The 54,535-nt window shown below is 72.6% G+C and carries 58 protein-coding genes (2 of these 58 only partly in view); 24 read left to right on the top strand and 34 right to left on the bottom strand.

Going from position 1 to position 54,535, the window contains the following annotated elements:
* Together rph and ABT084_RS00795 are read left to right on the top strand one after the other, a co-directional pair.
* On the top strand, positions 1 to 1,318 hold the 3' portion of the coding sequence (gene rph / locus ABT084_RS00800; protein WP_351037399.1) for a rifamycin-inactivating phosphotransferase. The gene continues 1,337 nt to the left of window position 1, outside the view; the window shows 1,318 of its 2,655 coding nt (coding positions 1,338-2,655); its start codon lies off the left edge, out of view; its stop codon occupies positions 1,316 to 1,318.
* A gap of 145 nt (positions 1,319 to 1,463) precedes the next feature.
* On the top strand, positions 1,464 to 2,225 hold the full coding sequence (locus ABT084_RS00795; protein ID WP_351037397.1) for a phytanoyl-CoA dioxygenase family protein: 762 nt from the start codon (positions 1,464 to 1,466) through the stop codon (positions 2,223 to 2,225).
* A gap of 39 nt (positions 2,226 to 2,264) precedes the next feature.
* Here ABT084_RS00795 and ABT084_RS00790 read toward each other — a convergent pair whose 3' ends face one another.
* From ABT084_RS00790 to ABT084_RS00780, 3 genes are all read right to left on the bottom strand, one after another.
* Entirely contained in the window at positions 2,265 to 2,954 is a 690-nt protein-coding gene (locus ABT084_RS00790; protein WP_351037396.1) for an HAD family hydrolase, read from the bottom strand.
* Between the two features lie 9 nt (positions 2,955 to 2,963).
* A complete protein-coding gene (locus ABT084_RS00785) occupies positions 2,964 to 3,704 on the bottom strand; it encodes a class I SAM-dependent methyltransferase (protein WP_351037395.1) in 741 nt (246 codons plus the stop codon).
* A 201-nt stretch (positions 3,705 to 3,905) separates the two neighbouring features.
* Positions 3,906 to 4,223, bottom strand: a complete 318-nt coding sequence (locus tag ABT084_RS00780) for a hypothetical protein (protein ID WP_351037393.1) — start codon at positions 4,221 to 4,223, stop codon at positions 3,906 to 3,908.
* Between the two features lie 101 nt (positions 4,224 to 4,324).
* On the opposite strand from ABT084_RS00780, the gene ABT084_RS00775 reads away from it, so the two are divergent.
* The gene (locus ABT084_RS00775) at positions 4,325 to 4,693 is read left to right on the top strand and encodes a YkvA family protein (protein ID WP_351037391.1); all 369 of its coding nucleotides are present in this window, start codon (positions 4,325 to 4,327) and stop codon (positions 4,691 to 4,693) included.
* A 74-nt stretch (positions 4,694 to 4,767) separates the two neighbouring features.
* On the opposite strand, the gene ABT084_RS00770 is transcribed toward ABT084_RS00775, so the two are convergent.
* The 7 genes from ABT084_RS00770 to ABT084_RS00740 form a co-directional block, all read right to left on the bottom strand.
* Positions 4,768 to 5,115 (bottom strand): nuclear transport factor 2 family protein, encoded by a 348-nt coding sequence (locus ABT084_RS00770; RefSeq protein WP_351037389.1) that lies wholly within the window; start codon positions 5,113 to 5,115, stop codon positions 4,768 to 4,770.
* Positions 5,112 to 5,714, bottom strand: a complete 603-nt coding sequence (locus tag ABT084_RS00765; protein ID WP_351037387.1) for a TetR/AcrR family transcriptional regulator — start codon at positions 5,712 to 5,714, stop codon at positions 5,112 to 5,114. Before ABT084_RS00765 ends, ABT084_RS00770 begins: the two co-directional genes overlap by 4 nt.
* Positions 5,715 to 5,840: 126 nt before the next feature.
* Positions 5,841 to 6,821 carry a zinc-binding dehydrogenase gene (locus ABT084_RS00760; RefSeq protein ID WP_351037386.1) on the bottom strand — a complete coding sequence of 327 codons (981 nt, stop codon included), beginning with the start codon at positions 6,819 to 6,821 and terminating at the stop codon, positions 5,841 to 5,843.
* A gap of 133 nt (positions 6,822 to 6,954) precedes the next feature.
* Entirely contained in the window at positions 6,955 to 7,545 is a 591-nt protein-coding gene (locus tag ABT084_RS00755) for a TetR/AcrR family transcriptional regulator (RefSeq protein ID WP_351037384.1), read from the bottom strand.
* A 25-nt stretch (positions 7,546 to 7,570) separates the two neighbouring features.
* Complete coding sequence (locus tag ABT084_RS00750) at positions 7,571 to 8,488, bottom strand: hypothetical protein (protein ID WP_351037382.1); 918 nt, start codon at positions 8,486 to 8,488, stop codon at positions 7,571 to 7,573.
* A 63-nt stretch (positions 8,489 to 8,551) separates the two neighbouring features.
* Positions 8,552 to 9,127: a hypothetical protein gene (locus tag ABT084_RS00745; protein WP_351037381.1), complete on the bottom strand. Its 576-nt coding sequence runs from the start codon at positions 9,125 to 9,127 to the stop codon at positions 8,552 to 8,554.
* A gap of 104 nt (positions 9,128 to 9,231) precedes the next feature.
* Positions 9,232 to 9,753, bottom strand: coding sequence for a GNAT family N-acetyltransferase (locus ABT084_RS00740; RefSeq protein ID WP_351037379.1), 522 nt, complete (start codon positions 9,751 to 9,753; stop codon positions 9,232 to 9,234).
* A gap of 329 nt (positions 9,754 to 10,082) precedes the next feature.
* On the opposite strand from ABT084_RS00740, the gene ABT084_RS00735 reads away from it, so the two are divergent.
* Together ABT084_RS00735 and ABT084_RS00730 are read left to right on the top strand one after the other, a co-directional pair.
* Positions 10,083 to 11,630: a lipase family protein gene (locus ABT084_RS00735; RefSeq protein ID WP_351037377.1), complete on the top strand. Its 1,548-nt coding sequence runs from the start codon at positions 10,083 to 10,085 to the stop codon at positions 11,628 to 11,630.
* A 19-nt stretch (positions 11,631 to 11,649) separates the two neighbouring features.
* Positions 11,650 to 13,179, top strand: a complete 1,530-nt coding sequence (locus tag ABT084_RS00730) for a cytochrome P450 family protein (RefSeq protein WP_351037375.1) — start codon at positions 11,650 to 11,652, stop codon at positions 13,177 to 13,179.
* A 38-nt stretch (positions 13,180 to 13,217) separates the two neighbouring features.
* On the opposite strand, the gene ABT084_RS00725 is transcribed toward ABT084_RS00730, so the two are convergent.
* From ABT084_RS00725 to ABT084_RS00690, 8 genes are all read right to left on the bottom strand, one after another.
* Entirely contained in the window at positions 13,218 to 13,850 is a 633-nt protein-coding gene (locus ABT084_RS00725; protein WP_351037373.1) for a hypothetical protein, read from the bottom strand.
* A gap of 143 nt (positions 13,851 to 13,993) precedes the next feature.
* Positions 13,994 to 14,788 carry a lysophospholipid acyltransferase family protein gene (locus ABT084_RS00720; protein WP_351037371.1) on the bottom strand — a complete coding sequence of 265 codons (795 nt, stop codon included), beginning with the start codon at positions 14,786 to 14,788 and terminating at the stop codon, positions 13,994 to 13,996.
* A gap of 163 nt (positions 14,789 to 14,951) precedes the next feature.
* Positions 14,952 to 15,371 carry a response regulator gene (locus tag ABT084_RS00715; protein WP_351037369.1) on the bottom strand — a complete coding sequence of 140 codons (420 nt, stop codon included), beginning with the start codon at positions 15,369 to 15,371 and terminating at the stop codon, positions 14,952 to 14,954.
* Complete coding sequence (locus ABT084_RS00710) at positions 15,368 to 16,513, bottom strand: PAS domain-containing sensor histidine kinase (RefSeq protein ID WP_351037367.1); 1,146 nt, start codon at positions 16,511 to 16,513, stop codon at positions 15,368 to 15,370. The genes ABT084_RS00715 and ABT084_RS00710 overlap by 4 nt, the downstream gene beginning before the upstream one ends.
* The gene (locus ABT084_RS00705; protein WP_351037366.1) at positions 16,510 to 17,193 is read right to left on the bottom strand and encodes a response regulator transcription factor; all 684 of its coding nucleotides are present in this window, start codon (positions 17,191 to 17,193) and stop codon (positions 16,510 to 16,512) included. Before ABT084_RS00705 ends, ABT084_RS00710 begins: the two co-directional genes overlap by 4 nt.
* The gene (locus tag ABT084_RS00700; RefSeq protein ID WP_351037364.1) at positions 17,193 to 17,537 is read right to left on the bottom strand and encodes an STAS domain-containing protein; all 345 of its coding nucleotides are present in this window, start codon (positions 17,535 to 17,537) and stop codon (positions 17,193 to 17,195) included. Before ABT084_RS00700 ends, ABT084_RS00705 begins: the two co-directional genes overlap by 1 nt.
* A gap of 278 nt (positions 17,538 to 17,815) precedes the next feature.
* Positions 17,816 to 18,481, bottom strand: a complete 666-nt coding sequence (locus tag ABT084_RS00695) for an NADPH-dependent F420 reductase (protein ID WP_351037362.1) — start codon at positions 18,479 to 18,481, stop codon at positions 17,816 to 17,818.
* A gap of 54 nt (positions 18,482 to 18,535) precedes the next feature.
* A complete protein-coding gene (locus ABT084_RS00690) occupies positions 18,536 to 19,366 on the bottom strand; it encodes an inositol monophosphatase family protein (protein WP_351037360.1) in 831 nt (276 codons plus the stop codon).
* Between the two features lie 114 nt (positions 19,367 to 19,480).
* Here ABT084_RS00690 and ABT084_RS00685 point away from each other — a divergent pair, with 114 nt between their 5' ends.
* Entirely contained in the window at positions 19,481 to 20,392 is a 912-nt protein-coding gene (locus ABT084_RS00685) for a LysR family transcriptional regulator (RefSeq protein ID WP_351037358.1), read from the top strand.
* A 104-nt stretch (positions 20,393 to 20,496) separates the two neighbouring features.
* On the opposite strand, the gene ABT084_RS00680 is transcribed toward ABT084_RS00685, so the two are convergent.
* Entirely contained in the window at positions 20,497 to 21,249 is a 753-nt protein-coding gene (locus ABT084_RS00680; RefSeq protein ID WP_351037356.1) for an alpha/beta fold hydrolase, read from the bottom strand.
* Positions 21,246 to 21,869, bottom strand: a complete 624-nt coding sequence (locus tag ABT084_RS00675; RefSeq protein WP_351037354.1) for a TetR/AcrR family transcriptional regulator — start codon at positions 21,867 to 21,869, stop codon at positions 21,246 to 21,248. Before ABT084_RS00675 ends, ABT084_RS00680 begins: the two co-directional genes overlap by 4 nt.
* 215 nt (positions 21,870 to 22,084) lie before the next feature.
* Between ABT084_RS00675 and ABT084_RS00670 the strand changes: the two genes are divergently transcribed.
* The 3 genes from ABT084_RS00670 to ABT084_RS00660 are packed head-to-tail and all read left to right on the top strand — an operon-like array spanning position 22,085 to position 25,595.
* Complete coding sequence (locus ABT084_RS00670) at positions 22,085 to 23,761, top strand: NAD(P)/FAD-dependent oxidoreductase (protein ID WP_351037352.1); 1,677 nt, start codon at positions 22,085 to 22,087, stop codon at positions 23,759 to 23,761.
* A complete protein-coding gene (locus tag ABT084_RS00665) occupies positions 23,758 to 25,227 on the top strand; it encodes an ATP-binding protein (protein ID WP_351037350.1) in 1,470 nt (489 codons plus the stop codon). Before ABT084_RS00670 ends, ABT084_RS00665 begins: the two co-directional genes overlap by 4 nt.
* Positions 25,224 to 25,595: a UBP-type zinc finger domain-containing protein gene (locus ABT084_RS00660; protein WP_351037348.1), complete on the top strand. Its 372-nt coding sequence runs from the start codon at positions 25,224 to 25,226 to the stop codon at positions 25,593 to 25,595. The genes ABT084_RS00665 and ABT084_RS00660 overlap by 4 nt, the downstream gene beginning before the upstream one ends.
* Positions 25,596 to 25,606: 11 nt before the next feature.
* Here ABT084_RS00660 and ABT084_RS00655 read toward each other — a convergent pair whose 3' ends face one another.
* The 5 genes from ABT084_RS00655 to ABT084_RS00635 form a co-directional block, all read right to left on the bottom strand.
* The gene (locus ABT084_RS00655) at positions 25,607 to 26,758 is read right to left on the bottom strand and encodes an ARPP-2 domain-containing protein (protein ID WP_351037347.1); all 1,152 of its coding nucleotides are present in this window, start codon (positions 26,756 to 26,758) and stop codon (positions 25,607 to 25,609) included.
* Positions 26,755 to 28,194, bottom strand: a complete 1,440-nt coding sequence (locus ABT084_RS00650) for a hypothetical protein (RefSeq protein ID WP_351037345.1) — start codon at positions 28,192 to 28,194, stop codon at positions 26,755 to 26,757. The genes ABT084_RS00655 and ABT084_RS00650 overlap by 4 nt, the downstream gene beginning before the upstream one ends.
* Before the next feature lie 221 nt (positions 28,195 to 28,415).
* Positions 28,416 to 30,275: a CocE/NonD family hydrolase C-terminal non-catalytic domain-containing protein gene (locus tag ABT084_RS00645; protein WP_351037343.1), complete on the bottom strand. Its 1,860-nt coding sequence runs from the start codon at positions 30,273 to 30,275 to the stop codon at positions 28,416 to 28,418.
* 164 nt (positions 30,276 to 30,439) lie between these two features.
* Positions 30,440 to 31,051, bottom strand: coding sequence for a TetR/AcrR family transcriptional regulator (locus ABT084_RS00640; protein WP_351037341.1), 612 nt, complete (start codon positions 31,049 to 31,051; stop codon positions 30,440 to 30,442).
* Between the two features lie 120 nt (positions 31,052 to 31,171).
* Positions 31,172 to 32,047 (bottom strand): 3-hydroxybutyryl-CoA dehydrogenase, encoded by an 876-nt coding sequence (locus ABT084_RS00635; protein WP_351037339.1) that lies wholly within the window; start codon positions 32,045 to 32,047, stop codon positions 31,172 to 31,174.
* On the opposite strand from ABT084_RS00635, the gene ABT084_RS00630 reads away from it, so the two are divergent.
* On the top strand, positions 32,015 to 32,362 hold the full coding sequence (locus ABT084_RS00630) for an aldehyde dehydrogenase family protein (protein WP_502968802.1): 348 nt from the start codon (positions 32,015 to 32,017) through the stop codon (positions 32,360 to 32,362). The two genes, ABT084_RS00635 and ABT084_RS00630, sit on opposite strands and share 33 nt — an antisense overlap.
* 61 nt (positions 32,363 to 32,423) lie before the next feature.
* On the opposite strand, the gene ABT084_RS00625 is transcribed toward ABT084_RS00630, so the two are convergent.
* Positions 32,424 to 33,455: a zinc-dependent alcohol dehydrogenase family protein gene (locus ABT084_RS00625; RefSeq protein WP_351037337.1), complete on the bottom strand. Its 1,032-nt coding sequence runs from the start codon at positions 33,453 to 33,455 to the stop codon at positions 32,424 to 32,426.
* Between the two features lie 161 nt (positions 33,456 to 33,616).
* On the opposite strand from ABT084_RS00625, the gene ABT084_RS00620 reads away from it, so the two are divergent.
* The 4 genes from ABT084_RS00620 to ABT084_RS00605 all read left to right on the top strand — a co-directional run bounded on the left by ABT084_RS00620 (position 33,617) and on the right by ABT084_RS00605 (position 38,220).
* The gene (locus ABT084_RS00620) at positions 33,617 to 34,483 is read left to right on the top strand and encodes a helix-turn-helix domain-containing protein (protein WP_351037335.1); all 867 of its coding nucleotides are present in this window, start codon (positions 33,617 to 33,619) and stop codon (positions 34,481 to 34,483) included.
* A gap of 93 nt (positions 34,484 to 34,576) precedes the next feature.
* Positions 34,577 to 36,148, top strand: a complete 1,572-nt coding sequence (locus ABT084_RS00615; protein WP_351037333.1) for a S8 family peptidase — start codon at positions 34,577 to 34,579, stop codon at positions 36,146 to 36,148.
* Positions 36,149 to 36,304: 156 nt separating this feature from the next.
* On the top strand, positions 36,305 to 36,877 hold the full coding sequence (locus ABT084_RS00610) for a potassium channel family protein (protein ID WP_351037332.1): 573 nt from the start codon (positions 36,305 to 36,307) through the stop codon (positions 36,875 to 36,877).
* Between the two features lie 38 nt (positions 36,878 to 36,915).
* Positions 36,916 to 38,220: a chloride channel protein gene (locus tag ABT084_RS00605; protein WP_502968801.1), complete on the top strand. Its 1,305-nt coding sequence runs from the start codon at positions 36,916 to 36,918 to the stop codon at positions 38,218 to 38,220.
* A 93-nt stretch (positions 38,221 to 38,313) separates the two neighbouring features.
* Here the strand turns inward: ABT084_RS00605 and ABT084_RS00600 are convergent, their stop codons facing one another.
* On the bottom strand, positions 38,314 to 38,916 hold the full coding sequence (locus ABT084_RS00600) for a TIGR03086 family metal-binding protein (RefSeq protein ID WP_351037328.1): 603 nt from the start codon (positions 38,914 to 38,916) through the stop codon (positions 38,314 to 38,316).
* A 347-nt stretch (positions 38,917 to 39,263) separates the two neighbouring features.
* On the opposite strand from ABT084_RS00600, the gene ABT084_RS00595 reads away from it, so the two are divergent.
* The 7 genes from ABT084_RS00595 (at position 39,264) to ABT084_RS00565 (ending at position 45,795) form a co-directional block, all read left to right on the top strand.
* The gene (locus tag ABT084_RS00595; RefSeq protein WP_351037326.1) at positions 39,264 to 39,845 is read left to right on the top strand and encodes a hypothetical protein; all 582 of its coding nucleotides are present in this window, start codon (positions 39,264 to 39,266) and stop codon (positions 39,843 to 39,845) included.
* 97 nt (positions 39,846 to 39,942) lie between these two features.
* Positions 39,943 to 40,449: a hypothetical protein gene (locus tag ABT084_RS00590; protein WP_351037325.1), complete on the top strand. Its 507-nt coding sequence runs from the start codon at positions 39,943 to 39,945 to the stop codon at positions 40,447 to 40,449.
* Positions 40,450 to 40,560: 111 nt separating this feature from the next.
* On the top strand, positions 40,561 to 41,526 hold the full coding sequence (locus ABT084_RS00585) for a helix-turn-helix transcriptional regulator (RefSeq protein WP_351037323.1): 966 nt from the start codon (positions 40,561 to 40,563) through the stop codon (positions 41,524 to 41,526).
* A 185-nt stretch (positions 41,527 to 41,711) separates the two neighbouring features.
* The gene (locus tag ABT084_RS00580) at positions 41,712 to 42,566 is read left to right on the top strand and encodes a hypothetical protein (RefSeq protein ID WP_351037322.1); all 855 of its coding nucleotides are present in this window, start codon (positions 41,712 to 41,714) and stop codon (positions 42,564 to 42,566) included.
* 203 nt (positions 42,567 to 42,769) lie between these two features.
* Complete coding sequence (locus ABT084_RS00575; RefSeq protein ID WP_351037320.1) at positions 42,770 to 43,312, top strand: GNAT family N-acetyltransferase; 543 nt, start codon at positions 42,770 to 42,772, stop codon at positions 43,310 to 43,312.
* A 423-nt stretch (positions 43,313 to 43,735) separates the two neighbouring features.
* Complete coding sequence (locus tag ABT084_RS00570) at positions 43,736 to 44,656, top strand: SAM-dependent methyltransferase (RefSeq protein ID WP_351037318.1); 921 nt, start codon at positions 43,736 to 43,738, stop codon at positions 44,654 to 44,656.
* A complete protein-coding gene (locus ABT084_RS00565; protein WP_351037316.1) occupies positions 44,653 to 45,795 on the top strand; it encodes a terpene synthase family protein in 1,143 nt (380 codons plus the stop codon). The genes ABT084_RS00570 and ABT084_RS00565 overlap by 4 nt, the downstream gene beginning before the upstream one ends.
* 60 nt (positions 45,796 to 45,855) lie before the next feature.
* Here ABT084_RS00565 and ABT084_RS00560 read toward each other — a convergent pair whose 3' ends face one another.
* The 5 genes from ABT084_RS00560 to ABT084_RS00540 are packed head-to-tail and all read right to left on the bottom strand — an operon-like array spanning position 45,856 to position 50,177.
* Positions 45,856 to 47,286, bottom strand: coding sequence for a cytochrome P450 (locus tag ABT084_RS00560; protein ID WP_351037314.1), 1,431 nt, complete (start codon positions 47,284 to 47,286; stop codon positions 45,856 to 45,858).
* Complete coding sequence (locus ABT084_RS00555) at positions 47,283 to 47,903, bottom strand: GTP-binding protein (RefSeq protein ID WP_351037312.1); 621 nt, start codon at positions 47,901 to 47,903, stop codon at positions 47,283 to 47,285. Before ABT084_RS00555 ends, ABT084_RS00560 begins: the two co-directional genes overlap by 4 nt.
* Positions 47,884 to 48,243 (bottom strand): DUF742 domain-containing protein, encoded by a 360-nt coding sequence (locus tag ABT084_RS00550; RefSeq protein ID WP_351037310.1) that lies wholly within the window; start codon positions 48,241 to 48,243, stop codon positions 47,884 to 47,886. The genes ABT084_RS00555 and ABT084_RS00550 overlap by 20 nt, the downstream gene beginning before the upstream one ends.
* Positions 48,240 to 48,647: a roadblock/LC7 domain-containing protein gene (locus tag ABT084_RS00545; protein WP_351037308.1), complete on the bottom strand. Its 408-nt coding sequence runs from the start codon at positions 48,645 to 48,647 to the stop codon at positions 48,240 to 48,242. The genes ABT084_RS00550 and ABT084_RS00545 overlap by 4 nt, the downstream gene beginning before the upstream one ends.
* Before the next feature lie 3 nt (positions 48,648 to 48,650).
* Positions 48,651 to 50,177: a sensor histidine kinase gene (locus tag ABT084_RS00540; RefSeq protein ID WP_351037306.1), complete on the bottom strand. Its 1,527-nt coding sequence runs from the start codon at positions 50,175 to 50,177 to the stop codon at positions 48,651 to 48,653.
* A 364-nt stretch (positions 50,178 to 50,541) separates the two neighbouring features.
* On the opposite strand from ABT084_RS00540, the gene ABT084_RS00535 reads away from it, so the two are divergent.
* Both ABT084_RS00535 and ABT084_RS00530 read left to right on the top strand, forming a co-directional pair.
* Positions 50,542 to 51,090 carry a GNAT family N-acetyltransferase gene (locus tag ABT084_RS00535; protein ID WP_351037304.1) on the top strand — a complete coding sequence of 183 codons (549 nt, stop codon included), beginning with the start codon at positions 50,542 to 50,544 and terminating at the stop codon, positions 51,088 to 51,090.
* A gap of 240 nt (positions 51,091 to 51,330) precedes the next feature.
* Complete coding sequence (locus ABT084_RS00530) at positions 51,331 to 52,032, top strand: DUF4232 domain-containing protein (RefSeq protein WP_351037302.1); 702 nt, start codon at positions 51,331 to 51,333, stop codon at positions 52,030 to 52,032.
* 11 nt (positions 52,033 to 52,043) lie between these two features.
* On the opposite strand, the gene ABT084_RS00525 is transcribed toward ABT084_RS00530, so the two are convergent.
* Both ABT084_RS00525 and ABT084_RS00520 read right to left on the bottom strand, forming a co-directional pair.
* Entirely contained in the window at positions 52,044 to 53,030 is a 987-nt protein-coding gene (locus ABT084_RS00525; RefSeq protein ID WP_351037300.1) for an MsnO8 family LLM class oxidoreductase, read from the bottom strand.
* Positions 53,031 to 53,142: 112 nt separating this feature from the next.
* On the bottom strand, positions 53,143 to 54,147 hold the full coding sequence (locus ABT084_RS00520) for a hypothetical protein (RefSeq protein WP_351037298.1): 1,005 nt from the start codon (positions 54,145 to 54,147) through the stop codon (positions 53,143 to 53,145).
* A 209-nt stretch (positions 54,148 to 54,356) separates the two neighbouring features.
* Here ABT084_RS00520 and ABT084_RS00515 point away from each other — a divergent pair, with 209 nt between their 5' ends.
* Positions 54,357 to 54,535: the 5' end (the start) of a serine hydrolase domain-containing protein gene (locus ABT084_RS00515; protein ID WP_502968797.1), read on the top strand. 1,003 nt of this gene lie beyond the right edge of the window; only the first 179 of its 1,182 coding nucleotides appear in the window; its start codon is at positions 54,357 to 54,359; its stop codon lies off the right edge, out of view.

The following is a 54,535-nucleotide window of genomic DNA, read 5'->3' as shown; positions in this document are numbered from 1 at the left end:
GGCCATCGTCGCGGAGCTGATCGAGCGCAGCGAGATGTCCGTCGCGGCCCTGGAACGCGACATCCGGACGAAGAGCGGACCGGAGCTGTTCGACTTCCTCCTGGAAGCCTTCGAGGAGCACAAGCGGGTCCTCGGCGATCCGCTGAACCTGCGGGCCATCATGGCGGGGATGGAAGCCACCTGGTGGCTCAACGACACCCTGCAGGAGTGGCTGGGCGAGAAGAACGCGGCGGACACCCTCACCCTGTCCGCCCCCGACAACATCACGTCGGAGATGGGACTGGCGCTGCTCGACGTCGCGGACGTGATCCGACGGCATCCGGAGGTCGTGGCGTTCCTGCGGGGCGTCCAGGACGAGGGCTCCCAGGACGAGGGCTTCCTGGAGGAGCTGGCGAAGGTCGCGGGCGGGACCGAAGCGCGCGGCGCCATCGACGCGTATCTCGAGCGGTACGGCATGCGCTGCGTCGGCGAGATCGACATCACGAGGCCGCGTTGGCGCGAGCGCCCCACCACGCTCGTGCCCGTACTCCTCGACAACGTCAGGAACTTCGAGCCGGGCGCCGCCGGGCGGCGCTTCGAGGAGGGGCGGCAGAAAGCGGAGCAGAAGGAACAGGAGGTGCTGGCACGCCTGCGGGCCCTGCCGGACGGGGAGCGCAAGGCCGCCGAGGTCAAGCGGATGATCGACCAGGTGCGGTCCTTCATCGGCTACCGGGAGTACCCGAAGTACGGCATCGTCAGCCGCTCCTTCGTCTACAAGCGGGCCCTGATGGACGAGGCCGAACGCCTCGTGCGGGCTGACGTACTGCGGGAGAAGGAGGACATCTTCTACCTCACCTTCCAGGAACTCCACGACGTCGCGCGGACGAACCAGGTGGACGGCCGGCTCATCCAGCGGCGCACGGACGCGTTCCGGTCGTACGAGGGCCTCACGCCGCCCCGGGTGCTCACCTCGGAGGGCGAGGCCGTGACCGGGTCTTACCGGCGCGACGACGCACCGGCCGGCGCGCTGGTCGGGCTCCCTGTCTCCGCGGGGACCATCGAGGGGCGGGCCCGCGTCGTCCTCGACATGGCGGAGGCCGACCTGGAAGCGGGCGACATCCTGGTCACAGCCTTCACCGACCCCAGCTGGTCGCCGGTGTTCGTCGCCATCGCGGGCCTGGTCACGGAGGTGGGCGGCTTGATGACCCACGGCGCGGTGATCGCCCGGGAGTACGGCCTGCCGGCGGTCGTGGGCGTGGACCGGGCCACCCGGCTGATTCGGGACGGCCAGCGGATCCGCGTGCACGGAACGGACGGGTACATCGAGATCCTGTCCTGACCGAGCCCGTGGCGAGCGGCGGCCCCGCGCCCGCTGTCTCCGTTCGGCGTGGGGAAACCCGGTTGCCGTGCGCCGCCGCCGCCACTTGGTGAGGCTGGCCGGGTAGCCGTAGCCGCCGAGCCGAGCCTGTGGGGAAAGACCGTTGTTGACCGACCAGGAGATCGAGTCCTTCGTCGCGGATGGTTTCGTCCGTGTCCGGGGCGCCGTCCCCCGGGCCACGGTGGAGGACTGCCGTGCGCAGTTGTGGGAGGCGAGTGGTTGCTCCCCCGACGATCCCGCGGGCTGGACGGAGCCCGTCGTACGCATCGGGGCCATGGGCACGCCCGCGTTCCGCGAGGCGGCCAACACCCCGGCGCTGCACGAGGCGTACGACCAGCTGGTGGGGGCGGGCCGCTGGCGCGCTCCGCTCGGGTTGGGCACCTTCCCGCTCCGCTTCCCGAGCGAGAAGGACCCCGGTGACGACGGCTGGCACCTCGACGCGGGCTGGACCGGGGAGGCGGGGGAATACCGGGTGAACCTGCGCTCGCGCGGGCGCGCGCTGCTCATGCTGTTCCTCTTCACCGATGTCGGCCCGGACGACGCGCCGACCCGGATACGGTCCGGCTCGCACCTCGACCTGCCGCCGCTGCTCGACGGCGCGGGCGAGGAGGGCCGGCCGTGGTTCCCCTTGTGCGCGGACGCCGTTCCGGCGTCGGAGGGCCGCCGCGAGGTGGCCGCGACCGGAGAGGCGGGGGACGTGTTCCTCTGCCACCCGTTCCTGATCCACGCTGCCCAGCGGCACGGCGGGAGCGCGCCGCGCTTCCTCGCCCAGCCGCCGCTGGAGCCGAGTGGGCTCCTCGACCTGGGCGGCGGCTCGGCGCCGTCGCCGGTCGAGCGAGCGGTACGGGCCGGATTGCGCCGCGCCTGACGGCAGACGCTCCGCTGCCCAGTCGGGAGCCCGACAGCGTCAGAGGAGTTGGAGCACCTCTGCCAGCGCGCCGGGACGCCGGTCCACGGGCAAGGGATCGACGAGGTGGACCCGACACCCCAGGGCGGCGGCGCCGACGTCCGCGACGCGATCGTCTCCCACCATGAGCGCATCGCCGGGCGCCACTCCGAGCCCGTCGCACGCCATCTCGAAGATCCGGGGACCGGGCTTCTCCACCCCGCACTCGAAGGAGAGGAAGTAGGCGTCCACGAGGTCATCGACACCGTGGTCGCGGAAGAGGGGGCGCACGTCCCAGCCGATGTTGCTCACGACAGCGACCGGTATGCCTCGCCCGCGCAGGGCGCGCAGGGTTTCCTCGGCGTCAGGATACGGCTGCCACGCGTCAGACCCCTGAGAACGGTCGTACAGAGCCTCGGCCAGGTCGGCTGACGGCAGCTTCGCCTCCCTGGTGAGGGCCGTATAGGCGGCCCGGTGCCGTTCGGCGGTCAGATCGCGCTCCCGCCACAGTGCCTCCAGATGGGGTGGCACGTGGCGCGGAGGCAGCCCTCCGGGCTGAGCTCCGCACTCTTCCAACCGACGGGCGCACGCGTCGAGTTCACCACTGGAGAAGGCCAGACCGGCTTCGGCTGCCACCGCGCGCAGCCACTGCGCCGTCGGTTCGATCCGGAAGAGGGTCCCGGAAAAGTCGAACATCACGCCCTTGATCATGGCGCCAGCTTACGGTTTGTGGGTGACCCAGAGCAGTTCCGCCGGCCAGCGGTGTGCCCAGTCGGGTGGGTCGGTTTCGTTGTAGCCGTTGGGCGTTCCGACCTCGGGCCGCGGCTCGATGAGGTCGTCGATGACGAGACCCGCGCCGCGCAGGACCCTGACCCAGTCGCCGTAGGTGAGTTGATAGCTGGTCGCGCCGTCGTCTTCGGCGATGGTGTCCAGTCCGAAGTAGTCCTGCCGCAGCGTCGTGGTCACGCGGCTGGCGGCTTCGTCGTAGCACGCTTCGAACCAGGGGCTGGCGACGTTGAACACCAGGCGCCCGCCTCGGCGCAAGACGCGTGCCGCCTGCGGCACGGCCAGGTGCGGGGGCGCCCAGCTGAGCCCGCCGAAGTCGCAGAACACGAGGTCGAAGCTGTCGGCGGCGAAGGGCAGTTGCTCGGCGGCGCCTTGCACGAGCGGGTAGCGGGCCGCTCCCATCGCGCGGTCCGCTGCGGCGAGTTGGGCTTCGGACAGGTCGAACCCGACCACTTGGGCGCCCTCGGCTGCGAGCGCCCTGGACCACTGCCCGGCGCCGCAGCCGAGTTCGAGGACACGCTTGCCGGTGACGTCGCCCAGGGCGCGCAGGTGTGCGTCGGGGATGGAGTACATGCCCCACAGCCGGGGTGTGGCGCCGATGCGCGGGTCGTGCGCGTGCTGGTAGGAGTTGCTGATCTGATTCCAGAGCCGCCGGTTGGCGGGGATGCTGTCCACGTGCCGACTCCACCACTGCCGCCCGGAGCCGGTCAACACGATAAGCGCACACCGCCGACGACAACCACCGGGCGCGGTCGAAGTACGGCCAGGTGGCCACGCGCACGATGTGGGTGACGTACGACATGGCTCCGTCGGCCCCGACGCGCTGAGACCGCACCGTGTGTCGGCCCGTTCGGCCCGGCTCGACACGGCCCGGGCTCAGCTCGGCAGCGCGGCGGCTATCCCACGGGCGCTGGCGGCGCCGCCACCGGGGCGGGACCGGAGCGGCCGGAGCGCCACACCGAGGCGAAGAGCAGGAGACCGGGGAGGATGCCGGAGACCACCGCGATGGCGGTGACGCGCGACGGCGAGGCCGAAGAAGTGCACGCCGACCACGAAGGCGATCCACGGCAGGGTCGCACGCGGGGCGTGCAGGACGCGGGTGATCACCAGCAGCCCGGCCAGGAGCCCGAGGACCTCGGCCGCGACCACCAACCAGTAGCGCCCCGTGAAGCCCGCACCCACGGCGGTCGTCACGCTCCCACTGGTCCCCGCTGTCCTTGCGGTCCGCCGGTCGAAGACGACCAGGCCCAGGAGGTGCCCCGGTAGCGCGGAGGAGGACCGGGTATACGGGTGCCATGGACGCAAAAGCCTGGCTCATCCTGGCCGCCGTGGTCGCCGCCGGTCTCGCGGTCGCCGCCGCCGTGCTGCTGGTGAGGGTCTTCGCGGCGCGGCGGCTGCTGCTCGACGCCGGAATCCCGCTGCGCGACAAGGCCTTGTTCTGGGTCGCCGTCGTGTACACCGTCTCGCCCCTGGACCTGATCCCGGACCCGGTGTACCTGGACGACATCGGAGTGCTGCTGCTGGCCCTGCGCTCCCTGCACGCCGCCGCGGCGCGCATCCCCGGCGGGTTGAAGGAGCCCGGCCCGGCGGCCCCGCTGCCGGGGCCCGGTCGCGGGCCTGGTCCTGGTCCTGGTCTTGGTCCTGGTCGAACTCGATCATCCTGAATTCCACCGCGTGCCGACCCCGCCGAGCAGTGCCGGGAGGTCGGCCACCTGCTCGGCGAGGCTGCGGTGTCCGCTCAGGCGGGGAGGAAGAACCCGGTGATGTCGGCGAGTCGGCCGTCGTGGTGACGCGCGGTGCTCACGCCCGACATGGCGGGTTCGTCCTGCTCGCCGAGCTGGGTCCACCGTGCGAGCGACCGGTCGTGGTGCTCGAGCACCTCTTCGATCCGGAACCGGTGGCCGGGGAACGCGCCGGCGAACCCGGCCATGTAGTCGGCCAGTTCGGTCAGCCCACGCACCTCCGTGCCCGGGTCCCGATAGGCGACGTCGTCGACGGCGACCGCTCCGAGTGCGGCGAGCCGCTCGCCCGGACCGGCCGACCAGCACGCGGCGTAGTTCTCCCAGAGATGCTGTGTGTCACTCATCGCAGGCCTTCTTTCACGGGGCCGATCGACGCCATCGCGCCGTCGGTGATGGTGTGCAGTTTCGAGCGGGGGGCTCCGGCCCGTACCAGTACCAACAGGCCCTGGTACAGGGCCAACAGCTGGGCCGCCGAGACCTCGACGTCCAGGGCCACCGAGAGCAGACCCAGCGCGCGAGCACGCGTCAGGGCTTCGGCGAAGCCTGACTCGATCGTCTCCAGCCCTCGGCGAACGGCGTCCGCGGCCTGCGGAACGACGAAGGATTCGACGGCCGTGTTGGTGAGCAGACAACCCGGATCGGGATCGGCATCGGGTCCGGTCTCGAACGTCGAGGTGAAGAACGACCGGATGCCCGCCACCGGGTCCGGCGGTTCCAGGAGGTGGGTCCGGACCCGGCTCCGCACCACCTGGTCGTTGTAGGCGTCCAGTGCCGCGCAGAACAAGCCGTCCTTGCTCTGGAAGGCCCGGTACAGGCTGCCCGGATGCAAGCCGGTCGCCTCTTCGATGTCCCTCAGCGAGGCCCCGAGGTAGCCGCGGCTGCGGAACAGCCGCATGGCGGAGGCCAGTACCTCCGCTTGATCCCAGAGCTGTTTGCGTCCCACGAAGCCCCCCTTGCCCTTAGTTGAACGATCGCTCACAAAAATAGCACGTCCAGACCCGGGTGGCCGCACCGGAACGGCGCGGCCATCCGGGCCACCGGGGCGACGAGCACGTCGAGTTGGGGACGGTCAGTCCAAGGTGACGACCATCTTGCCCAGGGCCTGGCCGGTGGCCATGACCCGGTGGGCTTCGACGACGTCGTGGAATCCGAACGTCCGGGTCGGTCGCGCCCGGTAGGTGCCGTCCTCGACCTTTCGGCAGATCGCGTCGAACGGCACCTCCGCGAGCGGGAAGTCCGCCGTCCCCAGGACGAAGGCGCTGCCGAAGAAGCTGAGCTGCACACCACTGGGCATGTCGGCCAGGGGGGCGAAGTCCTGGACGGGGGCGAGGCCTCCGAGGAAACCGAGCTGACAGACCCGGCCGCGCGGGCGGACGGTGGCCAGCGAGTCGCGCAGCGCGCTGTTGCCCACGATGTCGAGCACCGCGTCCACCTCGATCCCGCGCGCGCGGACCTGCGGGGCGAGGCGGCCGTCGTCGAGGAGCACCCCATCGGCCCCGATCTCCTTCAACAGGCCGGCCCGGTCCGGGTCGCGCGTGGTGGCCAGCACGGTCGCGCCGTGGTCGGAGGCCAGGTTGACCGCGGCCTGGCCGAGCGAGGAGGTGGCCCCCCGCACCAGGACCGTCTCGCCGGGTCGCAGGGCGAGGTTCCCGTGCAAGGCGCTCCACGCGGTGGCGTAGACCTCGGGGAAGGCGGCCAGGTCGGCCCACCCCAGCGAGGACCGGATCGGCACGACGTTGCTCGCGGGGACGGTCACCAGCTCGGCGTAACTTCCGTTCCTCGTACGACCCATGCCGCCCAGGAGCGCCACGACGGCGGTTCCCTCGGCCAGCCGTCCGCTCGGGTCGGCCTGTACGACACCGGCGCACTCGATACCGGTGACCGGGGCGACCTCTCCCCAGGCGCCGCTGCGCATGTACGTCTCGGCGTGGTTGAGGCCGAACGCCTTGACCCGGATCAGCACCTCGTCGTGGGCGGGCCGCGGATCGGGAAGGTCGGTGAGGGTGAGGACCTCAGGTCCACCGAAGGCTGAGATGACGATGGCGCGCATGGCCACTCTCCATTCTTGAATAGGCATTCAACTACTGGGCCGAAAAAGAGGCCGCCGCGGTGCGCGGCGACCCACAGGGGTCGGTCGGGGTCTGCGGAGGCCACCCCGAAGAGGGGGCCCCTCAGGGGTGGCGTCAGGTGCGGGCGAGCCCGACGAAGGCGTTGTCGACGATCGAACGAAGCACCGTCTCGTCCGGGTTGGCCTTGCCCACCACCATCAGTCCTTGGGCGGTGGCCACCAGAAGCCGGGCGGCGCCGACCGGGTCCACGTCGGACCGTACGTCGCCGCGCCGCACCGCGGTCTCCAGAGCTCGGCTCATGCAGCGCTCCAGGCGGGCGAGGTGGCCGCGCACGACGGCGGCGACCTCGTCGTCCTCGGCGGCCCTCTCGATCGCGGTGTTGACGAGGAGGCAGCCCTGGCGGCCCTCGGGGCTCGTCAGATCGCGGACCAGGCCGTCGAAGTAGCCGCGCACCTCGGCCACCGAGGCGCCGGGCGCGTCCAGTTCACCGAGCTTCTGCGGGACGACGAGCTTCGAGTAGCGCTCCAGGGACTGCACGAACAGGGCACGCTTCCCACCGGGGAAGACGCTGTAGATACTGCCGGGCTTCACCCCGGTCGCCTTCACCAGGTCCTCGATGGACGTGGCGCGGTACCCGCGCTCCCAGAAACGCAGCATGGCCGCGTCCAGGACCCGTTCCGGTTCGAACTCCCGTGGTCGTGGCATGCCTCCACCATAGATGAATGGGGATTCAAGAACAAGGCTTCCGGAGCGCGGCGAGGACCGCCTGGGCCTTTCGGGCTGCCGTGCTCGCCGTCTTCGCCGTCTGAGCGGCCTGCCGGTGGCGGCGGCCCAGGGCGTCCGCAGCGGCGCTGAGCCGGGCCCGCTCCTCGCGGGCCGAGTCGAGCTGTTCCCGCAGGCCCGCGATCCGCTCGTCGAGCGCGTCGAGCCCCGAGCGGCCCCGCGCCAGTTCCCGCTCCGCGCGCGCGAGCCCGTCCTCCGCTTCCGCCGCCGCGCGGGAGGTCCGGTCCGCCTGCGCGCGAGCCCGTTCGAGTGCCTTGACGTCGATCCGCGCCGGCGCGGCTCCGGAGGCGCCGCCCGCTTGGGTGGCCGGGGCCGTGGCCGGTGCGGCGGGCGAGGAGGCGGCCGGGGGCCGCTCCGGGGGCGGCCCCGCGCCGGGCGGGGGCTCGAGCGCGGTGAAGCCGACGGCCAGGGGCGGCGCCTTGGCCAGGACACCGTGCAGCCACATCTCGGCGGTGTCCCGGTCGGCGAGGACGGTGTGGAGGATGCGCTCGACGTCCTGCTGAACGCCTTCGGAGACGGACAGACCCGCTTCCTCGGCCAGCTGCTTCGCCCGGCGCGCCATGGCCGCGATCACCACGTGCTGCTGGTGGGAGAGTTCCCGTAGCTGCCCGCCCGCCAGGCTCCGGTGCGCCTCGCGCAGGGCCTGACCGAGGTCCAGCAGCCGCTGGGCCTGGTCCGGGTCCGAGCGAGCCAGCAGGTTCGCCGCCCACACGGCGAGCGTCGGCTTGCGCAAGGCCTTGATCCGCTTCGCCGCCGCCGACTCCCCCGCCTCGCGGGCCCGGGCCGCGGAGGCGTCCCGGGCGGCGGTGAATTCGTCCGGCCTCAGCCCGTACAGCTCCCACGTGATCGCATCCACATCGGCCACATCACTACTGTGCCCCTGCCGGCGGCCTTCGGCAGGGGCACAGCGGAGTCGATACGCGCCACGTCACATTCCATCGGTGATGTAGTAGTCGTTTTCGAGGTACTCCAGGGTGTAGCTGCCGAGGTCGCTCTCGGAGAAGGTGGCGGAACTCCTGACCGCTTCCAGCGGCATCTCGATCTTGTCGAGGGTGCGCACGACGACGCGCTGCGGATCGACCGTCGCGGTCTGCAGGGCCTTCTTCTGCTCGGGCGAGATCATCTGGAACACCATGACGAAGGTCGACGTGCACGGGCCGAATCCCTTGTCCTGTGCCGTCTTCGCACCGGGCCCGGCCACCTCGCAGACCGTGGTGATGTCCTCGCGGCCGAGGCCGTGGAGGTACTGCTCGTAGCGCTGGATCGCGCGCTCCTTGGTCCTGGGCGCGGGCAGCCTGCCGGTCGGGGTGGCCGACGGCTTGTCGGGCGCGGCGGACGCCGACGGCGCGGGCGAGGGCGCCTTGGCCGGGGTGGACGCGGACGATGCCGACGACTGCGAGGGCTTCGCGTCCGCGCCGTCCTTCGCCTTCTCCGGACCGCACGCGCACGCCAACAGCGCCACGCAGGCCGATACCGCGACGCTCATGATCGCCCGTGTGCGCATCCGGTCCCCTTCTCCAGCCGACTCTTCATTACGTGGTCACGCGGGATCCGGAGGAACGGTTCCCGCGACGGTGTCCAGGATGCCCGACCGGCGCTCGCTCCTCGTCACCGCCCGCCGCTCCCCCGCACCGAACGGGGGTCGATGACCCAGTGGTTGCTCGACAGGACGCGGTCCGCGAAGGTCACCTCGCGCTCCTCGATGAACTGGAATCCCAGCGAGCGGCATATCCCGTTCGAGGGGGCGTTCGCCGTCGCCGGGAAGGCGTGCACGAACCCCCACCGGCCGTCGTCCCGGGCCAGCTCGAGCAGTGCGCGGACAGCCTGCTTGCCCACTCCACGTCCTTGGAACTCCGGCAGCACCATCCAGCCGATCTCGGAAATCCGCTCGTCGCCCTCCAGGTGCGAATAGAGCGTCACCGTTCCCGCCGACGCCGCGGGATCCACCTCGTCGAGCACGATCATCTTGATCCACTGAGTGCCCGATGCGACACCCTGGACATCGCGACGGACCTTCTCCTCCATGCCCGCACGGGGAAGCGGCCCGCCGAGATCGGCCATCATGACCGGGTCGCACCGCATGCGGACGTACGCGTCCACATCGTCGAGCCGTACATCGCGCAGCTGCATCCTGACTCCTTCGCCGACCGCCCTCTTGCGGTGTCCCCAGCATGCCGGACCTCCGATCGGGGGTGGCGTCAACTGCGGTCCGGCGTCCCACTCGTGTGGGGCCGGGGATCTCCGGCTGTTCGTCGGGCCGCCGCGGGGCATGGCCGAACGGCGCTTTCCCTTGGGGTCCGACGCCGTGACTGCCGCGCGGGCCGGGGCGAGCGGGCCGGCGGATGCGTCCGGCCACCCGTGCGGCGCCTCGACGTGATCACACCGAATGTCAGCATGTGTCACGACCAACGGGCCATGGGGCGGCGCTCACCTCCCCCTCAGCGACGAGAGGTTGCTACGTGACACCCCAGGCGACAGGGCATCCGGATCCGCAGCTCCTCAACGGGCAGCGCAAGGCCGTCGACGCGGCACCGGCCGGGGACGGGACGGTACCGGTGCCGGTGCCGGTGCCGGTGTCAGTAGTGGTGCCGGGGCCGGTGTCCGGTGCGGCCGGGCAGAGCCGGTCCGCCGAGCCGGTGGGGCCCGGGATCGTACCGGCGCGGGCCACCGAGACCGAGCTGCTCGTCGCGGCCTCGCTGCTGCTGGCCGACGCCGCTCTGACCGCCCGGCAGGCCGGGGCGGAAATCACCGGGGCTCTCAGCAGCTGGCGATCGGGACTGCGCGCCCTGCGCGACCCGGCATGGGCGGTGGGCAGCGTGGTGTCCTGCGCCCGCGCACTGACCCGTGCGCAAGGGCTCGGGTTCGGTGCGAACGGCGGCATCGCGGGTGAGCTGGCCCGGGTCATCGGGAACGTGACCTACCGGCGGCCGGCCGCGGTGGCCATGGCGGTGGACGCCTTCGCCCTGCGCATCGCGGCGGCCGCCGCCACCCACCCCAACCTGGACACCCCGTGTGCCCGGCGGCTCACCGACGCGATGGTGCGCGGCGACCGGCTGGAGGCGCTGCGCGCACTGTTCGCGCTGGTCGAGCGGCTGGGCGTGACCCGCGCGCTCACGACCGTCAGCCCCGTCATCATGGAGCTGCTGGCGCTGACCGGCCTCCTCGACGAGAACCCCGTGAACGACGGCTTCTCCTGGGTGACCCTGGCCGGTGGGGTTCCGGCCACCGACCCCTTCCTCGGGCTGCCCAGTTCGCTGCTCAAACGCCTCAACTCCGGCCCCGGCCGGGCCGAACGCACGGACGCGGACCCGATCCTGGCCTCCGTACTCACGGGCTCCTCCAACGACATCGTCAGCTACGTGAACGACATCGGCGCGCTCGGCAACCACGGGCTGGTGCTGCTGCGCCGCATCGCCTGCGCGGACGGTGCCGTCCGGTACGTCCTGCTGCTGCCCGGCACGAGCTTCGGGCTCCTCAGCAACAGCACCCCGCAGGACGTCATCGGCGCCTTCGACGGCCTGCTGCGCATCGACACCACCTACACCAGGGCCGTGAAGGCGCTCCTGACCAGGGCGGGGGTGCCGGCGGGGGCAGAACTCATGCTGGTCGGGCACAGTCTCGGCGGGCTCACCGCCATGAACCTGGCCTGTGACGTCGGCATCGCCTCGGAGTACCGGATCACCCACGTCGTCGCGCTCGGCTCCCCCATCGACGCCAAACGTCCCGTGGACCACACGACCCGGGTCATCAGCCTGCTCAACAAGCACGACGTGATCCCGACGCTGGACGGCCGAGGTCCGGCCTCGCCCAACGACATCCCCGACCACTGGGTCGAGTTCGCCTGGCTGGACGAGACGTACGACTACCCGCTCTCGCACGCCCCGCAGGCCTACTCCGACAGCCTTCGCGGAGCGCAGGCCCCGCTGCGCGAGCAGGTCAACGCGCTGCTGCGGGCCTACGACGGAGACATCACGGCGAACCAGCCCTACATGCTGCGCGACAAGTGACCCGATGAGGACGCCCCCCATGAACAGCACCGGAACCGGTTCCGCCACCCCGCAGGCCACCCCGCAGGCCGACCCCGCCGCCGCCCCTGTCCCGACCTCGGTCCCTGCCCCTCCCGCGGCGGTAGGACGGCGGCCGCGGGCCGCCCGGCCCCTGGAGAGCGTCGTGTTCAGCGCGGCCATGCTCGGTCACCGGCTGCCGTGGACGGATGCCCCGGCCCGCCTGCTGGGGCTCGACGCCCTCACCCGGGAGGGCGCCACCCGGCAGCTCCTGGCCCACCTCCGGCGCACCCACGGTGGCGCGCCCGTACGGATCGGCACCCCGTTCGGCAGTTTCCTCGTGCCGTTGACCCCCGAGGACACCGCGCACCTGCTCGCCCGCGGCGACGCCGACGCCGCGCTCGGGCCCGCCGTCCGGCTCACCGCGTCCGGACACCGCCGCGGCCTCTACCGGCACACGGACATCCCGGCCGAGGCGCTCCCCTCCGCCGCCGAGGTCGGCGGGCTGCTCGCCGACGACGTACGCCGCCTGCTCGAGGGGCGGCTCGGCGACGGCACCATCGGCCGCGAGGACTGGTGCACCGGTACGGCGCGCATGGCGCGCCGGGTGGTGGTGGGCGCGGCGGCAGCCGAGGACCGGCTGCTGAGCGAGGTGCTGCGGCGCGCGGGTGAAGCGGTCGGCAGCCGTGAGCAGGGCCGCCACGACGCGGCGCTGCTCCGCAGGCTCGGTCCGTACCTCGAGGGGCCCGATCCCGCTTCGGTGGCCGGGCGCATCGGCTCCTTCCCGGCCGCGGACGCCGTGGCGGCCATCGCGCACCTGCTGGACGTGGTGTCACGGGCCGCGGCCGACACGGCCGCCCAGGCCCTGGCCCTGCTCGCGGTGGAGGCCTGCGACACCCCCGCCCGAGCGGTGGCCTCGGCCCTCGGCCACTACCCGCCGATCGGCGCCGTCGCGCATCCCGTCCGGTCGGACTTCGTCTGGGAGGGCCTGGCCATCGCCGCGGGCACCGAGGTGCTCGCCATGCCCGCCCGGCTGCGGGAGGCCCCCGCCCCCGACCACGACGGGGCGGGGCGCTCCGACGCCGCGGGGCCGTCGCCGCTGTGCGGGGCGCCGACGCCTTGTACGGGCGCCGACTTCGCCGAACGCGTCGCCGGGGAGATCGTCCGGGGCGTCGCGGCGCACGCCCGGCCGGTCCTGATCGCACCCCGGTTCCCCCGGGACCGGCTGCCGCACGGCCTCGACCCGGAGACGCTGCGCGTGGCGTTCGGCCCCGGGGCCGGGACGCTTCCCGGGCCCCGCGGCGCCGGTATCGCGGCACGGGCCGCCGTCACCGGCCGCGGCTGCGCCCCGGCGGCGTACGGCTCCCTCGCGGCGGCGAGCGCCACCCAGCTCGACCGGCACGCGGCGGAGCTGGAGCAGTGCGCCGCGGACAGCGGGTGGAACTCCGACGCGGCGGGGGAACAGTTCCGCACCGTGCTGCTCGGGCACGCGGAGCGCTGCGCACGGGCCGCCGCCGATGTCCGGCGCGCGGCCCGCCGCCTCGCCGACTGAGCCGACCGAGCCGACCGAGTTCGCCCGCGCCGTTCGGGTCAGGTGTTGCGGATGAGGGAGACGAGGTCCTTGCGACCGGAGACGGCGATGAACGCGGTGTCGTCGGCGGCGGCCGCGTCCAGGCTGACGCGCGCCGCCAGCACGGCCGCCACCACGGGGTTGGCGGCGCCGCCGGCCTCGCGCTGCTTCTCGTTGAGCTTCTTCGGGTTGACGTAGTCGTACGTGTCCCCCCGCTCGCGGCGCGTGGCGATCGCCTCCTCGAGGCGGCGGACGTCGCGGGCGGCGACGTAGTCGGCCTGGGACACCTGCGCCCAGACGTTGGCGCCACCGGTGACGAAGAAGTGGTTGGGCGAGCCGTTCGGGTTCAGGCCGCTGTTGTCGACGAGGTAGGTGCGGCCCGAGCCGACGGTGAGGGTCTTGCCGAAGAGCGCCTTCCAGCTGCCCTTGGCCTTGGCGAGGAGCCCCTCGATCTGCTCGCCGACTTCCACGGCTTCGGCGGTGATGGTGGCGTTGTCGACGGCCGCGTACAGCAGGCTGTTGAGTTCCCCGGCGGTCGTGCTGGTGGCGCAGTGGCGGTAGGAGTGGCGTTGCAGGGACATGTCCAGCCGGAGCGGTGTGTCGCCCTCGACGTTCACGACGACGACGGCTCCGGTGATCGATGCAGTGGCCATGGCGGTTACTCCCTCGCGGGTCGGCGCCGGCCCCCCTGGCGGACCGGCGTCCTCGGCTTCACGACGTGCTCACCCTGTCAAGAGCCGATGAATATCCCGTAAATGTGCGCTAAATGCGCCCAGGGCAGCCTGGACCAGCACTTTCACAACGGACCCTGGTCCGCGGGCGGCTCCCGCCAGCCGCGCTCTTGGTCGATCATCTGCTGCACCGTGTCCTGGACGTCGACGCACAGTCGGCGGGCGGCCTCGGAGCGCGCCCTGATGCCCACCGGCTGCGCCGGCGCGGGGATCGGTTCACCGACGACGATCTGCCATTTCGAGGGCAGCGGGAAGGGTGAGGTCAACGGCAGGTAGGGAAGGTCCAGCAGCCGGGCCAGGGTGGGCATCTCGCCCAGTTTGGGGCTGGATTCCTCCGCGCCGATGATGGCGACGGGAATGACGGGCGCACCCGACCGGATCGCCGCCACCGCGAACCCCGCGCTGAACGGCTGGAGCTGATAGCGGTCCCGGAACGGCTTTTCCAGCCCGGAGATCCCTTCGGGGAAGACGGCGACCAGCTCGCCGTTGTTCAGCCGCTCCGTCCCCACGCGGGAATCGATCGGCACCGCACCCTTCTTCGTGGCGTAGACGCCGAGCACCGGCAGCCGGAACACCAGGGGGGCCGCGAGGACGCTCATCGGGCGCCGGAGCGCCCGGGTGAGGGCCTTCTGGAACACGAAGGCGTCCAGCCCCCATGCCCCGGAGTGGTTGGAGACGAGGACGGCCGCGCCCTCGGCAGGAATGTTCTCCAGCCCGAGGACGTCCAGCCGGAAGTAGTCGTCGATGAACCACTCCAGCAGCCGGTCCCAGGCGTCCTGGCCCGCCTCGCCCAGCAGCCCGCGCACGAAGCGGAGCTCGGATCCGGCCACATCGAACACATCGGCCATGCTTGTCGACACCCGTCCTCCGCGTCTGTCCGGCGGCGCGTCTTGCCGCGCCCGCCTGAACCTGTCGGGAGGTCCAACGGCCGGAGCGGCCGTTGATCACGAAGTTCGGGCGGATCGGGCACTCGCACCTTCGTTCCCCTTCCGCCGGGGCGGTCGGCGCCGGGTCGGCGGGAAGCTACCGCCGCGCGAGGACTTCGGCTCCGAGGGCCCGGATCTCGGCCAGCAGCCGGGCGTTGGTGATGCCCTTGACGAGGTACCCCGCGACGCCCGCCGCGGCCATCGCGGTGCGCGGGCCCTGGTCGCCGTACGCGGAGAACACCAGGACCCGCACGCCGGGGACGGCGCGGATGATCTGCTCGGCGGTGTACGGTCCGCCGCCGGGGAAGCGTACGTCGAGGACCACGACGTGGGGCTGGCGGGCGGCGGCGAGCCGGATCGCCTCGTCGGCGTCGGCCGCGCTGCCGGCCAGGGCGAAGTCGGGCTGGGCCACGATGAGCGCCGCCAGCGCCGTACGCAGCATGTCGTTGTCGTCGCAGATCAGCACGCGCAGGGAGCCTTCGGGCGTGGCTGCCTCGGACGTGAGGGACTCGGTCACTCCGGCTCCTGGGGGGCGGTCCGGGAGTCGAAGCTCCTGGGGTCCGGCGAGCCGGGCAGGGGTTCGTCCAGTACGCCCGACGGCAGGTCGGGCACCCAGAACTCCACGGTCGTGCCGCGCCCGGGTTCGCTGCGCAGGGTCCACCAGCCACCGGCGGTCTCGGCCCGTTCGCGCATCTCCATCAGCCCGAAGTGCTCCTGCGCCCTGCGGGCGACCGCCTGGTGTCCGGTACCGTCGTCGGTCACGCGGACGAGCAGGCCCCGGTCCGCGGAGGCGATGCTGACCCGTACGGAGTTGGCCCGGGCGTGCTTATGGACGTTCAGCAGCGCCTCCTGCACGATCCGGAAGATGGTGATCGCGGTCTCGGGGGCGGGTTCGCGCTCCAGGTCGTGTTCCAGGAACCGCGTGAGCCCCCAGCCGTCGGCCACCACCTCGTCGAGGTGCTGCGAGAGCGACTCGACCAGGCCGTGCCGGTCGATGCCGGGCGGCTGGAGCCGGAAGGTGAGGTTGCGCAGGCGGCCCACCGCCTCGCGCACGGACGCGTCGAGCTGGGCGAGTTCGTGCGCGTAGGGCTCGCCCGCCTGGTCGGCGAGCAGCTGCAGCCGCATGCCGACGGCGACCATGGCCTGGATGGAGTCGTCGTGTACGTCCCAGGCGATGCGGCGGCGTTCCAGCTCCTGCGCCTGCACCAGGTGGGTGAACAGGCGACGGCGTTCGGTGAGCGCCTGCTCCGCGGCGCGGCGCTCGGTCATGTCGCGGGTGACCTTGCCGAAGCCCCGTAGTTCGCCGGTCTCGTCGAAGAGGGGGGTGATCACGACGTTGGCCCAGAAGCGGCTGCCGTCCTTGCGGATGCGCCAGCCCTCGTCCTCCAGGCGGCCTTCCGCGATGGCCGCCTCCAGCTCCAGGTGGGGCTTGCGGGCGGCGATGTCCTCGGGCGGGTAGAAGGTCGAGAAGTGCCTGCCGATGATGTCCGCGGCACGGTAGCCCTTGATCCGCTCGGCGCCGGCGTTCCAGGTGGTCACGCGGCCCGCGGGGTCGAGCATGAAGATGCCGTAGTCGAGGACGCTCGTGACCAGCAGGGTGAACGCCGTCTCGGTCGGGGCGAGGGCGCCACCGGGTGCGGCGGGTCCGTTCCGGGTCATCGCAGGAGGCCCTCACGGCGGGCCACCGCGACCGCCTCCAGCTGGGAGCGGGCGTCGAGCTTCTCCAGGACCCGCTGGACGTGGTTCCGGGCGGTGTTGAGGGCGACGCCGAGCCGCTGGCTGATCTCGGCGGTGCCGAGGCCGTCGCCGAGCAGGCCGAGGGTCTCGCGCTCGCGCGGGGTCAGGGCGGAGCCCAGGTCGGCGGTCCGGCCGGTCAGCCGGTCCAGCGCTCCGCTGAGCAGGCCCTTGCTGAACACCACTTCACCCGCCGCCACCAGGCGCACGGCGTCCAGGAGTTCGCTCAGACTGCCGACCTTGAGGATCAGCCCCGAGCCGCCGGACTCGGCGACGCGGGCGGCCACCGCCGGGGTTCCCTCACCGGTCAGCACCAGGACCCGGGTGCCGGGGGCCGCGGCCTTGAGCCGGGCGATGGCGGCGATGCCGTCGCCGTCGGGCAGCCGCCGGTCCAGTACCACGACGGCGGGACGCAGCCGGGCGGCGTCGGCCAGCCCGTCCGTCAGGGACAGACTGCGGCCGACCACCTCCAGGTCGTCGGTACGGTCCAGGGCGAGCCGGATCGCCTCGGCCACCATGTCGTGGTCCTCGACGAGCAGGATGGTGATGCGCCCCCCTGCGGTGCGCGGCGCGGGGTCGGTCGTGGTCAGCGGTGTCGACGGCATCAGACGGTCCTCGGGGGTAGACGCGGCACGCTGACGGTGAACAGTTCGTCGACGCCCGTGAGGGCGAACAGTCGGGCCACTTGTGCGCGAGCGCCCTCCACGCACAGCGGGCTGCCGATCCTATCCGCTGTGGCCTTGGCTTCCAGCAGCACGTTGAGCCCCGCGCAGTCGCAGAAGCGCAGCTCCGCGAGGTCGAGCACGATACGGCCGGAGCGGCGCGCGAAACAGTGGGTGAGGGCGGCACGCAGCTGCGCGGTACCGTCCAGGTCCAGCGCGCCGACGAGTCGGAGACCGGACACGTCGGTGTCGAGTACGTGGCTGACCTCGAACAACGGGCCGGTCACGCGGTGTCTTCTCTCATGTGGCAGCCCCAGACTGGGTAGTGAGCACCAGTCAAGAGTAGTGAATCTGCACTAGAAGAAAAGCCGATCCGTTGAATCGCATCGCGGCGCGGCCCGCAGGTGTCGACCTTCCGGGAGGGGGCAGGCGGGAGTTCATGACCTTCATCGCGCTGTTCCTCGTGCCGATCGGGCTGGCCCTCCTCCTGCTGACGGCCGGCCGGCCGCGTCGGCACGGCCACCACCGCGCCGGCCACTGACGCGGCGGGGCCTCCCCCTGCCCGTCAGCGGGCGAGCGAGACGGCGAAGGGCTGGAAGCCGCGCCGCCGCAGGATGTGGGGCACGACCAGGATCATGGCCTCGGTGGCGCGGGCGGTGGTGATGTCACCGAGGTCCTCGACCCAGCCGGGCTGCCAGCCCAGATCACCGAGCAGGCCGGTGACGGTCCCCTTCGCGTCCTCGTCGTCGCCGGAGACATAGGCGGTCGGCGGGGTGTCCAGGATGTCGGGTGCGGTCATGACCATGAACAACATGGTGTTGAGGGTCTTGACCACACGCGTGTCGGGGAGGGCCGCCTGCAGCTTCTCGGCGAGACTGCTGCCGGGGTAGCACAGGTCGCCGGGCAGGCCGTCATCGGTGTCGCGGGTGGCATTGGAGACGTCGACGAGGATCTTTCCGGCGAGTTCGTCGCGCAGGTCGGTGAGGCGGTCCAGGGCGCTGTCGCCGGGCGTCGCGTTGATCACGATGTCCGCGGTGCGGGCGGCGGTGCGCTGGTCGGCGAGGACGACGCGGGGTGCGGTGCCGTCGACGCGGGGTGCGGCCCCGTCGGAGGGGACGGCGCTGTCCGCCGGGCTCCGGCTGCCGAGCGTGACGTGGTGTCCGGCGGCGGAGAGCTTGTCGGCGAGGTTCTTGCCGACGCGGCCGGCGCCGAGGATGCCGATGCGGGTCATGGGGTGGTGCTCCTTGCGCTGTGGGGTGGGTGGAACGGGTCGGGTGGGGAGCTGTCAGACGATCGGCGACAGGACCTTGAGGGCGGCCGCGTGGATGCCGGGGGCCGCGGCCAGGAAGTCGCGGCCGGCCGTGCTCCAGGGTTCACCCGCCAAGTCGGTGACGACGCCCCCGGCTTCGGAGACCAGGAGGGCGCCGGCGACGAGACCGGAGCGGACGTCGGAGAACTGCCAGAACGCGTCCGTGCGACCGGCCGCGACGTGGATGAGCTGCATCGTGGCGGGCACGGACACGCGCACGACCAGGCCGGCCACGAGCATGGCGGTGACCGAGTCACCGATCCGCCGGAAGGTGCGCTCGTCCTCGCCGGGCTTCGCCTGACCGGTTCCCACGAGCGCGCCGCCCAGGTCGGTCTTGGCGGACACCGTCATCGGCCGGCCGTTGAGACGGGCCCCGCCACCGGCGACCGCCGTGTACGTGTCGTCGGTCAACGGGAGGTGGACGACGGTGAGCACCGGCTGGTTGTCGCGGACCAGGGTGGCGGTCACGGCCCAGTCCTCCATGCCGTGCACGTGGTTGATGTTGCCCTCGGCGGGGTCGACGACCCACCACTCCCCCGGCGGGAGCGCGCCACCGGCCAGCTCGTCCTCGGCCCACTGCGATCCGTGCCGGGCCCGCAGCAGCGGTTCCCGCAGCACGTCGAGCACCGCGGCGTCGTTGGCGTGGATCTCGGCGACGATCTCGGTCAGGCTCGTGCCCCGGGCGTGCGGGGTGTAGCGGTCGCGCAGGGTGCGCCCGGCGGCTTGCACCGCGGCGGTCACCTCGGACATGAGGGTCGCGTCGGACATGAGGGTCGCGTCGGCGTCGAAGGGCGTGGCTGTGCTCATGGCGGGCTCCCTGGAATCGGTGGTCGCGGGCCGCTTCGTCCTGCCCGCCCTCTGAAACTAGGCCGCCTCGCCATGAACGACAAGTGCATGCTATTCAGTTGTAGAGTTACTCCCATGCAACTGGATTTGAACCTGCTCACCGCCCTGGACGCGCTTCTGGAAGAGGGCAGCGTCGCCGGAGCCGCCGCCCGGCTCCATGTCACCGCACCCGCGATGAGCCGTTCCCTGGGCCGCATCCGCAAGGCCACCGGTGACCAGATCCTGGTCCGCACGGGCCGCAGCATGGTCCCCACCACCCGCGCGGTGGCCATGCGCGCCGAGGTCCACGCCCTCGTTCAGCAGGCCCACCGGCTCCTGTCCGCGCAGCAGGATCTCGAACTGGCCTCTCTGGAGCGCGTGTTCACCGTTCGCTGGCACGACGCGCTGACCGCCGCCTGCGGTGCCGCCCTGACCTCGGCCGTCCACCGCCAGGCCCCCGGCGTCCAGTTGCGCCTGTCCGCCGAGGCGGGCACGGACACACCCGAGTTGCGGCGGGGAGAGGTCGACCTCGAAAGCAGCTCCGGCCTTCCGTCCCTCCCCGACGTCCGCCACCGACTCGTCGGCAGGGACCGGCTGGTCGTCGCCGTGCGACCGGGTCACCCGCTGGCCGAGGGCCCGCTGACTCCCGAGCGCTACGCGGATGCGGAACACCTCACCGTTTCGCGGCGCGGGAGCCTGCGTGACCCGATCGACGACGCCCTGACCGCGCGCGGTCTCGGCCGCCGGGTCGTGGCTGCCGGGCCCACCGCCGCCTTCGCGCTCCAACTCGCCCTGGGCAGTGACCTGGTGGTCACCATGCCCGACGCCGTCACCCGGGCGGCCCGGGAGCAGCTCGGCCTCGTCACGCTGCCGCTGCCGCTCCCGCTGCCGGACGTCCCGTTGTACCTGCTCTGGCACCAGCGTTACGACGAGGACCGCGCCCACGCCTGGCTGCGCGACCTGGCCACCGAAACCGTCCGGGGGCTGTTCGCACCGCGCGATGCCTGACCGGCGCCCGGCCGGGCCGCCGGACCGCCGGGCCGCCGGACCGCCGGACCGCCGGACCGTACGATCGCCGACCGTACGATCGCCTCCGCGACCGGCCGATCCGTTCAGCCGATGCCCGCGAGGAACGGGACGAGCGCCTCGATGAAGGGATCGTTCCGGTCGCCGACCACCATGTGTCCCGCGTCGGCCACGTCCACGTACCGTGCGCGGGGCACCTCGGCGCAGAACTCCTGGGCAGCGGCCTCGGTCACCATGTCGCTGAGCGCGCCGCGGACGAGGAGGACCGGCACATCGGCGTGCCGTGCGGCGCCCAGGAGACGCTCCGCCCCGCCCGGCGGGTCCATCCGTCCCGCGAACCAGTCCATCACCCGGGGGTCCCAGTGCCGGACCGCCTGGTCACCGTCCGGACGGTGACGCATGAACTCGACGATGCGGCGGGTCCCGCGGGGATCCGGTCGATGAGCCACATCGACGAGCACCAGCGCGCGAACCGCCGCCCGGGGTTCCTCTCCGGCGGCGAGCAGTGCGCCCAAACCGCCGAGCGAGGCCCCGACGAGCAGCGGCCGTCCGCCGAGTGCGGATACGAGCGCCCGGACGTCCCCCGCGAACAGGCCGAGGTCGTAATCGCCGTCGGCCGACCATCCGCTGGCGCCGTGCCCGCGCAGGTCCGGAGCGATGACCCACCACCCCAGCGCGGCCAGCCGGGGGCCGGACCGGTCCCAGGCGTGCCGTGTCTGGCCCCCAGCGTGCAGCAGGACCAGCGGTGGCGCGGACGGATCGCCCCAGGTGTCCGCCGTGAGCCGGACCCCGTCACGTCCCACGAAGGTGCGCGGCCGTGACGACGCGTCGGCCGTCATCGCGCGCCCCCGCCGCGCAGCGGCGCCAGCAGCTCGTCGCGGTGGGCATCCGCGGCGGCCGCGGCGAGCGCGACGTCCAGGGCGAACAGGGCCCGGGCGAGGAACCGGTCGTCGTCCGTCAGGCCCGCGACCCACTGGTGCAGAGCGCCCACGCACGAGGTGCCGACGACGGCGGCCAGCGCGTCCGTGTCGACGTCGGCGCGCAGGATCCCCCGCGACCGGGCCGCGGCCATGGCCCGGCGGAGCTGGGTGAGCGGGGTGCGGGCCAGCACGAGGCCGCTCTCCTCCCACTCCCGCACCACGCGGCGGGAGACCGCCGGGTCGGCCACGAACAGGTCCACGGTCACCCGGACCACCTCGCGCGGGTCCCCGGCTTCCAGCCCCGTCAGCCGGCACTCGAGTGTGTCCGTGAACCCGTGGGCAAGGGCCTCCCAGATCTTCTCGCGCGGTCCGATCAGGTTGTACACGGTGGCCGGAGCGACCTCGGCCCGCTCGGCGATGCGCTCGGTACTGATGAGCGACTCCGGATTCTCCCGCAGGAGTTCGCGCGCCGCGTCGAGAATCCGGCTCCGCCGCCGGGCCTTGTGATGCTCACGCAGCCCCCCTTCGGATGCCTGCATGCGCCCACGCCCCCTTCGCCAATTTTTAGATACCTCTATAAATTTAGAGGCCACGCTAAAGAGTGACAAGCAATGCGCGCGGTGACCCGGCGGGCACCCGGTGCGGGCGGGAACGCGGCATCCGGAGCGGGGCCGGGCGATCGAACATACGATGGGCGGGAAACGGTGCGGGCGGCACGCCCGCCGCCGCACCCAGAGGACCTGGGGTGGAACGTATGACACAGGCCGCCGAGACCGCGCGGACCGTCATCCTGACCGTGGACGACGACCCGGGGGTCTCCCGTGCCATCGCCCGCGACCTGCGGCGTCACTTCGGCGCCGGGTACCGGATCGTGCGCGCCGAGTCCGGTGAGTCCGCGCTCGAGGCACTGCGGGAGCTGAAGCTCCGGGGTGACCTGGTGGCGGTGATCCTGGCCGATTACCGCATGCCGCAGATGAACGGCATCGAGTTCCTCGAGCAGGCCCTCGCCGTCTATCCGGGGGCCCGGCGGGTGCTGCTCACCGCGTACGCCGACACCAACGCGGCCATCGACGCGATCAACGTGGTCGACCTCGACCACTACCTGCTCAAGCCCTGGGACCCGCCCGAGGAGAAGCTGTACCCGGTCCTGGACGACCTGCTCACGGCCTGGCGCTCCAGTGACTACCGGCCGGTGCCGGCCACCAAGGTGGTCGGGCACCGCTGGTCGGCGCGTTCCTCGGCCGTGCGGGAGTTCCTGGCCCGCAACCAGGTGCCGTACCGGTGGTACTCCTCCGACGAGCCGGAGGGGCAGCGGCTCCTGGAGGCGGCCGGGGCCGACGCCCAGCGGCTGCCCGTGGTGATCGCGCCGGACGGCGCGGTGCTGACCGAGCCGGAAGCACCCGATCTGGCCGCCCACGTCGGGCTCGCGACGACGCCGACGGCCGATTTCTACGACCTCGTGGTCATCGGCGGCGGCCCGGCCGGGCTCGGGGCGGCGGTGTACGGGGCCTCCGAAGGACTGCGGACCGTACTGGTCGAGCGGTCGGCGACCGGTGGACAGGCGGGCCAGAGTTCCCGCATCGAGAACTACCTCGGTTTCCCGGACGGGGTGTCCGGGGCGCAGCTCACCGAGCGCGCGCGCCGCCAGGCGGGGCGGTTCGGCGCCGAGATCCTCACGGCGCGCGAGGTCACGGGGCTGGAGGTGAACGGCTCGGCGCGGGTCGTCCGCTTCTCCGACGGTTCGGCACTCGCCGCGCACAGCGTCATCCTGGCCACCGGGGTGTCGTACCGGCACCTCCTGGCACCGGGCTGCGACGAGCTGACCGGCTGCGGGGTGTACTACGGCTCCTCGCTCACCGAGGCGGCCTCCTGCCAGGAGCAGGACGTGTACATCGTGGGCGGCGCCAACTCCGCCGGTCAGGCCGCGATGTACCTGACGCGCGGCGCGAAGTCGGTGACGCTCCTGGTGCGCGGGGCGTCCCTGGCCGCGTCGATGTCGTACTACCTGATCCAGCAGATCGAGGAGGCGCCGAACATCACCGTGCGCACCCGCACGGTCGTCGAGTCGGCGCACGGCCAGGGACACCTGGAGCAGCTGACCCTGCGGGACGTGGACAGCGGTGCGACCGAACTCGTCGACGCCCAGTGGATGTTCGTCTTCATCGGCGCGGCCCCGCTGACCGACTGGCTGGACGGTACGGTGCTGCGCGACGAGCACGGCTTCATCCTGGCCGGCCCGGACCTGACCCCGGACGGGCGGCCACCGGGCGAGTGGGCGCTGGACCGGCCGCCCTACCACCTGGAGACCAACATCCCCGGCGTGTTCGTGGCGGGTGACGCGCGCGCCCGGTCGGCGAAGCGCGTCGCGTCCGCCGTAGGAGAGGGAGCCATGGCCGTGATGCTCGTCCACCGGTACCTGGAGGAGTCATGAGCGGGCAGGTCATGCCCTGCGGGCCGCAGGAGATCGCCTCGCTGTTCCTGTTCGAGAAGCTGACCCCGGAGCAGCTCGGGCAGTTGTGCCGCGAGGGGCGGGTGGAGCGGTTCGAACCCGGCCCGGTGTACACCGAGGGGGACCCGGCCACCTGCTTCTTCGTGATGATCGAGGGCACGGTCGTCCTGTCCCGCCGGGTCGGCGGCGACGACGTCGAGGTGAGCCGCACCTCGCAGCGCGGCGTGTACGCGGGAGCCATGCAGGCGTACCTGGGCGACCGGGTGCCGCAGACCTACACCAACTCGATGCGGGTGACCGAGCCGACGCGGTTCTTCGTGCTGCCCGCGGAGTCGTTCGCGTGCGTCATGCAGGAATGGTTCCCGATGGCCGCGCACCTGCTGGAGGGGCTGTTCTTCGGCGCGAAGGACAGCCAGCGGGTGATCGGCCAGCGTGAACGGCTGCTGGCCCTGGGGTCGTTGTCCGCGGGGCTCACCCACGAGCTCAACAATCCGGCCGCGGCCGCCGTACGGGCCACCGCGTCGCTGCGGGAACGGGTGGGCAAGATGCGGCACAAGCTGGCCGTCATCGCCCGGGGCCCCTACTCGCGCGAGGCCCTCGCCGAGCTCATCGAGATCCAGGAGCGCACGGCCGAACGCGTCGCCAAGGCACCGGTGTTGAGCCCGCTGGAGGCATCGGACCGGGAGGACCAGCTCACCGACTGGCTCGACGACCACGGCATCCAGGAGGGGTGGCGGATCGCGCCCGTCTTCGTACAGGCCGGGCTGGACACGGACTGGCTGGAGCAGATCGCGGCGACCGTGGCCGAGGACATCCTGCCGGGGGCCATCGGGTGGCTCAACTACACGGTGGAGACCGAGCTGTTGATGGACGAGATCAACGACTCCACCGCCCGCATCTCCCACCTCGTGGACGCCGCCAAGCAGTACTCGCAGCTGGACCGCGCCCCGTACCGCGTCGTCGATGTGCACGAGCTCCTCGACAGCACCCTGCTGATGCTGTCCGGCAAGATCGGCCCCCGGGTGCGGGTGGTCAAGGACTACGACCGCTCCGTACCGGATGTACCGGCCTACCCGGCGGAGCTGAACCAGGTGTGGACCAACCTCATCGACAACGCCGTGTCCGCGATCAGGAGCGGCGGCGGTGACGGCGACGGCACGCTGACGGTCCGCACCGCGCGGGAGGGCGACCGGCTGCTGGTGGAGTTCCGCGACACCGGTCCGGGCGTCCCGGCGGACATCCGCAGCCGCATCTTCGATCCCTTCTTCACCACCAAGCCGATCGGCGAGGGCACCGGGCTCGGCCTCGACATCTCCTGGCGGATCGTCGTCAACAAGCACCACGGCAGCCTCCAGGTCGAGTCGGAACCGGGCGACACCCGGTTCCAGGTGCTGCTCCCGCTGACCGCCGAGGAATCAGCGACCACGACCACCGAGGAGCCCGTATGACCACCAGCGACAACACCGGCGCCGACACCGGAATCGATCCCCGCGTCCCGCCCTCCGGCACGGGCTGCCGCGAGTGCGACGCGGCCGGCGGCTGGTGGTTCCACCTGCGGCGCTGCGCCCGGTGCGGCCACATCGGCTGCTGCGACTCCTCGCCGGGCCAGCACGCCACGGCCCACTGGCAGGCCACCGGTCATCCGCTCGTGCAGAGCTTCGAGCCGGGCGAGGACTGGTTCTGGGACTACGCCACCGACGCGCTGTACGAGTCCGGGCCCGAGCTGGCGCCACCGGCCGGACACCCCGCCGACCAGCCGGCGCCGGGCCCGGCCGGCCGGGTCCCGCGGAACTGGACGGATCTGCTGCACGGCTGAACGGGGTCCGTTCAGCTCCGGCGAGACCGTTCCTGCTTCCGGTATGCGTCCAGAACGTCCTGCCGGAGCAGGAAGCCGAAGCCCGCGGACTCCAGGCGCAGGCCCAATTGCGCCTCGGTGACGCCGAGACCGGCCGCGGTGTCCGCCACGTGCCAGTCGTGGGAGGCCAGTCGGCTGAGCAGATGGCCGCGGCGGACCTGGCTCTCCGACAAGCGGAACGTCTTGAGGTAGACGACCCTGCCCGTGTCGTCGGTGATGGCCTCACCGATGTGGTTGTCCTGCTTGGGGAGGAACGGCGGCAGGAACCGGGACAGGGCGAAGCGACCCATCCGGTACACCGTCTGCCAGCTGTACGCGCCGTCCAGCAGGGTGGCGGCCATGGTCGCGTCGTGGAAGCGCGTCCACGCGTGCTCCTGCTCGGCGGCCGCGGTGCGCAGGTCGGCCAGGGAGCGGACCCGCGCGTCGGGGATACGGGCTCGGAAGTCCTGTACCGGCGGCATCAACAGGGCGTAGTGGTGGATCAGTTCGCCGTACAGGTCCCGCACGAGCGTCGGGTGGAGCGCGCGGTAGTCATCGGGATGCGGGACCACGAACGCGGCGGCGAGCGCGTCGGCGACGTAGATCATCACGCCGCACTGGCCGGGGTGGATCTCGAAGACGCGCAGCGCGTCGGCGAGCCCGCTCACCTCCGCACCCAGGTACGCCTCTTCGACCCGGGGCGAGAGACCTTGCCGGATCGCGCGCTGCGACCACTCGTCCCAGGCGATCGAGGGACCGCCGAAGTGCAGGGCCAGGTAGCCCTCCAGGGCCAGGTGCATGGGCAGGAACCGCAGCCGGTCCTTGGCCTGGCGGCGGGCCATCCTGCGGTGGAAGCGCAGGCCCATCGTGGCGGTGGGAGCCGCGTCACCGTCGGCCGAGAGCTGGGTGCCGTAGGCGGCCGCCGGCGTGCCGTCGCCCGTCCAGCTCGCGACGAATCCGTGCGGGATGTAGGAGACGTAGGCCGCGCGCGGGCCGACGTCGACCAGCCCTTCGCCCTCGCCGTACGCCTTCGTGCCCAGGCGGAGGTCGAGGACGGGTTCGTCCCGCACGAGCGGCACCAGGCGGACGGCGCCCCAGACCTGGGAGGGGCGGGTGGCCAGGCCGGTCAGGTCGAGCGTGGTCATCGGGCCTCCTCGGGGCGGCGGCCGTGCGTCATGCGCAGCGCGCGGCTCTCCATGTAGGCGGTCAGTTCGGCCAGGCCGGTCCGCCCCTCCGCGAACTGGGCCAGCTCCACCAGCGCGGGCAGGTCTTCGGCGTCGCGGATGCCCGCGGTGGGCACGGACGGGGACAACCTGCGCACGTCGAAGTCGGCCGCGTCGTATACGGGGTTGAGGTGCACGATGCTGGTGCCGCGCCCGGGGTCGATCCGGGTCCGCCACAGGCGCAGCACTTCGGCGGCCAGACCGGGGGGCGCGTTGTCCCAGCCGTCGGAGACGATCACCAGCCGGGACGGGGCGGTGTCCAGCGCGTCGAGGATCCGCCGGCCCAACGGCGTCGGCCCGTACGGGTGGGTCAGCAGCGCGTCCGTCCGCCCGGACGTCCACAGTCCGGTGTAGCTGCCGGCCAGGGCCGCGAGCAGGTGGTGGCAGGCCAGGGCGACGGCGAGCGGCCGACGGCGCTTGTGCCCCGAACCGGAGGCGGAGAAGCTGTCGTCCAGCACGGCGGTGACCGTTCCCCAGGTCCCCCGGTGGCGGCCGGCCACGCGGGCGGCGGCCGAATCCAGGGCGCGGGTCAGCTCGGCGCGCCGACGCAGGCGGTCTGCGACGGGCATCGAGAGCACGTAGGCCGCCAGTCGGGTCAGGGGCATCCCCGCCAGGTCCGCCCGGACACCCGTGGCCCCGTGCCTGCTCGCGGATTCCTGGAGCCGCAGGGTCTCGAGACGGGTCATCCGCGGGGCCATCCGCTCCAGGAAGACGGTCCGGGGTATGCCGTGCCGGGCGGCGAAGCCTTCGGCGGCCGTGTAGGGCAGCCCGTACAGGGCGCCCTGCTCGTAGTGCGCGCGGCGCCAGGTCTCCAGGAGGGGCGTTTCGTAGCGCGCGCGGGTCCGCGGCGCGAACACGAACGTCGCCAGTTCGTCGTTGGCGGGGACCAGGTGCGCGTGGCGCAGGGCGCGCTTGAGTCCGCCGCGGTATTTGACGGCGTCGAGGGCCGGGTCCGGGCGGGCGGACAGCCAGTCGCGCATGATCGCGCGGGTGCGCCGGTTGTTCACCCGGGCTCGGCGCAGCGCGCCGAAGAGGCGGTACACGCGCTGCGGCGGCAGCATGGCGAGGCGGCCCTCGATCAGCCGGCCCTCGCTGCGGCGCTGCTCGGCGGTGGCCTCGCGGGTCGTCTCCAGCAGGTGCCGGATGATGAGCACCGCGTTGTGGTCGTTGATGTCGAGCGCGAGGATCCCGGCGTACAGGTCCCTGTAGTTCCCCAGCATGTAGGCGTGGAGGAAGTCCAGCGACAGCCGCTGCTCGTCCGCGTCGCTGTGGAATTCGCGCTGGCCGGTCGACGTGATCGCGGCGTTGACGAAGAGCAGCACGTCATCGGCCGCGATGAGGTCCCCGTACGATTCCATCCGGCCCCGGCCCTTTCCCCCCACGCGTGCGGATGCCGGCCGGGGAATGGGGGCGCGAGCTGCGAATCATTGCTTCAGAGGCAGGTTCCGGAAGTCGCGCCGGAGTCCCGCGGCCGGCAACAGGACCCTAACAGCGCGGCCCCGAGAGCCACTACCGACTTCCGTCCGGTCGTGCCGGGCCCCGCTCACCGGCGGGGGCCGGGCCCGGGGCGGCGGGTGTGTCAGCCCAGGGGCAGGTGCAGGCAGGACTCCTCGCCGGGCGGGGAGCTGATGGTGGTGGTGCTGCTGGTGCCCTCGGCGGTCGCGTGCGAGTAGAGCTTGTCCCTGCTGTTGACCACCAGCGCCAGACGGTGATCGGCGGGTACGTCGTAGGCGGCGGCCTGGAGGTCCCAGGTGACGGTGGTGTCCTGATCCGGGACGAGGTCGGACAGCGTGTACGGCTCGTGCGTGACGATCCGCGCGGTGTTGTCGGCGGCGATGTCGAACAGGTAGGCCACCAGGGTCGTGGACGCGGCGGAGCTGCGCACGGTGAGCCGGACCCGGGGGACGCCCCGGATGCGGCGGGCCGCCTGGCCGTCCGCGCCGGTGCTCAGCGGCCCGGTGGTCCAGACGGCCAGCTGCTTGCGGTCGAACTCGTCGGTCGCGTAGACCTTCGGGTTGCCGTTCCACTCGTCCTTGCCGGTCTGCACGATCCCGTCCATCGCCGTGGCCCCGGTCAGGCCCCCGGCGCTGAACTCGCGCGACCAGCCCGGGGCGGGGTGGGTGCCCAGCAGACCGTCCTGGTCCCCGGTGGCGGTGCTGGCCAGGTACCACTGCTCGGTGGAGGTGGTGACCTCGTCCCAGGTCTGCCGCGGCTCGCGTACCGCCGGGGTGACGATCGTGTTCCGGCCGCTGCCCGGGTCCGTCGTGGTCCGGTAGGTGAACATGACCTGGTTGCTGACCTCGGGCCAGGTGGGCACGTCGTTCGCGGCGCCCCGCAGATGGTGGTCGAGCCAGGCGTACGCCTCGGACATCGCGAGGTTGGGGCCGGTCGGCCCGGTCAGCGGTCCGGTCAGGCCGGGGCCCTCCGGCACGGCGTGGTCGCCGATCCACAGGTTGAGCCGCTTGGGGACGGTGAGCCGGTTGAACGTGTCCAGGACCTGGTTGACCGGGAACAGGCCCTCGTGCCAGGTGTTGGAGATGAAGGTCGGCACGCCGCGGGCGTTGGTGGTCCCCACATACGTCTCCGGGGCGCGTTCGGTGCCCCACGCGACGACCCGCTCCATGTTCCGGTTCGCCGTGAAGTCCGCAAGGATCTCCTGGGTCTCCTCGTCGAACTTGCGCTCCACGGGTCCGCCGGTGAGGCTCAGCAGCACCTCGACGGCCGCGAGGTGCCGGGTGTCGTGGTGGTAGAGGCTGGTGGCCAGGTTGCCCCAGGTGCTCAGCGCGGCGACCGCGTCCACCCGCTCGTCGTGCGCGGCGACGAGCTGGCCGATCCCGGATCCGTACGACTCGCCCAGGAAGCCGATCCGGCTCGGCGCGAAGTGCCGCACCGCGTAGTCGATCACCGAGGTCCCGTCGGCCCAGTCCTTGGGGCCGCCGACGTCGATGGTGCCGCCGGAGGTGAACGGGCCGTCCGCGAAGCCCCCGCCGGGCAGGCGTACGGTCAGGCCGATCCCGCGCGGGGTGTAGGCCAGTACGTGGTAGCCCTTGAGCGCCAGGCAGAGGTGCGCGTATTCGAACAGCGGCCAGCCGACCGGCGTCCACCCGGCCGGGAGGATGACCAGCGGTCGCGGTTCGCCGGTGTTGAGCTTGATGGTGTGCGCCGCGAGCTTGATGCCGTCCTCGGCCTCGATCCACGGGAAGCCGACCGTGGCGACCCGCAGCACGCTGTCGGCGAGCTGCTGCAACTCGGGGGTGAGCAGGCTCTGCGTGGCGGTGCCCCGCAGCGTGGCGACCAGCGCCTCGCCCAGGTTGGCGGCCTCGGCACTGACGCTCGCCCCGGCTCCCCAGATGCCGTCGCCCGCGACCTTCTTCAGTTGCGCCGTGGTGACGGCGCTGACCGAAGCTCCCGCGGACCTGTCCCCTTGCGTACCGCTCATGTCAGGGTTCCCGCTCTCTCGTCCCGTAGCCAGTGGCAAAGACCGGGCGGTTATGCCACGCGACGATCATGGAGCTTGGAGATCATTTGGCGGAGGGCGTGAGAGAGGGCGCTCGGAGCGTTCGGACGGTCGGGGCGCACGCCGTTCGCCATCCCGCGGGCCCCTCACACCTCCGGGAAGACCGGGGGCACTCCGAGGGACGGGGCGATGGCCCGCCAGATGGTGGCGCGGGTCGTGGCGAGGTCGACCCGGGGGTCGTCCAGCATCAGGCGGATGCCGAGGCCGTCGCACAGGGCCAGGACCAGCGTGCTGAGGGCGGCGACGTCGCAGTCGGTGAACTCACCCGAGGCGATGCCCTGTTCCACCGCTCCCCCGACCCAGGTGTGGAGCTGGTCGTACAGGTCGACGGCGAGGTGACGGGCCGCCGGGTCGCGCTGGGCCCGGACCCACAGCTCTTGCCAGAGCTTCCAGTCCTGCCGCAGATCCGCGTCGCTCGGCAGCATGCTGCGCAGGATCCGGGCCAGGACGACGGCGGCCGGGGCGCCGTCGTCCGCGGCCTCGGCATCGGCGCCGGTCTGGGCGAAGGAGTGCGTCATCGCCTCGGCGAAAAGCTTCTCCCGGGTGTCGAAGTGGTAGTGCAGCAAGGCCTTCGACACCCCGGCGTGCTCGGCCACCTTGCGCATGCTGACGTTCTCGAAGCCGATGTCGGCGATGACTTCGCACGCGGCCGTGAGGATCCGCTCGCGCGTCTCCAGTGCACGTTCGGCCTTGGTCACGTTGGCTACTCCCCGTATCGGTGCCCGCAGGGCGGGTGCGTGGTCGGTCCGGCTGACGGGCCGCCAGGGCCACATCCTCGCGCATCGCGCCCCGGGACCGCGGCCGCCGGGGCACCCTGGTCAGGGGTAGGTGTGGAAGCCCCGGCCGCTCTTGCGGCCGAGCAGGCCCGCGTCCACCATCCGCGCGAGCAGGGGCGGCGGGGCGTACAGGGTTTCCCGGTACTCGGCGTACATCGAGCGGGCGATCGCCTGGACGGTGTCCAGCCCGATGAGGTCGGCCAGCGCCGGCGGCCCGAGCGGATGGGCGCAGCCCAGGGTCATGCCCCGGTCGATGTCCTCGGCCGACGCCGTACCCGAGTCGGCCATCCGCACCGCGGCCAGCAGGTACGGCACCAGGAGCGCGTTGACGACGAATCCGGCCCGGTCCCGGGCGAGGACGACCTGCTTGCCCAGCACGTCGGAGGCGAAGGTACGGGCGCGCCGGACGGTTTCCTCGTCCGTGAGCAGGGACGGAACCAGTTCGACCAGCGGCAGCACCGGGACGGGGTTGAAGAAGTGGAGGCCGACCACCTGCCGCGGCCGCGAGGTGGCGGCGGCCGGCCGGATGACGGGGAGGGAGGAGGTGTTCGTCGCCAGTACGGCGTCAGGGCGCCGCACGTCCTTGTCGAGCCGGGCGAAGACCTCCAGCTTCGCCCGCTCGTCCTCGGCCACGGCCTCGATGACGAGGTCCCGGTCCGCCATCGGGGCCGTGTCCGTGGCCATGGTGATCCGGGCGAGCGCGGCGTCCCGTTCGGCCACGGTGAGTTTGCCGGCGTCGGCGGCGCGGGCCGGCGAGCGCGTGATCCGCCGCAGCCCGGTGGCCGCGGTCGCCTCCATCACCACGACGTCCCGGCCCGCGCGGGCGCACACCTCGGCGATGCCGGATCCCATCAGGCCGCAGCCCACGATCCCGACCCGTTCCGTATCCCGTCCGGTATCCCGTTCCGTATCGGTCATCGGTCCTCCTTTCACCTGCACGACGGGGCGCGCTTCGGACCCGTCGTCACCGTCCAGCCGTTCGCCGACGAGGCGGAGGCCCTTCGCCTGGCCAACGACGTCCGCTTCGGTCTCGCGGCCGGCGTCTGGACGTCGCACCACGACCGGGCGATGCGGGCGACCCGGGCTCTGCGCACCGGCATCGTCTGGGTGAACACCCACGGCACCACGGTCTCCGAGATGCCCCACGGCGGTGTCAAGCACTCCGGGTACGGCAGCGACCTCTCCCTGTCCGGCCTCCTGGACTACACCCAGGCGAAACACGTCATGCTGTGACCGCAGGCCGCGCCCCGGGGCAACCGGGCCCCGGGCGCGGCCCGTTCGGCTCCGCGCCGGTTCAGCCGTCCATGCGCAGGACGACCTTGCCGAAGGGAGCGTCCGTGGCGTAGCCGCGGTAGGCGGCGCGGGCGTTCTCGAAGGAGTGGACGCGGCCGATCACCGGGCGCAGCCCGTGGGTGGTGATGGCGCGGTTCATCTCCTCGAAGCGGTCGCGGCTGCCGACGAATTCGCGCCGGATCGTGGCCAGGCTCGACGCATACGCCTCGTTCGAGATCGAGATCCCGGAGCGGCCCCCGTCGCCCGTGATCAGCAGGACGATCTGCCCGTACAGCGCGCTCGCGCGCATCGACTGCTCGATGGTCTTGGGGCCGCCCGTCTCCACCACCAGGTCGGCGCCCAAGCCGCCGGTCGCATCCCGGACCTGGACGCTCCACTCGGGGTGGCTCCGGTAGTCGATGACCGCGTCGGCGCCGAGCGCCTTGAGCCGGTCCGCCTTCTCGGCGCCGCCCGAGGTGGTGGCCACGACCCGGCAGCCCAGCAGCCCGGCGAACTGCACGGCGAACAGGGCGACCGGGCCGGTGCCCAGGGTCAGGACCGTCCGGCCCGGGAGCAGCGGCTCGCCGCCGGTCAGCGCGCTCCACGCCGTCACGGCCGCGCAGGGCAGCGTGGCCGCCTCCTCCCAGGTCAGGTGCTCCGGGACGCGGACCGCCCACTGCTCGTCCAGGACCGCGTACTCCGCGAGCATGCCGTCCAGGGTGCAGCCGGGCTGGTCGAAGGCGTCCGGGGTGATCGGGCCGCTGCGCCAGCGCGGGAAGTACCCGCAGGAGACCCGGTCGCCGACCGCGAACCGGGTCACCGCGTCCCCGACGGCCACCACCTCGCCCGCCCCGTCGCTGAGCGGCACCACTCCGGGGACGGCGGGCAGCGGATAGCTGCCGTCGAGGATCATCAGGTCGCGCCGGTTGAGCGAGGCGGCCCGCATCGCGACCACGATGCCGGTGGGGCCGGCCGGCTCCGGCACGGCGGCGCCGTGCTCACCGAGCACGATCCCGTCGATGTCTCCGAACGATTCCAATCGGTACGCACGCATGTCGGCCTCCGGGCTGGTGGTGGGTGTCGGGGTGGGGATCTCGGGCGGTGGTGTCGGGTGACGGTGTCGGGTGACTGCGTCGATGCTGCGGGGCCCCCGGCGGCCCGGCAATTCCCGGCGGGGAATCGCGGGGTCCGCCGCGGAGCGGCTAGAAAGTCCCCATGGCCACCACCACCGCACCCGCCACCACCACCGCACCCGCGCAGTCGTCGCCGTCCTCGCCGTCCGGCCCGTCCACGCAATCCACGCCGTTCGGGCGCGAGTTGCGCCGTCGGCGGTCGCTGAGCCGATTGAGTCAGCTCGAGCTCGCCGGCCTGGCCGGGACCACGCAACGCCACCTGAGCTTCATCGAGAGCGGCCGGTCCACGCCCGGCCGGGTCATGGTGGTCCGGCTCGCCGAATCCCTCGGCCTGCCGCTGCGCGAGCGCAACGCGCTTCTGCTGAGCGCCGGTTACGCGCCCGTCTACCCCGAGTCGGCGCCGGACGCGGACACCGTCGCCCCGGCCATGGCGGCCCTGGAGTCCATCCTGACGGGCCACCTGCCCTACCCCGCCGTTGTCGCCGGGCGGCGCGGTCAACTGGTCCGGGCCAACGGGGCCTTCGAGGTACTGACCGAGGGCGTGGCCGCGCACCTCCTGGAACCACCGGTGAACGTCCTGCGGATCGCGCTGCACCCCGAGGGGATGGCACCCCGCGTGGTAAATCTGGGGGCCTGGGGGCAGCACATCACCGAGAGCCTGCGGGCCCGGGCCCGGGTGCACCCGGATACCGAACTCGACGAGCTGATAGAGGAGTTGAGCGGCTACCTGCCCGCGTCCGCCCCCGGACCCGAACACCTGGGGTTCGCGGTGCCGTTGCGCCTGCGCACCGCCGACGGCGAACTCCGCCTGCTGACCACGCTCACCTCCTTCGCGACGGCCGTCGACGTCACCCTCGCCGAACTGCACCTGGAGGCCTTCCTGCCGGCCGACGCGGCCACGGGCAAGCTGCTGCGCCGCCGCGAGGAGGCGCGTACCGCTCGGCCGTAGGCTTCCGCAAGCCCCCTCCCCCTCGGCCCCCGGCGGCCCCGGCGACCCCAGGCGCCCTTGTGCCGTAACGCCCCGGCAGCCGAGCCTGGCAGCATGACCACGAGACCGCACTCATCGCACGTCCGGCGGCGCTGCGGCGCCGTTCTCGCGCTGGCCGCCGCGCTCGCGCTCGGGCTCAACACCGGTGCCTCGGCGGCGAGTCCGCCGGAAGGCACCGTCGGGTACGCGGGCGCGCCCGGAGCCGTCGCCGGCAGCTACCTCGTCATCCTCGACCCCGCCCGCGCGCGGTCCCTGACCACGGGAGGCCGGAGCGTCGTCGAACGCGCGGGCGGGACGATCCGCCGCACCTACGACTCCGCGCTGAACGGATACTCCGCCCAGCTGACGGAGCGGCAGGCCCGGCGGCTCGCCGCGGACCCGGCCGTCGTCCGGGTGGTGCAGAACCGGGTGCTGAAGCTGGATGCCACCCAGCCCGATCCGCCCTCCTGGGGCCTGTCCCGGATCGACCAGCGGCGCCTGCCCCTGGACAAGGCGTACACGTACCCGGACTCCTCCGGTCAGGGCGTCACCGCGTACGTCATCGACACCGGCGTCCGCATCACGCACGAGGACTTCGGCGGCCGCGCCTCCTACGGCTACGACGCCATCGACGACGACATGACCGCCCAGGACGACCACGGCCACGGCACCCACGTGGCCGCCACGATCGCGGGCTCCACCCACGGCGTGGCCAAGCAGGCGAAGATCGTCGCCGTGCGGGTGCTCGACTACACCGGCCAGGGCACCACGGAGCAGGTGGTGGCGGGCATCGACTGGGTCACCCGCAACGCGGTCAAGCCCGCGGTGGTCAACATGAGCCTGGGCGGGGACCCCGACGACGTGCTGGACGCCGCCGTCCGCAATTCCATCGCCTCGGGACTCACCTACGCGGTGGCCGCCGGCAATCAGGGCATCGACGCCTCGGGCCACTCCCCCGCCCGCGTCCAGACGGCGCTGACGGTGGGTGCGGTCGGCGACTACGACCACCGCTCCTCGTACTCCAACTACGGTCCGCTGGTGGACCTGTTCGCGCCCGGTGACGACATCTCCTCGGCCGCGTACTTCTCCGACGACTGGTACATGAGCATGTCGGGCACCTCGATGGCGACCCCGCACGTCACCGGCGCGGCGGCGCTCTATCTCGCCACGCACCGCACGGCGACCCCGGCCCAGGTCGGAGCTGCCCTGACCGGCTATGCCAGCACGGGATCGGTCATCGACCCCGGCCCGGGCTCGCCCAACCGGCTGGTGTACACGGGCGGTTCGGCGCAGCGGGCACCGGGCAAGCGGTTCGCGAACACCACCGATTTCCCGGTGGCCGATCTGGCGACCGTCGATTCCCCGGTGACCGTCAGCGGGGTGACCGGCAAGGCCCCGGCGGACCTCGATGTCGAGATCGCGATCAAACACCCGGACGTCGGCGACCTGCGGATCGACGTGATCGCTCCGGACGGCACGGCCTACCCGATCAAGGACGAGTGGGAGGCCTGGATAGAGACCGACTACACGGTCGTCTACGCGATCGACGCGTCCACGGAGACCGCGAACGGCGTCTGGCGGCTGCGGGTCTTCGACACGCGCAGCGACCACACCGGATACATCGACTCGTGGGCCCTGCGCTTCTGAGCCCCTGAGCGAACGGGAGCGCCCCGGGGCCGGGCGGCGACCCGGCCCGGGGTGGCGACCCGGCCCCGGGCGGCGAAGGTGCGGGGCGTTGCGGGCGGTGCTGGAATGCAGGGAGGACGGTGCCGGACGGTCGACGGGCACGGGTGAGGAGGTGCCATGGACGTCGTCGACGGCTCCGGCGGGAACCCCCGCGGGTGGTGGCGCCGGCTTCCCCTGGTCAGCCACCTGGCACGGGCAGTGGCCATGGCGGCCCTGCTCACCGCCTTGTACTACGCGGCTCCCCTGAACCGAGGGATCGGCGTGGAGACCCTCGCCGCGCTGATCGGCGGGCTACTGCTCTTCGGCTCCCTGGTGACCTGGCAGCTCCGCGCCATCACCCGATCGGAGCACCCGCGCCTGCAGGGCGTGGAGGCCCTGGCCACGGCGGTGCCGTTGTTCCTGCTGCTCTTCGCCTCCGCCTACTTCCTCGTCTCGCAGAACGCCCCCGAGTCGTTCTCGGAACCCCTCAACCGCACGGACGCCCTCTACTTCACGGTGACGGTCTTCGCGACCGTCGGCTTCGGCGACATCGTGCCGACCACCACGGCCTGCCGGGCGCTGACCACCGGGCAGATGGTGGCCAACCTGATCGTGGTGGGTTTCGTCGCCAAACTCCTCTTCGGAGCTGTACGGATCGCGGTCGCCCGGCGCACGCCGGGCGACGGCGGCCCGGGAAGGAGCGACCTGTGACGGTCACCCAACCGGGGGAGGCGGAACTGCTGCGGGTCATGCTGCGCAGCCCCGGCTACCTGAAGACCCTGCTGCTCGCCGCCCTCGTGGGCATCCCCGTCTCGCTCGCGGCGTTCTGGTTCCTGGCCGGGATGCACGAACTGGAACACCTCGTGTGGAGCTCGCTCCCGCGCTCGCTCGGCTTCGACGCCCCTCCGTGGTGGTGGCCGCTGCCGTTGCTGCTGCTCTCCGGGGTGCTGGTGGGACTCATCGCCCTGCACCTGCCCGGCGCGGGCGGTCACATCCCGGCCGCCGGGATGACCCTGGGCGGCTCCTCTCCCGGCACGCTCCCCGGCGTCCTGCTCGCGGCGGCCGCGAGCCTTCCCCTGGGCGCGACGCTCGGCCCCGAGGCGCCCCTGATCGCCCTCGGCGGCGGACTGGCCGTGCTCCTGCGGAACCTGACACGCGCCCCCTCGACCCCGCAGGCCACCGTGCTCATGGGGGCGGCCGGCGCCGGCGCCGCCATCGCCGCCATCTTCGGCAGCCCCCTGATCGCCGCCGTCCTGCTGATCGAGGTGGTGGGCGTCGGCGGGCCCCAGCTGTTCGCCGTGATGCTGCCGGCGCTGCTCTCCAGCGGCATCGGTTCCCTGGTGTTCCTCGGGTTCGGGCGCTGGACCGGGCTGGACACGGGCACCCTGGGCATCAAGAAGGGGGCGGGGTCGTTCCCCCGGCTGGACGCCCCCGACGTGCTCTGGGGGCTGCTGCTCGCCCTGGTGACGGGCCTCGTCATGTACCTGGTGTCGGAGCTCGGCCGGCGGGTCGCCGTCTTCGTCACGCGCCGTACGGTCCTGCGCACCGCCCTGTGCGCGCTGGCGGCCGGGGCCTGCGGGGCGCTGTACGCCCTGCTCACCGGGCGCACGCCGGTGGACGTGTCCTCCTCCGGCCAGGGCACCCTGGTCCAGCTGACCTCCGACCCGCAGGCCTGGGGCACCGGCGCGCTGGTGGCCGTCGTGCTGTTCAAGTGCCTGGCCTACGCCCTGTGCCTGGGCAGCCTGCGCGGTGGCCCGGTCTTCCCCGCGGTGTTCCTCGGCGCGGCCGCGGGCGTACTGGTCGCACCGCTGCCGGGCCTGGGCCTGATGCCCGCGATGGCCGCGGGCATGGCCGCCTCGACCGCGACCATGTTGCGGCTGCCGGTCAGCAGCGTGGTCCTCGTGACGATGCTGCTGGGGAGCGCCGCGATGACCCCGGTGGTGATCCTGGCGGCGGTGGTCGCGTTCGTCGTCACGGAACTCCTGCCGGCCCACACGCCCCTGTCCGGGCACGCGCCGGCCCGGGGCCCCGCTCCGGCCGCCGACCCGCGGTGAGCCGTGGCCGGCCGACCCGCGGTGAGCCGTGGCCGGCCGACCCGCGGTGAGCGGTGGCGGCCGATACGCGGTGAGCCGGGGCCGCCGGTCCCGTCACGGGGTCGTCGGCGGCGCCCAGCCGGGATCGCGGCCGGCCAGCCCGACGGCCCGGTCCAGCAGCGGTGCGTCGTCCGGTACGGGCACCACGGCTCCGAAGATGCCGTCGCCCCGGTCCCCGCTCTCGGCGGCCGCCAGCAGGAAGGTGTGCGAGGCGCGCAGCGCGGCCTGATCGGGCGCGTACTCCTGGCCGGTGGCGCGAGCCAGGTCCCAGCCGTGGAGCACCAGTTCGTCCACGGCCACCACACCCGCGATGTCGCCGGGCAGGTCCACGCCGCCCGCGCGGGTCATGCCGGTCCAGGCGGTCGGCTCCTGCCAGGCTTCACCCAGTTCGCCGAGGACACGGGGCAGTTCCTCGCGCCAGCGGGCGGGCAGGGAGGGCGCGGCCGCGCCGGGGGCGCTGTCCGTCGTGGTCCCCAGGTCCTTGCGGGCGGCGTCGCGGAAGGCGACGGCGAGGCCGAAGAGATGACCCAGCAAGTCGCCGACCGCGTACCGGGGGCAGGGCGTCGGATCGGCGAGCCGGGCGTCGGAGACGCCCGCCGCGAGACGCGCGACGATGCGTGCTTGTGGTCCGAGGTCGAGAGTCGTCGTATCGGTCATCTGCCGCTCCTCCGGTTCGACGGGGCTGAGGGGTTCGAAGGTTAGACCGGCCAGGGGGCCCGTACTCGTCGCGACGCGGGCAGGAGGTTCACCCGGGCGGAGCGCCGCGAGTGACCCCCGTGTCCTGCCCGCCTTCGCCGTCGTCGGCCTGGTGACGGCCGCACACGCCGTGGCGCCCGTCGCCCGGCCCGCCCAGGCCCAGGCCGCATCGCCCGCTGCCGGCTCCTGCCCATCCGACCGGGCGGGGACGCGGGAGGCGGCCACCTGGGGTCCGGCGTGCTGACGGGACTCACGGGGCACCCGTGATCGGTGAAGGCACTGTCAGAGCCGGGCCGTAGGTTCGCGGCATGGGAATCTACCTGTGCAGTGTCCATGGCGACGACTGGGCGGCCGACGACGTCCTCCGGCCCGCGGCCCTCGCCATCGCCCCGGAGCTGGAGCGGCGCGGCCTCGCCCCCTGCCCGCCACCGCCTTCGGGCGCCTTCGCCCCGCACTCCGGTATGTCGTTCGAGGAGAAGATGAACCGGCCGATCCAAAGCTTCGAGCGTCTCTGCCGGGCCCAGCCGGACGGCGACGCGTGCTGCGACGCCCTTCTCGACTGGGACCTGCTCCTCCCGATCGACTTCGACGAGCCCGTCAAGCTGCCGGTGCCGGCCCCGTACAGCGAGATCACCACCGTGCGCAGTGCGCATCGTGCGCGTGACGCGGCACAGCTCCTGGCCGACAGCATCGCCCTGCCGCACCACGTCCCGCTGCACTGCGACAATCTCGACCTCGGCAACTGGTTCGACAGCCCCTCCGCCTCCGCCGCGGCCGCTTCCCACCCGGGCGCCTGGTCCGATGACCTGGACGCGTCCTACTACGTGGCCGTATACCTCCGCGCGGCCCAGCACGCGATACGCCGCAACTGCCCGATGTACTACGTCTGATACGACGGGAGCCGCCGGGCCGGTACGCCGGGGCCTTCGTCCCGCAGGTCGTGCGACGATTCGTTGGTCAGCACAGCCGCGAGCGGGACGAAGGACGATGGAGTACATCAATCTGAATGCCCGGGTCGGCGACCTGTCAGGCGTCCTGTGCCCTGCTCGATACCTGGAGCGTCTGCCCTCGCTGGCTGACGCCCTTCCGCCCGGGGCCCGGGACTTCGCCACTGACCCGGACCACTACGACTTCTCCGGCAAGCGGTGCGTGAAGGATCTGGAACTCCAGCAGATCCGGGGCGGCGAAGCCGGTGACCAGCAGGCAGAGCTCCGGTTCCGGCACAACTGCTGGAAGCACGACGAAGACCTGGTCATCCGCTACACCGGGGTCTCCCGCTTCCATACCGACGCCGAGCCCGAGGACCGGGCAGACCTCGGGACCGTGATCCTCGACGAGGTCCTGCCCCACCGGAGCGGCTGCAGCCACGAGATCGCGTTCTGGAACGGCACGCTCTCCGTCGTCTGCCGCGACCTCGTCGCGACCTGGACCAAGGCTGACTGCCCCGACAGCGCGGCCTGGCCGACAGGTGCGGGAAGGCTGCCGCTGCGATAGTGGGAGGCAGTGGCCCTCACATTCTTCGACCCCGGACGAGTGGCGCGTGATCTGTACGCCGCCGCACGTCAGAAGGCTGGGCCCGAGGGGGTGGGGGCCGGGATGTCCCGGGTGCTCAGCCCCATCATCGCGCACGACGCGCTCAGCATGGTGGCCACCGATCCGGCGACGGGGCTCGGCCTCGGCAGCTTCAGTTTCTGGCACCAGTACGAACCCGCGCTGGTCACGGCTCTGGTCATGCACCGCTATCTGGAGGGCGACCCCTGCCGGCCGGCCGCGCTCGCCGGGCTGCGGACCCCGGCCGCCGTGGTGGGGCCGGCCGGTCAGGGCCCGCCCGACCCGCGGATAGGGCAGATCCTCGCGGAGCACGGGGCGGGCTCCGAACTCCGGCTGCTCATCGAGGACGTCCACGGCGTGTGGGGCTCCCTCGCGCTGCTGCGCTGCACGGGCGCCTGCCCGTTCAGCCAGGACGACGTCCAGCGGGCGGCGCGCCTCCGGCCCGCGCTGGTGGCCGCCCTGCGGCGCTACGCGACCACCGGTCCGCTCGCCGCCGCCACCGCCGCTCCCCCGCTGCCCACCGGAGTGGTCACGGTCGGCGGCGACCACCGGATCAAGGCGATCAGCCCCCAGGCCACGGCGTGGCTGAACCACCTGCGGGGAGGGCGGACCGTCCCCGGCTGGCTTCCCGAGCCGTTCCTCGTCGCCCTCGCCCTCGCCGCCCGGGCCCACGCCCGGGACCCCGACGCGTGGGCGCCGCTGGTGTGCGCGCCTCCGGCCGTCTGCGGCCGCTGGATGACCTTCCAGGGCGAGGCCCTCGACCCGGACGGCGCGGGCGATGTCGCCCTCGTCCTCCAGGGCGCCGTCGCGGACCTCGTCCTGCCCTCGTTCTGCGCCTGGTACGGCATCACGCCCCGCGAACGCGACACCCTGGACGCGCTCCGCACCGGCGCGGCCGTCAAACAGATCGCCCGGCACCTGGAGCTCTCGCCGTACACGGTCAACGACCACCTCAAGGCCCTCTTCCGCAAGACGGGGGCAGCCGGCCGCGACGAGCTCATCGCCGCGCTGACGCACTGATCCCGCGGCCCGTACATCCCCCGTTTCAGGGGGTCGCGGCGCCCGCGGCCCGGCCCACCATGGAATCCGGATCCGCAAAGAGTCGTACAGGGATCCCCCCGGACAAGGCGCCGCTACGCGGGACGGCCGGGCCGTACACCGCCGGGCAGCGCATCGCCGGGGCCACTCCTTACCGAGGAGCCGAGATGACGAAGATCAACTTCAACGAGTCCTCGCGGGGCGAAACCACGGGCGGCGAACCGTCGCTCTCCGTGAGCAACCGCGGAACGGGTCAGGCCCTGACGGGCGAAAGCTTCCAGGGCGAGGGCGTCCGCGGGATCAGCCACTCCGAACACGGCGCGGTCGTGGGCGTCAACGACAAGACCAACGGGCGAGGGGACGCCGGCTGGTTCGAGAGCAGCGCGGGTGAAGGCTGCCACGGCGTGAGCCACTCGCTGGGAGCGGCGGGGGTGGTCGGCATCAACGACAACCCCGAGCCGGGCAGCGGCGCGGGAGTCTACGGCGAGAGCAAGACGTTCGAAGGCGTCCGCGGCGTCTCCCACTCGTACGACCACGGCGCCGTGGTCGGCATCAACCTCTCGCAAGGCATGGCCGGGTACTTCGAGGGCAATGTGCACGTGACCGGCCGCATCACCCATCCGGGAGCGGACTACGCGGAAGCCCTCACCGTCGCCGACCCGGAGGTCAGCGCGGGCATGGTCGTCGTACTCGACGACGGGGGCCGGATCCGGCCCTGTTCCCGGGCCTACGACGCGCGGGTCGCGGGGATCGTCTCCGGAGCCGGCGGAGTCCAGCCGGCCATGGTGCTCGACGACCACGAGGGCGGAGCCCCCATCGCCCTCATGGGCAAGCTGTGGGTACGGGCCGACGCCTCGGAGGCCCCCATCCACTGCGGGGACCTGCTCACCACTTCCGCCACGACCGGCCACGCGTGCCGGGTCACCGACCGCGAGCGCGCCTTCGGCGCCATCGTGGGCAAGGCACTGACCGACCTGCCCTCCGGGCTCGGCATGGTCCGCGTCCTGGTGAGCGCGAGCTGAACACTCCCGCGGCACATCACCGGTGGCGGTTGGTCGCCACCGCGGTGGTCCGGACAGGGTCCTCCTGTCCGGACCACCGGCGTGCGCCGACCGCCGGGGCCCCCTGGGCCGGCCCCGGGCGCCACCGTCCGATAATCCGATGACCTGACCCACGGCCCCGGATATCCTGCCTCCTCCCGCACCGGCCACGGAGGTCCCCCCGCATGAGCAGCGCCACACCGTCCTTTCCCGAGCGGGTCGAGCTGACGGCGGAGGGCCTGGTCCTGCGCGCGTGGACGGAGGCGGACCTGGCCGCGATGCCCGCGCTGTTCGACCACCCGGACATCGCGTACTGGACGCCGATCGTCTCCCCCTTCGACGACGAGGCCGCCCGCACCCGGCTGGACCGGGCCCGGCAGCTCCACGCGGAGGGCACGGCCCTCCAGCTCGCCATCACCGTCGACGGCGGCGCACCGCTCGGCGAGGTGATGCTGAAGCGGGCACCCGAGGGCACGGAGCTCGGCTACGCGATCGGCCCCGCCCACCGGGGCCGGGGGCTGGCCGTCCGCGCGGTGCGGGTCATGGCCGCGTACGCCTTCGATCACCTGGGCGTGGACCAGGTGATCCTGGAGCTGGAGGCCGAGAACGCCGCCAGCGTCGCCGTGGCCACCAGCGCCGGATTCCGGCTCCTCGACGTGCCGTTGATCAAGGGCGAGGAGAAGGGCAGGCCGTACGTGCTCCAGACCTGGGGCCTCGACCGCTCCTGACCCCCGCGCAGCGCACCCGCGCACCCGGGCGGTGCCATCAGCACCGCCCGGACCGTCCCGTACTGACACCCGCAGGGGCGCACCGCACCTCGCGCCCACCCCCTCCCGCGCGCCGCCGCGCCGGTGCGTGGCGCGGCGCGCCGGGGCGTCGGAGGGCCGCGTTCGGAGCGCGACGTACGCTCCCACCTGCGGTGGGACGGGAGCGGGGGGCGCGAAATCGCCGGGGTGGTGGTCGTGCACGCCCGCGCGCCCGCGAGTCCGCCGGAGCACATCCGATCCGCTCCGTCGTGCCCGGTGGGCTGACGTGGGGCTCACCAGGTGCCACGATGATCCGTGCTTCAACATTGTGCCGGTCCGGACGCGATGAGAGCGGCGCCAGCGCGTCCCGGAGACCAGCCCTACCCCCTGAAGGGCGGACATCCCATGCGCGTCACACCCCTCGTGTCGTCCTTAGGCGGCGAGCAGGGCTTACCCGCGGACGATCCCGTGCGGCTCTACTACAGCCGCAAGACACAGGAGATCCTCCAGAAGTACGGTCCGGGCCCGCGCGTGCACTTCCACGTGGGCCTGTACCCCGGCGGACCACCCGCTCCGACCACCGTGTCCCAGAGCGCGCTCAAACGGCAACTCCGCGAGGCACAGGAGCGGATAGTCGGCCACGCGGCCCTCTCGTGGGGCGCGTACGAGGCGCCGCCCCGCCGGGTCCTGGACATCGGCTGCGGCCTGGGCGGTACGTCGCTCTACTGGGCGCAGGAGCACGGTTCATCGGTCACCGGACTCACCGTCGCGGAGGAACACGTCCCCGTCGTCCGGCACTTCGCCCGGCAAGCCGGGGTCGGGGACCTGGTGGAGCCGCTCCTGGCGGATGTGCACGACCTGGACGAGTTCCGCGCCTACGACGCCGCTTACGCCAACGAGAGCAGCGGCTACACGGACCGGGCCCGCCTCTTCGAGGTCGTCGGCAGGGCCCTGGAGCCCGGCGGGTGGTTCGGGATCCAGGAGCACTTCCTGTGCCGCACCGAATGGTCCGACTTCATAGACGGCTACTACAGAACGCGGCTGGCGACCCGGGACGACTACCTGGCCGCGGCCGAGTCGGCCGGCTTCGAGCTGGTGCAGGACGAGGACGTGACCGACTCGGTGTCGGAGTTCTGGGTGCAGTCCATGGCCTGGAACACCGCCGAACTCGACCGGCTGCGGGCGGGTTCCGGCGGCGAGCCGGGCGCGTGGAGCGGCGAACGGCTGGAGCAGTCGACGATCACGCACAGCAAGCTCTTCCGGCTCTGGCGTGACCACGCGGTGGAGACGCGGTTGCTGCGCTTCCGGACCCGGGGCGGCCGATGACCGCGCGTCCGCACCCCACCCCGGCGGCCCCGCGCCCCTCCCCGCCGGCCGTCCGCGGGTCCCGGCTCGGTACGCGCCTGCCCGCCTTCTACTGCCCCTTGGAGCGCGACCTCGTCCATCCCGGGGCGAAGCGAGTGGAGGCGCGGGCGGTCGAGTGGCTGGACTCCTTCGGCCTGTACCCCGATCCGGTGGAGCGCGCATGGGGTCTCGCCACGCACAGCGCCGACTTCTCCTGCCGCATCATCCCCACGGGCGACGTCGAGGCCCTCCTGCTGTTCACCGAGTGGAACTACTGGGCCAACGCCGTGGACGACTGGCAGGATTCGGGCTCCGACGAGGTGGGGACGGGCGCGGTCGTCGAGCACGGCGTACGGCTCCTGCGGACCATCGAGGACCCCGGGGCCTCCCTGCTGCCCGAGGGCCCCATGACCCGCGCCCTGGCGGACCTGGTGCGGCGTACCCATGCCGTGCTCAGCCCCTTCGAGCTGCGCAGGTTCACCGAGGGGACGCGCGACTGGCTGCTGGGGGCGGCCTGGCGGGCCGCGCGGGCCGAGGCGGGAGCCATGCCGACGCTGAACGACTTCGTCGCGATGGGGCCGCTGGCGAACGGTACGCGCTTCTCGCTGACCTGGTCCGACGTCGCCCGCGGGGACCGGCTGCCCGCGGAGGTGCTCTGCTCGCCAGCCCTGACGGCGCTGACGGACGCGGCGGGTTTCGTCGTCAGCGCGGACAACGACCTCTTCTCCTACGACAAGGACGACCACCTGGAGCCGAGCGAGATCAATCTCGTCAATGTCCTGGCCCATCAAGAGAGTTGCTCCCCCGCCGAGGCCGTACCGCTCGCGGTGGCGCTGCGCGACCGGGTGATGGTCCTCTTCATCGCGCTGCGGCGGCGGCTGGCGAGGGACGCGGACGAGGAACTGCGCCGTCATCTGACGGCGTTGGGTCACTACGTGGCGGGCTGCATCGCGTGGCAGAGCCGGGCTCCCCGGTACGCGAGCCCGCGCAACCGGTACGAACTCCCGCTCACCGAGGCCCGGTTCGACATCCGGTTCGCGGACGCACCCAGCGACACCCGGACCGGGCCGCCGGAGGACCTGCCCGCTCTCGCGTCCTGGTGGCGGCAGCTGCGCGACTGATGACGAGCGCCACCCCGGGCCCCGGCGGTACGGCCGGGGCCCGAGGCGCACCGTCCACTCTCAGGCGCGGCGGCCGAACAGCCGGCGCCACCAGCTGACGCCGCGCCGGTGGAGGGCGGCCCGGGGCGCCCGCGTCGGCTGCGGCGGGATCAGCACCTGCCGCGGCGGGTGTGCCGCGTGCCCGGCCCGGGCTTGGGCCGTGGCCGGGTTCCGCGCCTCGCTCGGGGACGGCGCCTCGGGCGCCGGGCGCGGGGCGAACTGCACCGGCAGCGACAGCAGATGACGCGACATGAGCGTGCCCCGCCACCGCAGTTCGCTCGGGTCGACGGCCAATTGGAGGTCGGGCAGCCGGTCCATCAGGACCTCGATGCCGGTGTCCGCGATGGCGCGGCCGATGTCCTGGCCGGGGCACTCGTGCGGCCCGCTGCTGAACGCCAGGTGGGAGCGGTTTCCGTGAACGGAGGTCCGGGGATCGGGCCTGATCTGCGGGTCGACGTTGCCCGCGGCCAGGCCGAGCAGGAGCATGTCGCCGGCCTTCACCTGCTGGTCGCCGAGCACGGTGTCTCCGGTGGCCCACCGCCCGATGATCGTGTTGATGGGCGGGTCGTCCCACAGGACCTGCTCCAGCGCGTCGGGCAGGGTCATGTGGCCCCCGGACAGGCTCGCGCGAAAGCGCGGGTCGGTCAGCACGGTCCGCAGGGTGTTGGCGATCAGGTTGGCGGTGGTCTCGTACGCCGCGATCAGCACGACGCGCAGGTGCATCAGCACCTCGGTGTCGGTCAGGTTCGCCGGGTGCTCCATCAGCCAGGAGGCGAGGTCCCGGGCCGGCTGGACCTTGCGCGCCGCGACCAGCTGTTCCAGCGTGGTGGTGACGTACCGGTCGCTCTGGAGGGCCGTCTCGGTCCCCTGGAGCATGTCGCGGGCCGCGTTGACCAGCATGGGGCCGTGTTCGTCAGGTGCTCCGACCAGCTGCGTCATGACGAGCATGGGAAGCTGGTCGGAGAACGAGGCCACCAGATCGGCGTACCCGTCGCCCGCGATCTGGTCGACGAGCTGATTGGCGAACCGGGTCACGTAGCGGCGGATGCCACGCTTGTCGAAGCGCTCCAGGGACTCCACCACGGCTCCGCGCAGCCGCTCGTGGACGGGCCCGTCGGTAAAGTTGCACACCGGAACCCAGGTGACCATGGGGCCCAGCGGTGTGTCCGGCGGCACCAGACCCTCCTTCATGTCGCGCCAGCCCCGGGGGTCGCGGGCGAACCGGGAAGGGGTGCGCGCCACCTCCAGGTTCTCCCGGTGGCCGAGGACCAGCCAGGCCCGCAGGTCGCCGCTGACCAGCACGGGGGCCACCGGTCCGTGCTCGGCCCGTAGCTTCTCGTACAGCCCCAGGGGGTCGGATTGCGCCTCCGGGCCGTGGAGGCGGTACAGGCCGCCCCCGGCTCCCGCCGCGTGGGCGGGGCACTCGGGCGGAGGGGCGGGGTGGGTGCTCACATTGCCTCCTGGGTCGCTGCCTGGGTGTACAGGTAGCGCATGAGGGTCAGCAGGACATCGCGGGAGGAGTCCCGTCGTCGGGCGTCGCACACGACGATCGGGACGGCGGGGGGCAGGTCGAGGGCCTGGCGCAGCTCCTCCAGCGGGTGGTCGGGCGCGCCGGGGAAGGAGTTGACGGCCACGACGAAGGGGACGCCCCGCTCCTCGAGCCGCCCGATGACGTCGAAACTGATCTCCAGCCGACGGGTGTCGAGGAGGACGACCGCGCCGAGCGCGCCCTCGAAGAGCCCGCGCCAGAGGAACCAGAAGCGCTCCTGCCCGGGCGTTCCGAAGAGGTACAGGACGAGCTCGTCGTTGACGCTGATGCGGCCGAAGTCCATGGCCACGGTCGTGGTGGTCTTGCGCGCCACGCCCCGGGTGTCGTCCACGCCGATGCCGGCGCGGGTCATCGTCTCCTCCGTGGTCAGCGGTTTGATCTCGCTGACCGCGCCGACCATCGTGGTCTTGCCCACGCCGAAGCCGCCGACGATGACGACCTTGACGGCGGCCGCGGCCGTCTGCGGCAGTATGTCCGCGTCGCGCGGCCCGGCGGGCGCGTCAGAGTTTCTGAAGTCCATCGATCACTGCCTCGATCAGAGCAAGGTCGGGTAGCTGTGCGGCGGGAACGGGCGGGCGGACCTGCACGCGCCGGGCGGCCATCAGGTCTCCGACCAGTACGGTGATGGCGCTCACGGGCAGACCGGCGTACGCGGCGATCTCCGCGACCGACAGCGGTGACTGGCACATCCGCAGGATCGCCGCTTGTTCGGGCTGCATCTCGGGCCGGGCGGCCACCTTGGCCACGACCAGGGTCACGAGATCGAGGTGGACCGCGGTGGAGGGTCCGCTGCGCCCGCCGGTGATGACGTAGAGCCGTTCGGGACTGCCGGTCTCCCAGGTTGCGGGCGGTTCACTCACGCGGGTAGCCCGTCATGTCGCGGTGGGCTGCTCAGGTGGTCCCCCATCCGGGACACCAGGGCGCGCATCTGTGCGCCCATCAGGCCCGCGTCGACCCCTTCGTCGGCGAGGACGGCGAGGTAGGAGCCGTCACCGGCCGCCATCAGGTAGAAGAACCCGCCGTCCATCTCGATCACGACGAGGCGCATCCTGCCCTCGGAGCGCGGCAGTTCGGAGGCGACCGCTCCGGCGAGGCTCTGCAGGCCCGCGCAGGCCGCCGCCAGCCGGTCGGCGGTGTCGGTCTCGGCCCCGTACTGCGCCACGCAGAGCCCGTCCGCCGACAGCACGATCACGTGCCGCGTCTGCGGCACTCCGGCGGCCAGGTCCTTGAGCATCCAGTCCATGCTGCTTCGCTGAGTAATCATCTGTTACGCCCCTTTGGTCGCTGAACCCGACGCGCCCTGGGTGTCGTCGGCGTCGTGGCCGGACCCGCCGGACAGTCCGGTGTGGAACGCCTCCAGCCACATGCCGGGGCCGGGGTCCTGGGCCGACTGCGGCTGCATGGCCGGCCGGGCGTCGGAGGTGGTGGCACGGTCCTTGCGGCGCCGCTGCGGCAGGCCGCCCGCGGTGCGTTCGGCGGCCGGGCCGCCGGTGACGCGCGCCGGCCCGGGTGCCGGGGCGGGCCGGGGCATGGGCCCGGTGATCGACGGCCGGTCTCCCTGCCGCTCGCGCGACGCGGGGGTCACGGCCCGGGGCCCCGAGGAGGAGCCGATGCCGTGGGCGAGTCCGGTCGCCGCGGACGCCATGGTGATCAGGTGCTGCGGCACGATGACCACGGCGCGGACGCCGCCGTACGCGGAGGAGCGCAGGGAGACCTGGAACCCGTACGCCTGCGCCAGCCGGCCGACGACCGCGAGGCCGAGCCGCGGTGTCTCACCGAGGTCGTTGAGGTCGATGCCGGACTGAGCCTGCGCGAGCATCTTCTCGGCGCGCCTGCGGGCCTCTTCGCTCATGCTGAGGCCGCCGTCCTCGATCTCCACGGCGATGCCCGACTGCACCTCGGCGGCCGTCAGGTGGACCCGGGTGTGCGGCGGCGAGTAGCGGGTGGCGTTGTCCAGCAGTTCCGCGAGGATGTGGATCAGCGGTTCCACGATCGGGCCGACGACGGCGACCTCGGAGACCGAGTGGAGCTCCACGCGCTGGTAGTCGATGATCCTCGACATCGCGCCGCGCAGCACGCTGTACAGGGTGACGGCCCGGCTCCACTGGCGGCCGGGGCGCGCCCCGCCGAGGACCGAGATGGAGTCGGCGAGCCGCCCGATCAGGGCGGTGCCGTGGTCGAGGCGCAGGAGGTCGCCGAAGACATCGGGGTTGCGGCCGTGCCGGTCCTCCATCTCCCGCATCTCGTGCGCCTGCTGGTGGACGATCGCCTGCACGCGGCGGGCGATGTTGACGAAGGCGCGCTGGGCCGAGTCGCGCAGGCTCTCCTCGTTGTCGACCGCGTCGATGACGTGGGCCAGCACCGCTTGGAGGGCGCCTCTGAAGGTCGGCGTCAGGGCTCTGTCGTCGCCCCACCGGGTGCCCTGTCCGCCACGGCCGCCCAGGGAGGTCAGCACGTCCTCGGGCAGCTCGCCCTTGCGCAGCCGCTCGATGGCCTCGGTCAGCACCACCTGGGACAGCCGCACGGCCTCGGTCTCCTGCCGGGCCAGGGTGTGCCGCAGGGACGCGAGTTCGGCGCGCCGGGCGGTGAGCGCACGGCCGCGTCGCAGTGCTTCGACGAGGGCCGCGGCGGTGCAGGCGGCGCCCGCGGCGATCCAGGCGGTGCGGACCGGTTCCGAGGAGGAAGCGAGCGCCCCGACCAGGCAGGCGGCCGCGAGGGCCGCGACGGCCGCCAGCATCCGGCTCGTACGCACCTCCGGGCGGGCGGCTTCGGGGGGAATATCTTTTTGCTCCATCGGCGTCCTCGAACCATCGAAAGAAGAGATCTTCTGACCGGTGGGCGGGAGCCTAACTACGCCTGACCGCCCTCATGCGGGGTTTCGCCGGAGTTCATCGGACCGGAGGATCTCTTACGCGCCATTGACGGCGCCATATTCCGGCGCGGACCGGGGTCCGCCCGCGGTGAGGGGCGCCGTAGCGGGAGGTCGACGGGGTATCGGCCCGCGCGGGGCCGAGGAATTCGAACTGTCATTCCGTCTCATTCCGGCCGGATCAGAAGTGTTCGGAAGTGGTGTTCACGACGCGAGTGCGCTATGGGCGCGCCGCACGGCCCGAGGGGCGCGCGCGGGGAGGCGCACCGGCAGGCCTAAAGTGAGCGAGATGAGCGAAGATCCCGTGATATTGCGTCCAGTGGTCGAGGCCGATCTCCCGCTGCTCGAGCGGTTCCTGACGGATCCGGTGGCGACCGGACCCTTCCAGTGGCTGGGGTGGTCGGATCCGGGGCGCTGGCGGCGGAGCTGGGCGCAGGACGGCATGCTCGGTGACGACGGCGGCCGGTTGACCGTGGTCTCCGGCGCCGACCCGCTCGGCTTCGTGGCCTGGCGGAAGGTCGTGACCTCACGGAGCTCGTACTACTGGAACATCGGAGCGCAGCTGCTGCCGGAGGGCCGGGGGCGCGGGGTCGGCACGCGGGCCCAACGGTCGCTGGTGCGGTACCTGTTCGCCCACACTCCGGTGGTCCGGCTCGAGGCGGACACCGAGACGGAGAACATCGCCGAACAGCGCGCGCTGGAGAAGTCCGGCTTCACCGCCGAGGGCGTGCTGCGCAGCACCGTGTTCCGCGACGGGAAGTGGCGGGATGTCGTGCGCTACGGCGTGCTGCGCGACGACACCGCCTCGGGCGACGGGCATCAGCCGTCCCGCACCTGACCGGTCGCGCCCCCCACACCCGCTCGCGTGCACGAACGGCGCATCCGGGCCGTGGACCGCCGGGTGTTCTCCCGGGAGGGATTGGGCGTGTCCGGGTTCCGGTCGTGGTGATCGTGGTTTTGTTGGGGTCGCGTCACGGAACGGCCACAAGCCCCTGCCGTGGAGAACCCGGGTGGGCCTCTGTGGCGTGTCCGACCACGCGTGCCGGTGCGGACCGGCAGTGAACCTCGGGGAGCTCTCATGCAGTACTCAGCAGGCATCGGCCGGACCTCGGTGGCGCTGGCCGCGGCGGTGGCCGTCTCGGCCCTGATGACGGGCTGTACGCCGGCCGGCGCCGCCGGCGCGGTCGCCAAGCCGTCGTCCTCACCGTCCGCCCCGTCCGCCCCGTCGTCGGCCTCCTCGCCGTCGGCGGCCGCGTCGGCTCCGTCGAAGGCGCCCACCGGCGGCGCCGACCACACCAAGCCGAGCCCCGCCGGACCCGGCGCGGGCGGCGGGGCCAAGGCCTGCACCACCGCCCAGATCAAGGTCTCGGATGCCCACCAGGCCGATGTCCGGCCGCCGGGCACCGGCACGGGAGCGGCCATCGTCCCGGTGACCAACACCTCGAAGAGCCCCTGCACACTCACCGGTTTCCCGACGGTCGCCGGTGCCGGCAACGGCTCCCCCGACCACAACCTCCCGCTGGCCACCACCCACAGCGGTGCGGCCACCGCGGTGTCGCTGGCCCCGGGCGCCCGCGCCTGGACGAAGCTCACCTTCGTCAACGTGCAGGGCGAGGCCGACGGTTACTGCGTGTCCGGCGCCACCCCGGCCAGCTTCCCCACGATCGTCCTGGGCGTGCCCGGTGCCGGCTCGCACCAGATCGCCATGGACGACGGGGTCTTCGCGGAGTGCGACAACAAGGTGACCGTCACCGCCTTCTCCGCGACGAAGCCCTCCTGAGGACCGCAGCCCTACGGTGCGGTCGTGGCCTCGGAGTACGTCTTGATGAGCTCGTAGGAGCGCAGGCGGTCTCCGAGGTCGTAGACCGGCGTGGTCAGCATCAGTTCGTCCGCTCCCGTCCCGCGCACCAGCTCACCGAGCCGGCGTACGACGGTTTCCGGCGCCCCCACGGCCTGCTGGGCCCGGAAGTGGGCCAGTGCCTGCCGCTCCTCCTCCGTGAAGGAGTGGGCGGCGGCCTCCGCCGGCGTGGGGAAGGGCTTGTCGCTCACGCCCTTGAGGAGCCCGGCCTTGACGACCTCCATCGGCCGCACCCGCCACGCGGCCTCCTCGTCCGTGTCGGCGCACACCGCCTCCACGCACAGCAGCACCCGGGGCCGCTCGCACCAGCGGGACGGGGTGAACTCCGCCCGGTAGCGCTCCAGGACCGCGGCGGTGTTGTCCGGGCGGATGTGGTGGGCGACGGCGACCGGCAGTCCTAGTTTCGCGGCGAGCGCGGCGCCCGCGGTACTGGAGGCCAGCAGCCACGGCTCCGGCAGCGGGCCGAGGGCGACCTCGTCCACCAGGAAGGACAGGATCGCGGCCACGTCGCTCTCGTACGCGGCATCGGTCGTCGGCCCGGCGCCGCGGCGGAGCGCCCGGGCGATGCCTTCGTCGAAGGTGCCGGGGCCGCGGCCGACGCCGAGGTCGATGCGGTCCTCGTGCAGCGCGGCCAGCGTGCCGAACTGCTCCGCCAGCATGAGGGGGGCGTGGTGGGGTGCGAGCACCCCGCCCGAGCCCAGCCGGATGGTGGAGGTCGAGGCGGCGGAGTGCGCGATCAGCACCACCGGCGGGAACGCGCCGATCGCGGGCGAGTGGTGGTGCTCGGCGTACCAGATCCGGTCGTAGCCCAGCCGCTCCAATCCCTGTGCGAAGGCGGCGGTGTCCCGCAGGGTGGCCACGGCGCGGGTGTCCGTCTGGACCATCGCGACTTCCAGCGCTGAAAGAGGTATGTCGAGCATGCCGTCAGCATAGTGATCACTCGTCAGGCGAGCGGACCGGTGATCGCTTTCACGCCACCGGTTCGACGACCCGACGACTCACCGGTCCACCGGCCACTCGGCCCGAGGGCGGCTAGCGCGGTGCGACGGCGCCCGAGTCCGGCGACCGCTGGAGGCCCGACGCGTCGATGGCCTCGAGGTCCGATCCCTTGAAGTCCTTGAGTCCGTCGAGCTGGGCGTTGTCCCAGCGGGGGTCCTCGTCGCCCGAGATGTACCAGGCCGAGCCGTTGTCGGCGACGATGGCGCCGTACGTCTTGAGCGCCTCGGCCACGGCCTTGGCCTGCGGGGCCAGCCGCGAGGTGTCCACCGCGCTCTTGAGCCGCAGCCGCAGCCCCATGGGGGGCAGCGACGCGTCCGCCGCCGATCCCGCCTGGTGCCGTGCGGGCCAGACGTAGCTCCGGTCCGTGCGCGGCACGGTGATGCGGATCGCGTGGTCGACCGAGCCGCTCGCCACCTCGTCGAAGCGCACCAGACCGGGCAGGACGGCGAGCCCGGCGGCATCGGCCGAGGTCCGCCCGGCGGGCCGCAAGGCGTGACTCCGCAGGTCGAAGACCGCGCCCGAGCCGGCGTGCCAGGCGTTGCCGCCCTGGGGGTGTGCGTCCCAGAGCTCGTAGGACCTGCACAGGGCGCGGTCCCAGACGATGACGTGCCGGTCCCCGTCGCTCGCCGGACCGTTCTCGATCCTGGCGTTCTGCGGGATCCGGTACCCGGACGCATCGCTTTCCTCGGCGTAGTCCAGCGTGACCTTAGATTCAGGCACCGTCGTGTCCAGGACGGTGACGGGAATGCCGAAGGGCCGGCCGTCGGCGAGCCCCGACCCGAAGTCCGGGTGCAGGGGCGCCGTGGAGCCGATCGAGGAGACGTACTGCGCGGAGCGCGGGTGTACGGGAAGCGCGTCCACGGGGGCACGCCAGAAGCTGTCCGGCAGGGAGGGCTGACAGGAACCGTCGGGCGAGGCGGCGGGGACCGGAACGAACGCCGACGCGATGGACGCCGACGCGAAGGGCGTCCTCGTGCCGGAGCCCGGGTACCCCGACAGCAGGCACGTGGCGGCAACGGCGGCGGAGACAGTGGCCACGGCCGGGATCCGGCCGCGCGAGCGCGGTCTTCCTCTGCCCTGCATCGGCATGGCTCCATTCTCCGCGCGTCGGCGCGTTCCCGCCCCCGCGGGCCCGCCAGGGCCGGATGGGCCACTGCTCGCCGGGGTGCGGCCGCGTCGGCGGCGGCGCCCGTACGGCTGCTGCCATCGTGGGCCACCGCGCTCCGTCTTCCCCGGGAGGTACCCCCGTGTCCCGACGCCCGTACGGCCACACCGGCCGGATCCGCCTGGCCGCCGCCACCGCCGTGTGCGGCGTGGTGCTCGCCGCCACCGTGCAGCCGGCGCAGGCCGGAGCGGACCGGAATCCGCCGCCCGGGGCCTCCCTCCAGCAGGAGCTGCGGGAGCTGGTGGCGAGGCCCGACGGGCC

The sequence above is a fragment of the Streptomyces sp. NPDC002138 genome (assembly GCF_040296485.1).
Taxonomy (GTDB): Bacteria; Actinomycetota; Actinomycetes; order Streptomycetales; family Streptomycetaceae; genus Streptomyces.
Note: the sequence above shows the minus strand (reverse complement) of the source record. Positions and strands in the feature narration are given on the sequence as shown.

Coding starts and splice junctions, on each gene's coding strand:
- ABT084_RS00790 (WP_351037396.1), bottom strand. CDS start 2,954: ATGATCAAGGGCGTGATGTTCGACTTTTCCGGGACCCTCTTCCGGATC.
- ABT084_RS00775 (WP_351037391.1), top strand. CDS start 4,325: ATGGACGCAAAAGCCTGGCTCATCCTGGCCGCCGTGGTCGCCGCCGGT.
- ABT084_RS00770 (WP_351037389.1), bottom strand. CDS start 5,115: ATGAGTGACACACAGCATCTCTGGGAGAACTACGCCGCGTGCTGGTCG.
- ABT084_RS00760 (WP_351037386.1), bottom strand. CDS start 6,821: ATGCGCGCCATCGTCATCTCAGCCTTCGGTGGACCTGAGGTCCTCACC.
- ABT084_RS00755 (WP_351037384.1), bottom strand. CDS start 7,545: ATGCCACGACCACGGGAGTTCGAACCGGAACGGGTCCTGGACGCGGCC.
- ABT084_RS00745 (WP_351037381.1), bottom strand. CDS start 9,127: ATGCGCACACGGGCGATCATGAGCGTCGCGGTATCGGCCTGCGTGGCG.
- ABT084_RS00740 (WP_351037379.1), bottom strand. CDS start 9,753: ATGCAGCTGCGCGATGTACGGCTCGACGATGTGGACGCGTACGTCCGC.
- ABT084_RS00730 (WP_351037375.1), top strand. CDS start 11,650: ATGAACAGCACCGGAACCGGTTCCGCCACCCCGCAGGCCACCCCGCAG.
- ABT084_RS00725 (WP_351037373.1), bottom strand. CDS start 13,850: ATGGCCACTGCATCGATCACCGGAGCCGTCGTCGTCGTGAACGTCGAG.
- ABT084_RS00710 (WP_351037367.1), bottom strand. CDS start 16,513: ATGACCCGGAACGGACCCGCCGCACCCGGTGGCGCCCTCGCCCCGACC.
- ABT084_RS00705 (WP_351037366.1), bottom strand. CDS start 17,193: ATGCCGTCGACACCGCTGACCACGACCGACCCCGCGCCGCGCACCGCA.
- ABT084_RS00695 (WP_351037362.1), bottom strand. CDS start 18,481: ATGACCCGCATCGGCATCCTCGGCGCCGGCCGCGTCGGCAAGAACCTC.
- ABT084_RS00690 (WP_351037360.1), bottom strand. CDS start 19,366: ATGAGCACAGCCACGCCCTTCGACGCCGACGCGACCCTCATGTCCGAC.
- ABT084_RS00685 (WP_351037358.1), top strand. CDS start 19,481: ATGCAACTGGATTTGAACCTGCTCACCGCCCTGGACGCGCTTCTGGAA.
- ABT084_RS00680 (WP_351037356.1), bottom strand. CDS start 21,249: ATGACGGCCGACGCGTCGTCACGGCCGCGCACCTTCGTGGGACGTGAC.
- ABT084_RS00675 (WP_351037354.1), bottom strand. CDS start 21,869: ATGCAGGCATCCGAAGGGGGGCTGCGTGAGCATCACAAGGCCCGGCGG.
- ABT084_RS00670 (WP_351037352.1), top strand. CDS start 22,085: ATGACACAGGCCGCCGAGACCGCGCGGACCGTCATCCTGACCGTGGAC.
- ABT084_RS00665 (WP_351037350.1), top strand. CDS start 23,758: ATGAGCGGGCAGGTCATGCCCTGCGGGCCGCAGGAGATCGCCTCGCTG.
- ABT084_RS00660 (WP_351037348.1), top strand. CDS start 25,224: ATGACCACCAGCGACAACACCGGCGCCGACACCGGAATCGATCCCCGC.
- ABT084_RS00655 (WP_351037347.1), bottom strand. CDS start 26,758: ATGACCACGCTCGACCTGACCGGCCTGGCCACCCGCCCCTCCCAGGTC.
- ABT084_RS00650 (WP_351037345.1), bottom strand. CDS start 28,194: ATGGAATCGTACGGGGACCTCATCGCGGCCGATGACGTGCTGCTCTTC.
- ABT084_RS00645 (WP_351037343.1), bottom strand. CDS start 30,275: ATGAGCGGTACGCAAGGGGACAGGTCCGCGGGAGCTTCGGTCAGCGCC.
- ABT084_RS00635 (WP_351037339.1), bottom strand. CDS start 32,047: ATGACCGATACGGAACGGGATACCGGACGGGATACGGAACGGGTCGGG.
- ABT084_RS00625 (WP_351037337.1), bottom strand. CDS start 33,455: ATGCGTGCGTACCGATTGGAATCGTTCGGAGACATCGACGGGATCGTG.
- ABT084_RS00620 (WP_351037335.1), top strand. CDS start 33,617: ATGGCCACCACCACCGCACCCGCCACCACCACCGCACCCGCGCAGTCG.
- ABT084_RS00615 (WP_351037333.1), top strand. CDS start 34,577: ATGACCACGAGACCGCACTCATCGCACGTCCGGCGGCGCTGCGGCGCC.
- ABT084_RS00610 (WP_351037332.1), top strand. CDS start 36,305: ATGGACGTCGTCGACGGCTCCGGCGGGAACCCCCGCGGGTGGTGGCGC.
- ABT084_RS00605 (WP_502968801.1), top strand. CDS start 36,916: ATGCTGCGCAGCCCCGGCTACCTGAAGACCCTGCTGCTCGCCGCCCTC.
- ABT084_RS00600 (WP_351037328.1), bottom strand. CDS start 38,916: ATGACCGATACGACGACTCTCGACCTCGGACCACAAGCACGCATCGTC.
- ABT084_RS00595 (WP_351037326.1), top strand. CDS start 39,264: ATGGGAATCTACCTGTGCAGTGTCCATGGCGACGACTGGGCGGCCGAC.
- ABT084_RS00590 (WP_351037325.1), top strand. CDS start 39,943: ATGGAGTACATCAATCTGAATGCCCGGGTCGGCGACCTGTCAGGCGTC.
- ABT084_RS00580 (WP_351037322.1), top strand. CDS start 41,712: ATGACGAAGATCAACTTCAACGAGTCCTCGCGGGGCGAAACCACGGGC.
- ABT084_RS00575 (WP_351037320.1), top strand. CDS start 42,770: ATGAGCAGCGCCACACCGTCCTTTCCCGAGCGGGTCGAGCTGACGGCG.
- ABT084_RS00570 (WP_351037318.1), top strand. CDS start 43,736: ATGCGCGTCACACCCCTCGTGTCGTCCTTAGGCGGCGAGCAGGGCTTA.
- ABT084_RS00565 (WP_351037316.1), top strand. CDS start 44,653: ATGACCGCGCGTCCGCACCCCACCCCGGCGGCCCCGCGCCCCTCCCCG.
- ABT084_RS00555 (WP_351037312.1), bottom strand. CDS start 47,903: ATGGACTTCAGAAACTCTGACGCGCCCGCCGGGCCGCGCGACGCGGAC.
- ABT084_RS00545 (WP_351037308.1), bottom strand. CDS start 48,647: ATGATTACTCAGCGAAGCAGCATGGACTGGATGCTCAAGGACCTGGCC.
- ABT084_RS00540 (WP_351037306.1), bottom strand. CDS start 50,177: ATGGAGCAAAAAGATATTCCCCCCGAAGCCGCCCGCCCGGAGGTGCGT.
- ABT084_RS00535 (WP_351037304.1), top strand. CDS start 50,542: ATGAGCGAAGATCCCGTGATATTGCGTCCAGTGGTCGAGGCCGATCTC.
- ABT084_RS00530 (WP_351037302.1), top strand. CDS start 51,331: ATGCAGTACTCAGCAGGCATCGGCCGGACCTCGGTGGCGCTGGCCGCG.
- ABT084_RS00525 (WP_351037300.1), bottom strand. CDS start 53,030: ATGCTCGACATACCTCTTTCAGCGCTGGAAGTCGCGATGGTCCAGACG.